This is a genomic window from Kocuria varians (assembly GCF_006539885.1).
In the GTDB taxonomy this organism is placed as follows: domain Bacteria; phylum Actinomycetota; class Actinomycetes; order Actinomycetales; family Micrococcaceae; genus Kocuria; species Kocuria varians.
In genome coordinates, this window is the sequence record NZ_BJNW01000013.1 from 1 (window position 1) to 55,969 (window position 55,969).

The 55,969-nt window shown below is 71.4% G+C and carries 52 protein-coding genes and 2 pseudogenes (1 of these 54 cut by a window edge); 14 read left to right on the forward strand and 40 right to left on the reverse strand.

The genetic code is table 11. The features are described from left to right. Positions 1 to 680: 680 nt before the first annotated feature. From KVA01_RS07965 to KVA01_RS07995, 7 genes are all read right to left on the reverse strand, one after another. Positions 681 to 1,115 (reverse strand): cytidine deaminase, encoded by a 435-nt coding sequence (locus tag KVA01_RS07965; RefSeq protein ID WP_141269651.1) that lies wholly within the window; start codon positions 1,113 to 1,115, stop codon positions 681 to 683. Positions 1,116 to 1,131: 16 nt separating this feature from the next. Next, the gene (locus KVA01_RS07970; protein ID WP_068469806.1) at positions 1,132 to 1,902 is read right to left on the reverse strand and encodes an HpcH/HpaI aldolase family protein; all 771 of its coding nucleotides are present in this window, start codon (positions 1,900 to 1,902) and stop codon (positions 1,132 to 1,134) included. A gap of 50 nt (positions 1,903 to 1,952) precedes the next feature. Continuing rightward, complete coding sequence (hpaH, locus tag KVA01_RS07975) at positions 1,953 to 2,738, reverse strand: 2-oxo-hept-4-ene-1,7-dioate hydratase (protein ID WP_141269653.1); 786 nt, start codon at positions 2,736 to 2,738, stop codon at positions 1,953 to 1,955. An 85-nt stretch (positions 2,739 to 2,823) separates the two neighbouring features. Continuing rightward, the gene (hpaD, locus tag KVA01_RS07980) at positions 2,824 to 3,990 is read right to left on the reverse strand and encodes a 3,4-dihydroxyphenylacetate 2,3-dioxygenase (protein ID WP_141269655.1); all 1,167 of its coding nucleotides are present in this window, start codon (positions 3,988 to 3,990) and stop codon (positions 2,824 to 2,826) included. A 111-nt stretch (positions 3,991 to 4,101) separates the two neighbouring features. After that, positions 4,102 to 5,637, reverse strand: coding sequence for a 5-carboxymethyl-2-hydroxymuconate semialdehyde dehydrogenase (gene hpaE / locus KVA01_RS07985; RefSeq protein ID WP_141269657.1), 1,536 nt, complete (start codon positions 5,635 to 5,637; stop codon positions 4,102 to 4,104). Positions 5,638 to 5,699: 62 nt separating this feature from the next. Continuing rightward, positions 5,700 to 6,398, reverse strand: coding sequence for a GntR family transcriptional regulator (locus tag KVA01_RS07990; RefSeq protein WP_068469735.1), 699 nt, complete (start codon positions 6,396 to 6,398; stop codon positions 5,700 to 5,702). A gap of 91 nt (positions 6,399 to 6,489) precedes the next feature. Further along, on the reverse strand, positions 6,490 to 8,013 hold the full coding sequence (locus KVA01_RS07995) for a fumarylacetoacetate hydrolase family protein (protein ID WP_141269659.1): 1,524 nt from the start codon (positions 8,011 to 8,013) through the stop codon (positions 6,490 to 6,492). A 316-nt stretch (positions 8,014 to 8,329) separates the two neighbouring features. Between KVA01_RS07995 and KVA01_RS08000 the strand changes: the two genes are divergently transcribed. Next, positions 8,330 to 10,216, forward strand: a complete 1,887-nt coding sequence (locus tag KVA01_RS08000) for an FAD-binding monooxygenase (RefSeq protein ID WP_141269661.1) — start codon at positions 8,330 to 8,332, stop codon at positions 10,214 to 10,216. A gap of 150 nt (positions 10,217 to 10,366) precedes the next feature. Here the strand turns inward: KVA01_RS08000 and KVA01_RS08005 are convergent, their stop codons facing one another. The 3 genes from KVA01_RS08005 to KVA01_RS08015 all read right to left on the reverse strand — a co-directional run bounded on the left by KVA01_RS08005 (position 10,367) and on the right by KVA01_RS08015 (position 13,482). Then, positions 10,367 to 11,167, reverse strand: coding sequence for a family 1 encapsulin nanocompartment shell protein (locus KVA01_RS08005; protein ID WP_068469728.1), 801 nt, complete (start codon positions 11,165 to 11,167; stop codon positions 10,367 to 10,369). 46 nt (positions 11,168 to 11,213) lie between these two features. Next, a complete protein-coding gene (locus KVA01_RS08010; protein WP_141269663.1) occupies positions 11,214 to 12,239 on the reverse strand; it encodes a Dyp-type peroxidase in 1,026 nt (341 codons plus the stop codon). A gap of 229 nt (positions 12,240 to 12,468) precedes the next feature. After that, positions 12,469 to 13,482, reverse strand: a complete 1,014-nt coding sequence (locus KVA01_RS08015; protein WP_068469723.1) for an NAD(P)H-dependent flavin oxidoreductase — start codon at positions 13,480 to 13,482, stop codon at positions 12,469 to 12,471. A gap of 23 nt (positions 13,483 to 13,505) precedes the next feature. Between KVA01_RS08015 and KVA01_RS08020 the strand changes: the two genes are divergently transcribed. Continuing rightward, positions 13,506 to 14,024, forward strand: coding sequence for an NUDIX hydrolase (locus KVA01_RS08020; protein WP_141269665.1), 519 nt, complete (start codon positions 13,506 to 13,508; stop codon positions 14,022 to 14,024). A 2-nt stretch (positions 14,025 to 14,026) separates the two neighbouring features. Here KVA01_RS08020 and KVA01_RS08025 read toward each other — a convergent pair whose 3' ends face one another. From KVA01_RS08025 to KVA01_RS08040, 6 genes and pseudogenes are all read right to left on the reverse strand, one after another. Continuing rightward, a complete protein-coding gene (locus KVA01_RS08025; protein WP_068469722.1) occupies positions 14,027 to 14,272 on the reverse strand; it encodes a hypothetical protein in 246 nt (81 codons plus the stop codon). A 349-nt stretch (positions 14,273 to 14,621) separates the two neighbouring features. Next, on the reverse strand, positions 14,622 to 15,323 hold the full coding sequence (locus tag KVA01_RS13105) for an MFS transporter (protein WP_267899939.1): 702 nt from the start codon (positions 15,321 to 15,323) through the stop codon (positions 14,622 to 14,624). A 15-nt stretch (positions 15,324 to 15,338) separates the two neighbouring features. Further along, positions 15,339 to 15,476 (reverse strand): hypothetical protein, encoded by a 138-nt coding sequence (locus tag KVA01_RS13110; RefSeq protein WP_267899940.1) that lies wholly within the window; start codon positions 15,474 to 15,476, stop codon positions 15,339 to 15,341. Positions 15,477 to 15,534: 58 nt separating this feature from the next. Then, a pseudogene (locus KVA01_RS13215) lies at positions 15,535 to 16,289 on the reverse strand (MFS transporter); the annotation flags it as partial. A 147-nt stretch (positions 16,290 to 16,436) separates the two neighbouring features. Further along, positions 16,437 to 17,321, reverse strand: a complete 885-nt coding sequence (gene surE, locus KVA01_RS08035; protein ID WP_068469720.1) for a 5'/3'-nucleotidase SurE — start codon at positions 17,319 to 17,321, stop codon at positions 16,437 to 16,439. 46 nt (positions 17,322 to 17,367) lie between these two features. Next, positions 17,368 to 18,330: a 1-phosphofructokinase family hexose kinase gene (locus tag KVA01_RS08040; RefSeq protein ID WP_068469718.1), complete on the reverse strand. Its 963-nt coding sequence runs from the start codon at positions 18,328 to 18,330 to the stop codon at positions 17,368 to 17,370. Positions 18,331 to 18,391: 61 nt separating this feature from the next. On the opposite strand from KVA01_RS08040, the gene KVA01_RS08045 reads away from it, so the two are divergent. Continuing rightward, complete coding sequence (locus KVA01_RS08045) at positions 18,392 to 18,871, forward strand: GNAT family N-acetyltransferase (RefSeq protein WP_068469716.1); 480 nt, start codon at positions 18,392 to 18,394, stop codon at positions 18,869 to 18,871. A gap of 40 nt (positions 18,872 to 18,911) precedes the next feature. On the opposite strand, the gene KVA01_RS08050 is transcribed toward KVA01_RS08045, so the two are convergent. Then, positions 18,912 to 19,331, reverse strand: coding sequence for a ChaB family protein (locus KVA01_RS08050; protein WP_141269667.1), 420 nt, complete (start codon positions 19,329 to 19,331; stop codon positions 18,912 to 18,914). Positions 19,332 to 19,611: 280 nt separating this feature from the next. Between KVA01_RS08050 and KVA01_RS08055 the strand changes: the two genes are divergently transcribed. Further along, positions 19,612 to 20,088, forward strand: a complete 477-nt coding sequence (locus tag KVA01_RS08055) for an Hsp20/alpha crystallin family protein (RefSeq protein ID WP_068469712.1) — start codon at positions 19,612 to 19,614, stop codon at positions 20,086 to 20,088. Positions 20,089 to 20,190: 102 nt separating this feature from the next. On the opposite strand, the gene KVA01_RS08060 is transcribed toward KVA01_RS08055, so the two are convergent. Both KVA01_RS08060 and KVA01_RS08065 read right to left on the reverse strand, forming a co-directional pair. Next, positions 20,191 to 21,189, reverse strand: a complete 999-nt coding sequence (locus KVA01_RS08060) for a phosphatidate cytidylyltransferase (RefSeq protein ID WP_082810371.1) — start codon at positions 21,187 to 21,189, stop codon at positions 20,191 to 20,193. 3 nt (positions 21,190 to 21,192) lie between these two features. Beyond that, a complete protein-coding gene (locus KVA01_RS08065; RefSeq protein WP_141269669.1) occupies positions 21,193 to 21,855 on the reverse strand; it encodes a CDP-alcohol phosphatidyltransferase family protein in 663 nt (220 codons plus the stop codon). A gap of 192 nt (positions 21,856 to 22,047) precedes the next feature. Here KVA01_RS08065 and KVA01_RS08070 point away from each other — a divergent pair, with 192 nt between their 5' ends. Further along, a complete protein-coding gene (locus KVA01_RS08070) occupies positions 22,048 to 22,653 on the forward strand; it encodes a hypothetical protein (protein ID WP_068469708.1) in 606 nt (201 codons plus the stop codon). Between the two features lie 144 nt (positions 22,654 to 22,797). Here KVA01_RS08070 and dsdA read toward each other — a convergent pair whose 3' ends face one another. The 4 genes from dsdA to KVA01_RS08090 are packed head-to-tail and all read right to left on the reverse strand — an operon-like array spanning position 22,798 to position 28,158. Continuing rightward, positions 22,798 to 24,294 (reverse strand): D-serine ammonia-lyase, encoded by a 1,497-nt coding sequence (gene dsdA / locus KVA01_RS08075; RefSeq protein ID WP_141269671.1) that lies wholly within the window; start codon positions 24,292 to 24,294, stop codon positions 22,798 to 22,800. A gap of 46 nt (positions 24,295 to 24,340) precedes the next feature. After that, positions 24,341 to 26,203, reverse strand: a complete 1,863-nt coding sequence (locus KVA01_RS08080) for a bifunctional sugar phosphate isomerase/epimerase/4-hydroxyphenylpyruvate dioxygenase family protein (RefSeq protein ID WP_141269673.1) — start codon at positions 26,201 to 26,203, stop codon at positions 24,341 to 24,343. Next, positions 26,200 to 27,156 carry a shikimate dehydrogenase gene (locus KVA01_RS08085; RefSeq protein WP_082810370.1) on the reverse strand — a complete coding sequence of 319 codons (957 nt, stop codon included), beginning with the start codon at positions 27,154 to 27,156 and terminating at the stop codon, positions 26,200 to 26,202. Before KVA01_RS08085 ends, KVA01_RS08080 begins: the two co-directional genes overlap by 4 nt. 39 nt (positions 27,157 to 27,195) lie before the next feature. After that, a complete protein-coding gene (locus KVA01_RS08090; RefSeq protein ID WP_233438809.1) occupies positions 27,196 to 28,158 on the reverse strand; it encodes an IclR family transcriptional regulator in 963 nt (320 codons plus the stop codon). Positions 28,159 to 28,325: 167 nt separating this feature from the next. On the opposite strand from KVA01_RS08090, the pseudogene KVA01_RS08095 reads away from it, so the two are divergent. Further along, positions 28,326 to 29,766: pseudogene (locus KVA01_RS08095) on the forward strand (MFS transporter). A gap of 94 nt (positions 29,767 to 29,860) precedes the next feature. On the opposite strand, the gene rbsD reads toward KVA01_RS08095, so the two are convergent. From rbsD to KVA01_RS08130, 7 genes are all read right to left on the reverse strand, one after another. Then, positions 29,861 to 30,244, reverse strand: coding sequence for a D-ribose pyranase (gene rbsD / locus KVA01_RS08100; protein ID WP_141269678.1), 384 nt, complete (start codon positions 30,242 to 30,244; stop codon positions 29,861 to 29,863). Next, positions 30,238 to 31,245: a ribokinase gene (locus KVA01_RS08105; protein WP_141269680.1), complete on the reverse strand. Its 1,008-nt coding sequence runs from the start codon at positions 31,243 to 31,245 to the stop codon at positions 30,238 to 30,240. Before KVA01_RS08105 ends, rbsD begins: the two co-directional genes overlap by 7 nt. Continuing rightward, positions 31,245 to 32,189 carry a substrate-binding domain-containing protein gene (locus tag KVA01_RS08110; RefSeq protein WP_068469698.1) on the reverse strand — a complete coding sequence of 315 codons (945 nt, stop codon included), beginning with the start codon at positions 32,187 to 32,189 and terminating at the stop codon, positions 31,245 to 31,247. The genes KVA01_RS08105 and KVA01_RS08110 overlap by 1 nt, the downstream gene beginning before the upstream one ends. 17 nt (positions 32,190 to 32,206) lie before the next feature. Continuing rightward, complete coding sequence (locus tag KVA01_RS08115) at positions 32,207 to 33,181, reverse strand: ABC transporter permease (protein WP_068469696.1); 975 nt, start codon at positions 33,179 to 33,181, stop codon at positions 32,207 to 32,209. Next, a complete protein-coding gene (locus tag KVA01_RS08120) occupies positions 33,178 to 34,731 on the reverse strand; it encodes a sugar ABC transporter ATP-binding protein (RefSeq protein ID WP_141269682.1) in 1,554 nt (517 codons plus the stop codon). The genes KVA01_RS08115 and KVA01_RS08120 overlap by 4 nt, the downstream gene beginning before the upstream one ends. Then, on the reverse strand, positions 34,728 to 35,852 hold the full coding sequence (locus KVA01_RS08125; RefSeq protein ID WP_170221139.1) for a LacI family DNA-binding transcriptional regulator: 1,125 nt from the start codon (positions 35,850 to 35,852) through the stop codon (positions 34,728 to 34,730). The genes KVA01_RS08120 and KVA01_RS08125 overlap by 4 nt, the downstream gene beginning before the upstream one ends. Before the next feature lie 187 nt (positions 35,853 to 36,039). Beyond that, positions 36,040 to 37,275: an MFS transporter gene (locus KVA01_RS08130; RefSeq protein ID WP_068469689.1), complete on the reverse strand. Its 1,236-nt coding sequence runs from the start codon at positions 37,273 to 37,275 to the stop codon at positions 36,040 to 36,042. A 224-nt stretch (positions 37,276 to 37,499) separates the two neighbouring features. Between KVA01_RS08130 and KVA01_RS08135 the strand changes: the two genes are divergently transcribed. Further along, positions 37,500 to 39,104 carry a GMC family oxidoreductase gene (locus KVA01_RS08135; protein WP_141269686.1) on the forward strand — a complete coding sequence of 535 codons (1,605 nt, stop codon included), beginning with the start codon at positions 37,500 to 37,502 and terminating at the stop codon, positions 39,102 to 39,104. A gap of 49 nt (positions 39,105 to 39,153) precedes the next feature. On the opposite strand, the gene KVA01_RS08140 is transcribed toward KVA01_RS08135, so the two are convergent. The 4 genes from KVA01_RS08140 to KVA01_RS08155 all read right to left on the reverse strand — a co-directional run bounded on the left by KVA01_RS08140 (position 39,154) and on the right by KVA01_RS08155 (position 43,266). After that, positions 39,154 to 39,492 carry a hypothetical protein gene (locus tag KVA01_RS08140; RefSeq protein ID WP_141269688.1) on the reverse strand — a complete coding sequence of 113 codons (339 nt, stop codon included), beginning with the start codon at positions 39,490 to 39,492 and terminating at the stop codon, positions 39,154 to 39,156. Positions 39,493 to 39,537: 45 nt separating this feature from the next. Next, positions 39,538 to 40,626, reverse strand: a complete 1,089-nt coding sequence (locus tag KVA01_RS08145; RefSeq protein ID WP_068469683.1) for an oxidoreductase — start codon at positions 40,624 to 40,626, stop codon at positions 39,538 to 39,540. Between the two features lie 334 nt (positions 40,627 to 40,960). After that, positions 40,961 to 41,809: a transporter substrate-binding domain-containing protein gene (locus tag KVA01_RS08150; protein WP_141269690.1), complete on the reverse strand. Its 849-nt coding sequence runs from the start codon at positions 41,807 to 41,809 to the stop codon at positions 40,961 to 40,963. 50 nt (positions 41,810 to 41,859) lie between these two features. Further along, complete coding sequence (locus tag KVA01_RS08155; RefSeq protein ID WP_141269692.1) at positions 41,860 to 43,266, reverse strand: aldehyde dehydrogenase family protein; 1,407 nt, start codon at positions 43,264 to 43,266, stop codon at positions 41,860 to 41,862. 194 nt (positions 43,267 to 43,460) lie between these two features. On the opposite strand from KVA01_RS08155, the gene KVA01_RS08160 reads away from it, so the two are divergent. Continuing rightward, complete coding sequence (locus KVA01_RS08160; RefSeq protein WP_068469678.1) at positions 43,461 to 43,961, forward strand: hypothetical protein; 501 nt, start codon at positions 43,461 to 43,463, stop codon at positions 43,959 to 43,961. A 74-nt stretch (positions 43,962 to 44,035) separates the two neighbouring features. On the opposite strand, the gene KVA01_RS08165 is transcribed toward KVA01_RS08160, so the two are convergent. Next, a complete protein-coding gene (locus KVA01_RS08165; protein ID WP_170221140.1) occupies positions 44,036 to 44,944 on the reverse strand; it encodes an AraC-like ligand-binding domain-containing protein in 909 nt (302 codons plus the stop codon). 246 nt (positions 44,945 to 45,190) lie between these two features. On the opposite strand from KVA01_RS08165, the gene KVA01_RS08170 reads away from it, so the two are divergent. Further along, positions 45,191 to 45,631, forward strand: coding sequence for a PaaI family thioesterase (locus tag KVA01_RS08170; protein WP_068469674.1), 441 nt, complete (start codon positions 45,191 to 45,193; stop codon positions 45,629 to 45,631). A gap of 12 nt (positions 45,632 to 45,643) precedes the next feature. Here KVA01_RS08170 and KVA01_RS08175 read toward each other — a convergent pair whose 3' ends face one another. From KVA01_RS08175 to KVA01_RS08195, 5 genes are all read right to left on the reverse strand, one after another. After that, positions 45,644 to 47,305: an amidohydrolase gene (locus KVA01_RS08175; RefSeq protein WP_141269696.1), complete on the reverse strand. Its 1,662-nt coding sequence runs from the start codon at positions 47,303 to 47,305 to the stop codon at positions 45,644 to 45,646. A 169-nt stretch (positions 47,306 to 47,474) separates the two neighbouring features. Then, positions 47,475 to 48,845, reverse strand: a complete 1,371-nt coding sequence (locus KVA01_RS08180) for an MFS transporter (RefSeq protein WP_141269698.1) — start codon at positions 48,843 to 48,845, stop codon at positions 47,475 to 47,477. Between the two features lie 129 nt (positions 48,846 to 48,974). Further along, positions 48,975 to 50,732, reverse strand: coding sequence for a choline/carnitine O-acyltransferase (locus tag KVA01_RS08185; RefSeq protein ID WP_141269700.1), 1,758 nt, complete (start codon positions 50,730 to 50,732; stop codon positions 48,975 to 48,977). A 43-nt stretch (positions 50,733 to 50,775) separates the two neighbouring features. Beyond that, on the reverse strand, positions 50,776 to 51,981 hold the full coding sequence (locus tag KVA01_RS08190; protein ID WP_068469667.1) for an aminotransferase-like domain-containing protein: 1,206 nt from the start codon (positions 51,979 to 51,981) through the stop codon (positions 50,776 to 50,778). 176 nt (positions 51,982 to 52,157) lie between these two features. After that, positions 52,158 to 52,856, reverse strand: coding sequence for a DedA family protein (locus tag KVA01_RS08195; RefSeq protein ID WP_068469665.1), 699 nt, complete (start codon positions 52,854 to 52,856; stop codon positions 52,158 to 52,160). A 122-nt stretch (positions 52,857 to 52,978) separates the two neighbouring features. On the opposite strand from KVA01_RS08195, the gene KVA01_RS08200 reads away from it, so the two are divergent. From KVA01_RS08200 to KVA01_RS12700, 5 genes are all read left to right on the forward strand, one after another. Further along, the gene (locus tag KVA01_RS08200; RefSeq protein WP_068469662.1) at positions 52,979 to 53,428 is read left to right on the forward strand and encodes a pyrimidine dimer DNA glycosylase/endonuclease V; all 450 of its coding nucleotides are present in this window, start codon (positions 52,979 to 52,981) and stop codon (positions 53,426 to 53,428) included. Between the two features lie 51 nt (positions 53,429 to 53,479). Next, positions 53,480 to 54,235 carry an alpha/beta hydrolase gene (locus KVA01_RS08205; RefSeq protein WP_068469660.1) on the forward strand — a complete coding sequence of 252 codons (756 nt, stop codon included), beginning with the start codon at positions 53,480 to 53,482 and terminating at the stop codon, positions 54,233 to 54,235. Positions 54,236 to 54,311: 76 nt separating this feature from the next. Then, positions 54,312 to 54,836: a methylated-DNA--[protein]-cysteine S-methyltransferase gene (locus KVA01_RS08210; protein WP_068469658.1), complete on the forward strand. Its 525-nt coding sequence runs from the start codon at positions 54,312 to 54,314 to the stop codon at positions 54,834 to 54,836. 53 nt (positions 54,837 to 54,889) lie between these two features. Then, positions 54,890 to 55,681: a glycosyltransferase family 2 protein gene (locus KVA01_RS08215; RefSeq protein WP_233438810.1), complete on the forward strand. Its 792-nt coding sequence runs from the start codon at positions 54,890 to 54,892 to the stop codon at positions 55,679 to 55,681. After that, positions 55,678 to 55,969 carry the 5' end (the start) of a hypothetical protein gene (locus KVA01_RS12700; RefSeq protein ID WP_174805716.1) on the forward strand. The gene runs 401 nt beyond the window's last position, so 292 of the gene's 693 nt are visible here — the first part of the coding sequence; it begins with the start codon at positions 55,678 to 55,680; its stop codon lies off the right edge, out of view. Before KVA01_RS08215 ends, KVA01_RS12700 begins: the two co-directional genes overlap by 4 nt.

Here is a 55,969-nt window from a genome sequence, read left to right on the forward strand (position 1 = left end):
TCCGACAGGCCCTCAACGCCTATGCGGAGTGGAGTTCCACCCCAGTGACCACAACGTCATGACCCGCGCCCCCTGGTAGAGGAGCCCTCCCGGCCGCGTGTTCGGGCTTTGTTGCGGAGTTCGTCCAGTCGTATCAACACGTCAATCTGAAGCAGACACGGCCACCCATGGACCACCAGACCCAAGAGCAAGCACCCCAGGGCCCACCAGGGATGGGCGAAGACCGCGAGAGCTGCAGCGGCCAGCAGATGGATCGCAAGCGACGCAGCATGGCTGACCAATGACCCAGCGGCATCGAACCTGAACGGATCAAGGTCGGCGAAGGACCTGATGGGGCGACGTACCTGCCGGTTCCACCCCACCCGGTCCAGCATTCGGGCCAGCAAACGCGGCCTGGCCCAGCGAAACATCGAGGACCGCAACGCTGTTCGTGGCCACTGGTGGGCGAGCAGCCGGTGGGTGGGATGCCCGTAGAACACGCCCGCCCCAAAGGTTCCAGCCGTCACCAGCCCCACGTACCCGCCAGGGGATCGCGGCACGACGACAACAAAGCCACATGCCAGGACAAGTACGGTCACCAAAGCGGCAAGGAGACTGGAAGTCTTCATCCCCGGCAATCCATCTGTCGCCCTACGGTCTTTTCAGCGCAGTTCTCAATGCCTGCGCCCCGTGGACGGTACTCATCTCCAGCCGCCGGTAACTTCATCATCAAACACGGTCATCCAGTAGTCCGGAAGCACGTCACGCAATGCCGTCCACACCACCTGCGCGGGGTCCTCCGGCACTGCGACACCCACCAGCACGTCAGGCCCGTGCACGGCCAGCCGTTCCCGGCACACTCCGCACGGGCTGAGCACCAGAAATCGCCCGTGGCCATCACGATGCAGGCACACCGACGCAACGACGGCCTGGTTCAACCGGAACGCCCCCGCGTACGGCTCGATCTCGTGGCACACCTCCACCGCCGGGTTCACCGCATCCGGAGCGGTGCCGGTGAGGATGGTCCCGTCGGCCAGCAGCATCGCGGCAGCACCGCGCTCCTCCCCGTCCGGGAAGCGCGTTTCGATCAGGTTCAGGCACGCGCTGACGGTCTCGTCCAGCTGGTCACGGTTCATGTAACAAGGGTATGACTCAGCCCCGGAACGCCCCCGCCAGGTTCCGTGCCCCGGAAGCCAGCAGGGCGACGTCGGCGCCCACGTTCACGAAGTCGGCACCCGCCGCGAGGTAGTCCCGCGCCTGGTCCTGGGCGAACGCGTTGACGCCCACGAACTTGCCCGCCTCGTGCACGGCGGTGATCACGTGCTTCACGGCGGCGACGACGTCCGGGTGGGTCTGCTGACCGATGAGCCCCATGGAGGCGGCGAGGTCCGAGGGGCCCACGAACACGCCGTCCACACCGTCCACCGCCGCGATCTCCTCGATGCTCGCCACGGCCGCCGCGGACTCCGCCTGCACCACCAGGGTGATGGTCTCCCGGGCGCGCGGCAGGTAGCCGGGGATCCCGCCCCAGCGGCCGGAGCGCGCGAGCGCCGCGCCCACACCGCGCACACCCTCGGACGGGTACGCCACGGCCCGCGCAGCGGCCTCCGCCTCCGCCACGGAGTCCACCATGGGCACGATCAGCGACTGCACCCCGAGGTCCAGGTACTGCTTGACGACGACCTCGTCGTTGGCGGGCACCCGCACCACGGACAGCGTGGGGTACCCGGCGATGGCGCGCAGCTGCGCCTGGATCGACTCCAGCGACAGCGGCGAGTGCTCCCCGTCCACCAGCAGGTAGTCGAAGCCCGCGCTCGCGCAAATCTCTGCGGCGGTCGGGTCCCCGGAGGAGAGGAAGATGCCCGTGACCGGGTCCTCGGGTGTAAGCGGCAGCGCGAAGAGGTCCTTGAGGCTCGGCAGCACACCGGGCAGGTTCGGCGCGTCCGGCGCGCGGAAGGTGTGGATCAGCTCGTTCACTCGAAACGACACGTGATGGCTCCCAACTGTCCGTAGTCCGCGTGGACGGTGTCCCCCGGGTGCACCCACATGGGCTTGGTGAAGGACCCGGCCAGCACGATGCTCCCGGCCTCCAGCGCATCCCCGTGCGCCGCGAGCTTGTTCGCGAGCCACGCCACCCCGTTCGCCGGGTGGTTCAGCACCGCGGCGGCCACGCCCGTGTCCTCCAGGGTCTCGTTGCGGTACAGCAGCGCGGACACCCAGCGCAGGTCCACGGCGTCCGGGGCCACGGGGTTGCCGCCGTAGACCATCCCGCCCAGGGCGGCGTTGTCCGAGATGGTGTCCACGATGGTGCGGCCCTCCATCTGGATCCGCGAGCTCAGGATCTCCAGCGCCGGCACCACGTACTCGGTGGCCCGCAGCACGTCGAAGATGCTCGTGTGCGGCCCGCGCAGCTCCTCCTTGAGCACGAACGCGAGCTCCACCTCGATCCGCACGTTCGAGTACTGCGCGTGCTCGATCACCGAACCGTTCTCGTGCACCTGGTCCGCGAAGATCGCCCCGTAGTCCGGCTCGGTGATCCCCGTGGCCTCCTGCATGACCTTGGACGTGAGCCCGATCTTGCGGCCCACGAGCCGCCGCCCGGACTCCTGCGCCCGCCGGCGCCACTCGTTCTGCACCGCGTAGGAGTCCTCCACGGTCATCTCCGGGTAGCGCTTGGTGAGGCGCTCCACCATCGTGCGGTTCGCCTCGGCGGCGGCCAGTTCGTCCGCGATGGCCACCACGCGTTCGTGCTCCAGCATGTCCCTGCCTTTCGGTTCGTGCGTGCTCGGGGGACGACGACGCCGCCCGCCCACGCGAGGGGGCGGGCGGCGTCGTCGTCGCGGGTCAGAGCTGGTGACCCATCTTGTACTCGCCCTGCTTCCACTCCGGCATGGAGTCCTCGCCCTCGGAGGGGCGGGTGTAGGAGAAGCCGTCCGCGCCGATGGTCACCTCCAGCTCGGAGTCGTCCGTGCGGGAGACGACCTCCTGGGGGTTGCCGTCCAGGTCCAGCACCAGGGAGGCGTCCGTGTACCAGGACGGGACCACGGGGGTGCCCCACCAGTCGCGGCGCTGGTTGTCGTGGACGTCCCACGTGACCACGGGGTTGTCCGGGTCACCGGTGTAGTAGTCCTGCGTGTAGATCTCCACGCGGTGCCCGTCCGGGTCCCGCAGGTAGAGGTAGAACGCGTTGGAGACGCCGTGGCGGCCGGGACCCCGCTCGATCCTGTCCGACTGGCGCAGCGCGCCGAGCTTGTCGCAGATGGCCAGGATGTTGTGCTTCTCGTGGGTCGCGAAGGCCACGTGGTGCATGCGGGGGCCGTCACCACCGGTCATGGCGGTGTCGTGCACGGTGGGCTTGCGGCGCATCCACGCGGCGTAGACCGTGCCCTCCTGGTCCTGGATGTCCTCGGTCACGCGGAAGCCCAGGTCCTGCATGAACTTGGTGGCGCGGGGGACGTCCGGGGTGACCTGGTTGAAGTGGTCCAGACGCACCAGGGCGCCCGGGGTGTACAGGTCGTAGCGCCAGGCCAGGCGCTCCACGTGCTCCACGTCGTGGAAGAACTCGTAGGGGAAGCCCAGCGGGTCCTCCACGCGCACGGAGTCCCCGATGCCCTTGGTGAAGCCCTCGCTGCGGCGCTCCACACGGCAGCCGAGCTCCTCGTAGAAGGCGACGGCGCGGTCCAGGTCCTCGGGGCTGCGCACCCGGTACGAGAACGCGGCCACGGCGGCCTGCGGGCCCTTGCGCAGCACCAGGTTGTGGTGGATGAACTCCTCGATCGAGCGCAGGTAGACGCTGTCCTCGTCCTCCTCCGTGACCGTGAGACCCAGCACGTCCACGTAGAACGCGCGGGACTTCGCGAGGTCCGTGACCACGAGCTCCATGTACGCGCAGCGCAGGATGTCCGGCGCCGGGACGGAGGGGGTCGTGACGGGGTCGTCGGTGGTGATCGGGGCTTCCTGCGAAACGTAGAAGCCCGAGGACGTCATTGTCCGATCAGCGGGATTCGTCATGATGTGTCCTTCGTGATGAGGGTGACGGGGTCAGTGGAGATTGCGGGGTCCTCGGCGGACCCTGCGCCGCTGCGGCCCGTGCGGACCGCAGCGGCGGGGTGGGAGTGGGCCTCAGCCGTCCGCCTTCGCGGCGGCGTCCTCCTGCTTGCCGAACACCGGGTTGTGCACTTCACCCAGGTTGATGTGCACGGCCTGCTGGTCGGTGTAGAAGTCGATCGAGCGGTAGCCGCCCTCGTGGCCCAGCCCGGAGGCCTTCACGCCGCCGAACGGGGTGCGCAGGTCCCGCACGTTGTTGGAGTTCAGCCACACCATGCCCGCCTCCACGTTCTGCGCGAAGTTGTGGGCGCGCTTGAGGTCGCTCGTCCAGATGTAGGCGGCCAGGCCGTACTTCGTGTTGTTGGCGAGCTCCAGGGCCTCCTCGTCCGTGTCGAACGGGGTGATCGCCACCACCGGGCCGAAGATCTCCTCCTGGAAGATCCGGGCGTCCGGCTTCACGTCCACGAACACGGTGGGCGCCACGTAGTTGCCGGTCTCGAAGCCCTCCGGGCGCCCGCCACCGGCCACCAGACGGGCCTCCTGCTTGCCGATCTCCACGTAGGACATGACCTTCTCGTAGTGCTCCGGGTGCACGAGCGCGCCCACCTCGGTGCTCGGGTCCGAGGGCAGGCCCACCTTCACGCGCTTGGCCTGCGCGGCGTAGCGCTCCACGAACTCGTCGTAGATCCCGCGCTGGACCAGGATGCGCGAGCCCGCGGTGCAGCGCTCGCCGTTGAGGGAGAACACACCGAAGATGGTCGCGTTGATCGCGGCCTCCAGGTCAGCGTCCTCGAAGACCACGGCCGGGGACTTTCCGCCCAGCTCCATGGACAGACCCTTGAGGTACGGGGCGGCGTTGCCGAAAATGATCTGCCCGGTGCGGGACTCGCCCGTGAACGAGATCAGGGGAACGTCCGGGTGCTTCACGAGGGAGTCGCCCGCGTAGCCCTCCTCGCCGAAACCGTTGACCAGGTTGAAGACACCGGCAGGCACGCCGGCCTCCTCGAAGATGCCCGGCCACAGGGACGCCGAGAGCGGTGTGAACTCCGCAGGCTTGAGGACCACGCAGTTGCCCGTGGCCAGCGCGGGGCCCAGCTTCCAGGACTCGAGCATGAACGGGGTGTTCCACGGGGTGATCAGGCCGGCCACACCGATGGGCTTGCGGTTCACGTAGTTCACCTGGCGGCCCGGGACCTTGTAGGCGTCGTCCGTCTGGGCGACGACCAGGTCCGCGAAGAACCGGAAGTTCTCCGCCGCGCGGCGCGCCTGGCCGAGCGCCTGGGTGATGGGCAGACCGGAGTCGTAGGACTCCATGGCGGCGAGCTGGTCCCCGCGGGACTCCACGATGTCCGCGATCCTGTGCAGGATCCGGGAGCGCTCGCGCGGGAGCATCTTGGGCCACGGGCCCTCCTCGAAGGCCTTCTTCGCGGCGGCCACGGCGGCCTCGATGTCCGCCTTCTTGCCGGAGGCGGCCTTGATGTAGGGCTCGTTGGCCACGGGGTTGAGGACGTCGAACGTGTCCCCGTCGATCGAGTCGACCCACTCGCCGTCGATGTAGTGGCGGATGGAATCGGGAAGGTTCTCGGGCTTGGTGTCCTGCAGGGCTGCCATGTGGTGACTCCTTGAATCAGTGCGAAGAATCGGTGCGAATCAGTGGGACGGCCGTCGGTGGGTCATGCGGTGCGCCGCTGCGCCTCGTCCGTGCCGCCGCGGCTGCTGAGGTAGCTCTGCAGGGTTGCGGCGCGGTGCTGGCGCACGGCACGCTCCACGGCGTCCGCCGGGGCGTGGGTCTCGATGAGGTGGAGGATGTGGTGGTGCTCGTTGACGGAGGCGCGGGCGCGCTCCGGGACGAACGAGAACGTGGAGCTGCGCAGGTGGTTCAGGCGCTCCCACTCCACGGTCACGAGGTCGTTGAGCCGCTCGTTCGGGCAGCGGCACGCGAGCACCCGGTGGAACTCGTGGTTGGTCTCCGTGAACGCCTGGGGGTCGAAGTTCTGCAGCGACTCCTCCATGGCGGCGTTGAGCTCACGGGCCCGGGCGAGGTCCGCGGCCGTGATGCGCTCGGCGGACAGGGCCGTGGCGGCGCCCTCCAGGATCGCGAGGGTCTCCATGCTGTAGCGGTACTGCTCGCCGTCCACCATGGACACCCGTGCGCCCACGTTGCGCTCGAACGTCACGAGTCCCTCGGCCTCCAGCCGGCGGATCGCCTCGCGCACCGGCACCACGGACATCCCCAGCGCCTCCGCGATGCTCGCGAGCACCAGGCGGTAGCCCGGGGAGAACGCCTGGGTCATGATCTGCGCCTTGATCCAGTCGTAGGCGCGCTGCGCCTTGCTCGGCGCGGCGTTCGCGGAGTCCGCGGTCAGGGGCATGGGTTCCTCGGTTCGGTACGGGGGTCGTGCACTCGGGTCGTGCACTCGGCGCGTCGGGCGGCGAGCCGCGGGTCGTGCGGCGGGTGGCGGGTCAGTCGGTGGGCACCGGGTTCTCGGCCAGCCACCGCTGGAACTTCTCCTTCCACTCCCCGGTGGGCGGGAACAGCCCGTCCACGGGGTGACCCTCGGCCACGCGCTCGGCCACCCAGCCGTCTTCGTGCTCCTTGGCCAGGGCGTCCCGGGCCACCTCCTCGGCGAGCGCGCGGGGGATGACGACGACGCCGTCGTCGTCGCCCACGATCACGTCACCCGGCAGCACGGTGACGTCACCGCAGGCCACGGCCACGTCCGACTCCCAGGGCACGTGGCGCCGGCCGAGCACCGCGGGGTTGGGCGCCTTGCAGAAGACCGGCAGCCCGATCTCCTGCACGGCCGCGTAGTCGCGCACACCGCCGTCCGTGACCACGCCGGCCGCGCCGCGGTGGCGGGCGCGCAGCGCGAGGACGTCCCCGAGGGTCGCGGAACCGGTCTCGCCGCGCGCCTCGATGACGATCACCTCGCCCTCACCCACGGCGTCGAACGCGCGCTTCTGGGCGTTGTAGCCGCCGCCGTGGCTCTTGAAGAGGTCCTCACGGTTGGGCACGAAGCGCAGGGTCCTGGCGGTGCCCACGAGCTTGGTGCCCGGGGTCTGCGGGAAGACGCCGGCCACCACCACGTTGTTCAGCCCGCGCTTGCGCAGCTGGGCGGAGAGCCCGGCGGTGGGGGCCTTGTCGAGCATCGCGCGCAGCTCGGGGGACAGCGCGTGCTCCGCGCCCCGCTCGGGCAGGCCCGCGGCCTCGCGGGAGCCCCACGCCTCCTCGCGCTGGGTGTCGTTCACGGCCGGCATGGCGCCCAGGCCCTCGTCGAAGCCCTCGCCGCCCTCGGTCACGCGGCTCACCAGACGCCCGGACGACGGCGCCCCGGGGGCCGTGGGCGCGTCCACCTCCACCTCCACCACGTCACCCGGGCGGGCGACCGAGGAGCCGGCGGGCGTGCCCGTGAGGATCACGTCCCCCTCCTCGAGGGTCACGTGCTGGGAGAGGTCCGCCACGAACTGGGCGAGCGGAAAGATCATGTTCTCGGCGCCGGTGGTGTCCTCCTGGACCACCCGGCCGTTGAGCCACGTGCGCACGCGCAGCTGCTCCGGGGAGACCGTGCGGGCGTCGATGAGCGCCGGGCCCAGGGAGGTGTAGCCGTCCCGGCCCTTGTTGCGCAGGTTGGAGCCCTTGTCCGCGGCGCGCAGGTCGTAGAGGCCCCAGTCGTTGGAGGCGGTCACCGCCGCCACGTGGTCCCAGGCGCCCTCGAGGGAGACGTTCCTCGCGGGCGTGCCGATCACCAGGGCGATCTCACCCTCGAACGCGAGCAGCTCCGTGCCCGCGGGGCGCTCCACCGCGGCACCGGAACCGGCCAGGGAGCTGGCGGGCTTGAGGAAGTAGGAAGGCACGGCAGGCTTGCGACCACGCTGCGCGGCGCGGGACTCGTAGGCCACGTGCACCGCGATGATCTTGCCGGGGCGCACCGGAACCGGCTGCGCGGCGTCGTTGCCGGGTGCGGGGTTCTGCGGGGTCTGGGTCACGGGACCGTCTCCTCTGGTCGTCACGGTGTTGTGCCAAATCGTATATTATCCACGGAGGGTCAACAAGTGGTGTGCTTCACACGAATTGACCGGCGGCCGACAAACAGCTCCACTACTCCCCCGCCAGGCCAGGAGAGTCCGCCGATCTCACCGCCGTGGACCCTGTCACATTCGGGGTAGATCGTATATGATCTGAGCCACAGCCACCGTCGTCCATCCGTCACCCGGATCGCCGTGGACGGAGTAGCGCCGCTCCTCCGGCTCCCGATCCCGGACCACGCCCCGGCCCGCGCCGCGGAAGAACACAGGAGAAACCATGCAATTTCATCAGAACGGATACGTCTCCGAGGATCCCCGCGTGGAAGAGGCCCGCGGCTACGGCGTGGACCGTGCCGAGGACCTCCCGGAGACCATGGACGTGCTCATCGTCGGCTCCGGCCCGGCCGGTGTGATTGCGGCGGCGCAGCTCTCCCAGTACCCGGACGTGAGCACCCGGTTGATCGAGCGCCGCCCGGGCCGTCTGGAGATCGGCCAGGCGGACGGCATCCAGGCCCGCAGCGTGGAGACCTTCCAGTCCTTCGGGTTCGCGCAGGAGATCATCCAGGAGGCGTTCATGCTCCAGGAGATGTGCTTCTGGAACCCGGACCCCACGAACCCGCAGAACATCGTGCGCACGGGCCGCCCCGCGGACGACCCCCACGGCATCTCCGAGTTCCCGCACATGATCGTGAACCAGGCGCGCGTGCTCGACTACTTCCTGCGTGCCGCCAAGCGCGGCCCCGGGCGGATCGAGCCGGACTACGGGATCGAGTTCGTGGGCCTGGAGGTTGACCAGGAGCAGGAGTACCCGGTGGCCGTCACGGTCCGTCACGTGGCCGGTCCGCGCGAGGGCGAGGAGCGCACGGTGCGCGCCAAGTACGTCTTCGGCTGCGACGGCGCCGCATCCCGCGTGCGCAAGGCGATCGGCCGCAAGCTCGAGGGCCAGGGGGCCAACCACGCGTGGGGCGTCATGGACGTGCTCGCCAACACCGACTTCCCGGACATCCGCACCAAGTGCGCGATCAACTCCGTGAACGGCTCCATCCTGCACATCCCCCGCGAGGGCGGCCTGCTCTTCCGCATGTACGTGGACCTGGGCGAGGTGCCCGAGGACGACAACCACGAGATCCGCAAGACCCCCGTGGAGGAGGTCATCCGCCGGGCCAACCAGATCATCCACCCCTACAGCGTGGACGTGAAGTCCGTGGCGTGGTCCTCCGTGTACGAGGTGGGCCACCGCCTCACGGACCACTTCGACGACGTCGACACCGAGGACCGCGGCACCCGCTGCCCCCGCGTGTTCATCGCCGGGGACGCCTGCCACACCCACTCGGCGAAGGCCGGGCAGGGCATGAACGTGTCCATGCAGGACGGCTGGAACCTGGGCTGGAAACTCGGCGCGGTGCTCTCCGGCCGGGCGGACGAGTCCCTCCTGGACACCTACTCCGAGGAGCGCCAGGAGATCGCCAAGAACCTGATCGACTTCGACCGCGAGTGGTCCACCCTGATGGCCACGCCGCAGGACAAGCTCCCGGACCCCAAGTACCTGGAGGAGTTCTACGTCAAGACCGCCGAGTTCCCGGCAGGCTTCATGACCGAGTACAAGCCCTCCATGATCGTTGCGGGCACCGAGCACCAGGACCTCGCGGAAGGCTGGCCCGTGGGCAAGCGCTTCAAGTCCGCGCGGGTGCAGCGCGTGTGCGACTCGATGGTCGTGCACCAGGGCCACGAGGCCACCGCGGACGGCCGCTGGCGCATCCACGTGTACGCGGACCCCGCCGTGGCCGGCGCGGACTCCCCCACCACCGCGTTCGCCGAGTGGTGGCAGAACGACCCCGCCTCCCCGCTGCAGGCCCACCGCCGCGAGGGCGACGGCGACGCCACGCTCTTCGACCTGGACGTCACCTACCAGCAGGCCTACACGGACGTGGACATCAACGCCGTGCCGCGCGCGTTCAAGCCGCAGGTGGGACCGCTCGAGCTGAACTACTGGGAGCGCGTGTACGCGGCCATCCCCGGTGAGGACGTCTTCGACCTGCGGAAGATCAGCCGCGACGGCGCCGTGGTGGTCGTCCGACCGGACCACTACGTGGCCGCGGTGCTCCCGCTGGACGCCACCGCTGAGCTCGCGGCGTTCTTCGACGGTTTCCTGCGCACGAACTGATCCACCGGGGCGGCCCGGTCACACGACGAAACCCGTCGTGTATCGCTTGGGGGATGCACGACGGGTTTCGTCGTGGTTGGGCTGCCGGACGGCCCGTCAGTCGGGTGCTACGCGGGCGGGACGCCCCGGCCCGGCGCAGCGGGACTCGCCTCAGCGGGAGATCACCACGCTGGCCTCCGAGGTGTTGACCCGGAAGGTGAGCGTCTCGCGCAGGTAGAGGTCCACGGTCTCGGCGGTGTGGGACGTGTAGCCGATCGCCGTGTCCTGGCCCAGATGCAGCTCGTAGTCACCGCCGCGCGCGGAGACCAGCAGGGCGTCGTCGAGCGCGGGGGCCCAGATGATGCTGCCGTCGCCCAGGATCCGCTGGATGTGGTCGTGGACCGGGTAGCCGTGGTCCGTGGTCTCGGTGACCTCCGTGTAGAGGTCCGCGGGCAGCAGCAGGTTGTACGGGCCCGCCACGCCGGCCAGGCGCAGCTCGGTCTTGGCCTTGGCCACCGCGTTCGGGAACTCGCGGACGTCCTGCGGCATGGTGACGCGCTCGTTGTCGCTGGCCGGGGCGATGCCCTGGATGCCGGCGGCGTCCGAGCCGTAGAACACGGTGCGGTCCTCGGCGGAGGCCAGGGCCACGGCGGCGTCCTTCACGGGCTGCCAGTCCGGGTCCGTGGCGCCGCGCTCGACGTCGTCCACGTCCGAGCGCTTGACCGTGAACGGCGCGCGCAGCTCCACCACGCGCACCACGTGGCGCTGCAGCGCCTCCACACCCGGGGTGTCCGCGGCCACAGGGCTGACGTGGCCCGTGCCCAGCGCGGAGAACTCGGCCCCGGCGGGGTCCGGCATGTCCACGGTGCGGCGGGCCGCCACGCGGGCCTTGAAGGTCCGGCGGGCCTCGTCGCCCATGTCGGCCCACGCAGCGGATGAGATGGGAGCGAGGTCCCTGTACAGGTTGTTCATCGTCAACTCCTTGGGTTGGTTGGTCGAGTGGTGTGCCCGGCCCGTGTCAGGACTTCTTGAGGCTGCCGATGCCCAGCGACCCGTCCGCCGAGGCGGCGGGGGCGGCGTCCTCGTCCGCAGCGTCGACGCCGGCGGACGTGCTCTGGGCGGGCACCGTGGTGGGGTCGTCCAGGAAGGACTTGGGGGGCGCGAAGAACAGGCCACCCGTGACCGCGGTGGAGAAGTCGAGGATGCGGTCGTACGTGCCCGGCGGGTTGCCGATGAACATGTTCTCGAGCATCGTCTCGGTGATCGCCGGGTCCGCGGCGTAGCCGATGAAGTAGGTGCCGAACTCCTGCGAGCCCACTTCCCCGAAGGGCATGTTGTCCCGCATGATCTCGCGGGCGTGGCCGTCCACGTCGTCGAGGTCGTTGAGCGCCACGTGCGAGTTCGCGGGCTTCTGCTCGTCCGGCATCTCGATGTCCTCGAGCTTGGAACGGCCGATCACCCGCTCCTGCTCCCCGGTGGACAGCGCCTCCCACTCGCTCATCTCGTGCAGGTACTTCTGCACGATCACGTAGCTGCCGCCGCGGTAGGCCGGGTCCTGGTCCCCCACGACCGCGGCCGTCTGGGCCTCGTCCCCCTCCGGGTTGGCGGTGCCGTCCACGAAGCCCAGCAGGTCCCGCTCCTCGAAGAACTTGAAGCCGTGGACCTCGTCCTGGACCTGCGTGTACGGGCGCAGCCGGGTCATCAGCTGCTTGGCCAGCTCGAAGCAGACGTCCTGCGTGCCCGCCCGCAGGTGGATCAGCAGGTCGCCGGGGGTGGCCGGTGCGGAGTGGACGTCCCCGTGGAACTCCTTGAACGGGTGCAGGTCCTTGGGCAGGGGAGCGTCGAAGAGCCGACCCCAGGCGTCGTGCCCGATGCCCACCACGCACAGCAGGTTGCTCGTGGGCACGCGGAACGAGACCGCCTTGGTCAGGTCCGAGACGCCGGTGAGGACGTCCGCCACCTGCGCCTCCGCACCCTCGTTGACGGTGAGGACCAGGAACATGGCGGCATTGGCCGGTGGGGCCACGATCTTCTGAGTGGGCATGGTGCCTCCGTGGGTGAGCGGGCTACCGTTGCGGGCCGTTGACTGCCTCCACACTATCCCCCTGAGTGCGGAGCCCCGGGAGGGAACGCCGGTTCCCGGAGGCGGGTCCCGAGGGCGCCACCCGTCGGGTGTCCCTCACGACGACGCCGACGGCGCCGCCGGCCTGGGTGCGCGGAACCCGTCCCGCTCAGCACACCGCGGGCCCACGTCCGTCACGACGCCGGGACCTTCAGAGCCCTCGGAAGAGATCGACGACGTTGGCCGCCGTGGTCTCGCGGCACCCCGCGAAACCGGTGCCGGCCCACAGGTTCAGCCCCTCGGGGTCGTCCGCGGAAGCCGCCCGCAGCGGTGCGGTCATGTAGTGGACCTGCGGGTAGCCGGGCACCTGCGCGGCGGCGAGGCGGTCCGTGAAGCGGTTGCGCAGGGCGCGGGCCGCCCGCCCGGAGAACACCCGGGTCACCACGGTCTCCTCGTGCTCGCCGCCCAGCAGCGCGCGGCGGTGGGCGGGCTTGGTTCCCGCCTCCTGCGCGGTGAGGAACAGGGTCCCCACCTGCACGGCGTCCGCGCCGCGCTCGAGGAGGTCAGCGGCGTCGTCGCGCCCGGACACGCCACCCGCCGCGATCAGCGGCAGCGCGGTCTGCTCGCGCACGCTGCTCACGAGGTCCGCGGTGGAGATCTCCTGCGGGGTCTTCGCCTGGCCGTGGGTGGCGCGGTGGCCGCCCGCCTCCGCGCCCTGCACGACGACCGCGTCCGGGTCGAGGGCCAGCGCCGCGGTGAACTCCGCCTCGTCCGTGGCGTTGAGGATCACGGCGGTGCCCACGGACCGCAACCGGGCGACGTCGTCCACGGACGGCAGGCCGAACGTGAAGGAGACCGCCGGGACCGGCTGGGCCACCAGGTGGTCGAGCTTGGCGGCGTAGTGGTCGTCCGTGTACTCGCCCGGCCGCGGCGCGGGCACGCCCAGCTCTGCGGCCAGGGGCGCGAGGGCGTCCGCGAAAGCGTCCAGCTGCGCGGGGTCCGAGGGGTCCTGCTCGGGCGTGAAGAGGTTCACGCCGAAGCGGTCCGTGCGCTCGGCGACCTTGCGGATCTCCGCCGCCATGGCCTCGGTGGTCTTGTAGCCGGCGGCCAGCATGCCCAGTCCCCCGGCTCGGGCGACGGCGACCGCGAGCGCCGCCGTGGACGGCCCACCCGCCATGGGGGCCTGGACCACGGGGACCTGCAGCGCGCTCAGGGGATTGGACATGGTGGCTCCTTAGACTGGCGGTCGTGTTCGACTCCCATGATGCGCGCCGCGCCCCCGTTCCGTCCTCCCCCGTGACCCACCCGGTGACTTCGGAGGTCGACGACGCCGCCCCCTCCCGTCCCGTCATCAAGGTCACCGGGGTGGTGCTGCGCCGCGCGGCGGACGGCCACGCACTGACCGTGCGCAAGCGCGGGACCGGGATGTTCATGTTCCCCGGTGGCAAGCCGGAGGCGGACGAGACCCCGCGCGAGGCCGGGATCCGGGAGGTCCGCGAGGAGCTGGGGCTCGAGCTGCCCCCGGAGGACCTCGTGCTCGTGGGCGAGTGGCACACGGACGCCGCCAACGAGCCCGGACACGCGCTGCACAGCCACGTGTTCCTCAGCACCGTGCCGCTCACGGAGACGCCCATACCCGCCGCGGAGATCGAGGAGCTGCGCTGGCAGCCGCTCGACGGCGTGGAGGGCGTTGAGGACCTCGCCCCGCTCTCCCGCTGGTACGCGCTGCCGGTGGTGCGGAGCGCGGGGAGTTGGCCCCGCCGCTAGGGTCAGGGTTGCTGACCCGGCACGCTCCTGGCTTCGTCCCTGGGTGGAATCTTCCCCCAGGCTTCGAGTCTTCCCACTCGGAACCGGCGCAGGGCCAGCTGTCCACCGGCAAAAATGATTGCGTAGATGGCAGGCACGACCAGCGAATCCCGGACGATTTCATGCGGCCAGATTGTCAGCGTCAACACCGTGATCAGTCCCAGCACAGCGAGGAAAATCACCACAGCCAGAAACACCGCACGCAACACTGTGTGGGGATAGTACGGATCTGCCTTCAGGATCTCCTAACGCCTCGTATCCGAGCCGTGTGGGCCGGCACGTCGGGCATGATCGTCCCCGGCCCGGTGGGTGTTGCCTGCTTCTGCTCCGCCGGCTTGCTGCCCGGCCGCGTTCTGTTCGCTCGTGGACATCGCTGTCTCACCCGCTCCGGTTTCTTCCACCGGGACTCTCCCGGCCTTCCACCGTCCCAGACTGGACGGGCCCGCACAATGGCCGATCGGCCACTTCTCGCACGCCCCGCCCGGCCAGGTGTCGCGCACGCGGCCGGCCACGCGGCGTCGTCATCCCTTGGGCCGACGACGCCGCGCACGGCCCCGCTCAGGCCGCCGCCTTCTCCTCCCGGCGGGCGGAGCGGCGGACCTGCAGGGCGCCGATGAAGCCCAGCACGATGAACCCGGTGGCGATCACGAGCGCCCACTGCGTCGCATGCGTGAAGCCGGTGGCGAGCGCGTCCACGACGTGCTGCGTCTCCGGACCCAGGGGGTGCTGCGGGGCCTGCTCACGCAGATGGGGGATCATGCCGCCGGCGGACTGGCGAGTGGCCTCCGCGAGCTGGTCCGCGTGCGCGGAGTCCAGGCCGGTGCCGCTCAGCGCGGCGGGCAGGGTGAGCCCCATGAACACGGACAGCGCGGCTCCCGCGAAGGCGGTGCCGAGCGCGGAGCCGATCTGGCGCACGGTGCTCTGCGTGGCGGACGCCTGGCCCGACGCCGCCACGGGGACGTCCCGCAGGACCGTGCCGGTGAGCTGCGCGGAGGCGAGCCCCAGGCCCACGCCGTAGACCACGAGCGGCAGTGCGATCAGCCATGCGGACGTGCTGGGTCCCATGAGCAGCCCGAGCACGGCCACGCCCACGACCTCGAGCCCCAGGCCGATCAGCACGGTCCCCGGGGCACCGAACCTCGCGGCGAGGTGCCGTGCGGAGGCACCCGAGATGAACGCACCCACCGCCATGGCGGCAAGCACCAGGCCGGACTGCATGATGTCCAGACCCAGCACGTTGGTCAGGTAGAGCGGCAGCACGAAGATGATGGCGAACTAGCCCACGGCCACCATGGCGGCCGCCAGGTTGCCCCACGAGAACGTGCGCACTTGGAAGAGGTTGAGATTCAGCAGGGCCGAGCGGCGCACGCGGGCGCGGTGGCGCTCCCACACCACGAACAGCGCCAGCGCCACGACCCCCCACCACGAGCGCGACCGCCACGACGGACACGGCCGCCGTGGCGGGCCACACCCATCCGAAGATCGAGAAGTCCGCCGTGGGGGTGAGCCAGCCGACGGCCGGTCCCTCGATGATCGCGAAGACCAACGCCCCGAACGCCAGGGCGCTGAGCATGGCGCCGTCCACCTCCGCGCCGCGTTCCCGCACGTCGCTGCGGGTGTTGGTGATGCTGCGCCACCCCACCGCGGCAATGATCGCGGCCAGGGGCAGGTTCACCAGGAAGATCCAGTGCCAGGACGCCCAGTGGGTCAGCGCACCGCCCACCAGCGGGCCGATCGCCGCCGCGCCGGACATCACCGCACCCCACACGCCGAACGCCGGCCCCCGGTACTTGCCACGGAACAGGGCGTTCACCGTGGACAGCGTGGACGGCATGATGAACGCCGCCCCCAGCGCCTGCACCGCGCGGGAGGAGATCAGCGCCCCCGCCGTCCCGGACAGCGCCGCGAGCAGGCTGCCCCCGGCGAAGACCAGCAGCCCCACCATGAAAATGGTCTGCGCCCCCACCGGTCCGCGAGCTTGCCCGTGGACAGCAGCAGCGCGGCGAGCAGCACCGCGTAGAGGTTGTTGACCCACTGCGCATCCGTGAGGTTGAGGTGCAGGTCCGAGATGATCGCGGGCAGAGCCACTCCCACGATCGTGCCGTCCAGCACGATCATCCCCAGCCCCGCGGCGAGCGCGCCGAGCGCCACCCAGTCCTGGCGTCGTGGCGCGGGTGCGCTCTCGACGTCGCTCGGTCGTGTTCCCGCCGCCGGTGTCGACGCCATGTTCCAGCCTCCGCAGATGGTCGGTGCCCCGCCCGTTCCGCGGCTCGGTGGCCGACGGCGCCGGGACGAGTTGTCCTGGCGGGAAGACTATCCGCTCGGCGCGTGCCGGTGCGCATGCATGGACCGTGCGTCCCGGCGGCGCGCGGTTCAGGTGCGGCGCATCACCGTGGCCGCGTCCACGGCGACGTCGCCGGTGCCGGGCGCCGCGGCGTCGTCGTCCGTGAGGCCAGGGAGGGTGACGTCCCAGAAGGGCGTGGGGCCCGTGATGCCGAGCTCCTCGCGGGGCACGGCGTGCGTGTCCTGGCTGCGGTCGTCCACCGGGGCGCGCAGCAGGGTGGCCGTGGCCCAGCCGTGGGTGAGGAGGTGGTGGTCGCTGTCCGGCTCCTCGGGCCCGGTCTCCGCGCTGTAGGTCACCGCGATGTGCTGTTCGTCCCCGCGCCCGATCTGCGCCTGGACGGCACCGAAACTCGCCAGGTGCGCGGGCTTCAGACCGCGCAGCCGCGCGGGGGCCACGTCCGGGACGTTGAGGTTGAGGATCCACTCGTCGAACGGGCGCTCCTCCCAGTGCTCCAGCGCGAACCGGGTGACCAGCTGCGCGGTCTCCCAGTGCTGCGGGGCGCCGGAGGTGATGGACACCGCGATGCCCGGGATCCCGTGGGACGCCGCCGTCAGCACGGCTCCCACCGTGCCCGAGTGCAGCGTGGCCTTGCCCGTGTTCGCCCCCAGGTTCACCCCGGAGAGCACCATGTCCGGGCGCTGGCCGAACGCCCCGTACGAGGCCAGGAAGGCGATCAGCGCCGGGGCGGCCTTCACGCCCACGCACTCCACGCCGTGGGGCATGCCGGGCGGAGCGGCCTCCACGAGCGCGATCCGGCCGTCGATCTCCTCGCCGGACAGGGATGCGCTCGCACCGGAGTACTCCTCCGCGGGCGCGGCCACCTTCACGGTGTGGCCGCGCTCCAGTGCCGCCCGGGCGAGGACCGCGAGGCCCGGGGACGAGATGCCATCGTCATTGGTGACCAGGATGTGCATGTGGACCATCGTGGCACGCGGCCCGCACCCGGACCAGGTGCGGACGTCAGGAAATCGTGCGCACCGTAATCTGGCGGGCGAACTTCTCGATGGTCGTGCGGTTGCCCGTGCCCAGTCCGCGCCGTGCCACGTTGAGGGCACCGGCGGAGGCCCCGAGTGCCACGGCGTCCACGAGGTCCAGGCCGCGGGCCAGCCCCACCGAGATCCCCGCGGTCATGGAGTCCCCGGCGCCGCGGTGGTCCAGCGGGGTGATCGACGGGGCGGAGACCTCCCGCACGGAGTCCGCCGTCACGAGCAGCGCGGGGTCCTTGGCGCGCGAGATGACGACGGCGCCGGCGCCGCGTTCGAGCAGCGCACGTCCCGCGCCCACCAGGGACTCGGGGGTGTCGTCCGAACCGAGGTCCAGGTCCCGCACCTCCTCGTGGCTGATCTTCAGCACGTCCACCTTCGCCTCCACCGCGGCGAGCGCGGGTGCCCCGCTGAGGTCCGCCACGACCGTGGTCCCGGCGTCCCGGGTGTCACGGATGAGACGGCCGAAGAACGCGGCCGGCACCACGTCCCCCGGTTCCGCCCCCGTGACGGTCAGGACGTCCGAGGCCAGCGCGTCCACGAAGGCCGTTCCGTAGAGGTCGTCCAGCTCGTGGCGCGAGAGCTCCGGCGGGGGCATGTGGGCCACGGTCTCCCGGTCCTCGCCCCGCAGGTCGTACACGTAGCCGCCGTTGCCGTAGCCGTAGCGCACCGCGTTGACCTGCATGCCCAGCCCGTCCAGCATGGAGCGGATCAGGGCGCCGAGCTCCCCGCCGAAGGGCCCGCTCACGGACACGTCCGTGCCCAGGGAACTCGCCATGCGCGCCACCCACAGCCCCTGTCCACCCGGGTGCATGTGCACGTCCGACTCGTGGGGGCTGCGGTTGCGGTACGCCGCGGGCTCCGTGATCTCGGTGATCAGCAGCGGCGTGGGAACCAGGACGGAGAGGCGCGGCTTCGCGCCGGAACGGGTGTCGGTCACGCACGAAAACTACCCCACACGGGTGCTGGTGAACAGGACGGGGAGGTGCCACGATGGTGGGATGAACGCCACCGCACCCATTCGCATCGTGGAGGGTCAGGCGGCCAGCGAGCACACGCTCCGCGCCCTGGGCTCGTACTTCAGCGAGCTGGACCACCGGATCGACGGCGGCTTCGACCCCGAGCTCACGGAGGTCACCCGCCCCGAGGACGTCACCCCGCCCCACGGCGACTTCCTCCTCATGACGGACCTGGTCACCGGGGAGGTCATCGCGTGCGGCGCGGTCCGCCGGATCGACGACGACCGCGTGGAGCTGCGCCGGATCTGGGTCACCCCCGAGCACCGCGGCAAGGGCCACGCCCGCACGCTGGTGCGCGCCCTGGAGAACAAGGTGCGCTCCTTCGGCGCCGGCACGGCCGTGGTCTCGCTGAACCCCGAGATGACCGAGGGCATCGCCATGTTCCGCAACCGCGGCTACGAACCCGTGGAGTCCTTCCATGAGGCCACCACGGCGTCGGTGTTCCTGGCCCGCACGCTGTAGGGGCGAGCCTTCCGGCGCGGGCGACGACGACGGCGCCCCGCTACTTCCGCGCGTCCCTCGTCCTCTTCTCGTTTGCGGCTTCAATGGCCCGCACCAGTTCCTCTTTCGTCATCTCCGAGCGCCCCTGCACGTCCAGCTCCTGGGCGATCCCGTAGAGGTGCTCCTTGCTCGCGTTGGCGTCCACGCCCCCGGCGGTGTCCTCCGAGTTCAGCCCGCCCTTCTCGGCGCGGGCGTCCGACGGGCCGTTCTCCTCCTTGGGCTCCCAGTGGTCCCCGACCTTCTCGTGGGTGTGCTTCACCGCGGACCAGGCAGTGCGCGCGGCCCGGGAGTCGTCGTGGTACTCCTCCTCCGCGGCGTCCCAGGTCTGCGCGAAGGTGTCCTGCGCCTTCTCGTCCGAGCGCCGCAGCGTGGACGGGATCTCGTCCTGGCGTGCGCGGCCGTCCTTGTTCGCCTTGGGCATCGTGGCCTCCTGGGGTCTTCCGGTCGTCGAGGACACCCCCAATTTTAGAAACGACGACGCCGCGCACCCCACCCTTTCGGGCCCGGCACCCGCGTACTGTGCGCCTTGAGCTGAATCCGCTCAACTTTACTGCCCGGGGTATTGGCACTCTCCGCACCGAGTGCTATCTTTTTCGTAGTTGAGTCAAGGGGACTCAAGAAACGTGAAAGCTCCACTTCCACGGGATGACAGGGCGGCGGGGCACATCACGGCGGTGTCCATCATGTAAGGAGCAACTCCCATGGCTACTTTCGATCCGTTCTCCGAGGTCCAGAACTTCGCCAACCAGGTGCTCTCCAGCCGCAACGGCCTGGAGCAGATGCCCATGGACCTCTACCGTCAGGGTTCCGACTACTACCTCGCGGCGGACCTGCCGGGCATCGACCCGTCCAGCGTGGACGTGGACGTCGACGGCCAGCTGCTGACCATCCGCGCCCAGCGCCGCCTGCCTTCCGCAGAGAAGGACACCAAGTGGATCGTGCGCGAGCGCCGCAACCACTCCTTCGTGCGCCAGCTGAACCTGGGCCAGGGCATCGACACCGAGAACATCACCGCCGCCTACGACAACGGCGTGCTCACGGTGCGCATCCCGGTCTCCCCCAAGTCCCAGCCCCGCAAGATCCAGGTGGCCACGGGTCAGGGCAACCAGGATAACGTGGTGCTCGAGCACGGTGGGAAGTCCGAGGACTCCTCCCCCGAGAAGGGCTCCGAGGACTGACCTCGTGAACGGGCGGTGGTCCGGCACACGGACCGCGCTGTAGGACGAGCAAGGGCCCGCGGGAGTGATCCCGCGGGCCCTTCGTCACGTCCGGGGACAGCCTCAGCCCGCGAAGAAGAACCGCGTGAGGTGGAAGAACACCGGGGCCGCGAAGATCAGGGAGTCCATGCGGTCCAGGATGCCGCCGTGGCCGGGGATGAGCGTGCCGAAGTCCTTGATGCCGCGGTCCCGTTTGAGGCTGCTCATCACGAGCCCGCCCGCGAAGCCCAGGACGCACGAGAGCAGCGCGAGCCCGGCGGCCTGCCAGGGCGTGAACGGGGTGAGCCACCACAGGGCGGCGCCGAGCGTCGTCGCCGAGAGGATGCCCCCCACGAACCCCTCCCACGTCTTGTTGGGGCTGACGGTGGGTGCGATCCGGTGCCGCCCCAGGGTCTTGCCCCACAGGTACTGCAGGACGTCCGAGCCCTGGACGACGACCACCAGGAACAGCAGCAGCGCACCCGCCTCCGCGCCGCCGGAGCCCACGGGGGAACCGTCCGCGGCGGCCTTGCCCTCCCGGAACACCACCGGAAGCTGCAGCACGGCCGGGAGGTAGCTCAGCGCGTACACGCACACCATGAGCCCCCACTGGCTCAGCGCGGCCCTGTGGAGGAACGAGTCCGTGCGCCCGGACAGCGCCAGCAGCACCGGCAGGAAGAGGAACGCGTAGACCGGGATGAAGATGGCGTACATGCCGTACCAGTGCTGCCACAGGAACCAGAAGTGCAGGGGGCTCAGCACGGCCATGATCCACACCATCACGCGGGTGTCCCGCTCGCCGCGGGGCATGAGGTCCGCGAACTCGCGCATGGCCACCAGGGACAGCGCCAGGAACAGCAGCACCACCACGGTCTCCCCGAGGGCGAGGCTGCCCACGAGCACCCCCGTCATGATCCACCACGCGAAGATCCGCTGCCGCACGTTGAGCAGCGTGGCCCGCAGCCCGTCCGAGCGGGTGCGGCGGTACATCACCTCCGCAACCACGGTGGCCACCACGAGGAACGCGAGCAGTCCCAGGACCAGCCGCAGACTCTCCGGGCCGAGCAGCCCCACGGTCGGCACGGCCTAGCCCCGTGCCCGCAGCTCGCGGGCGGTGGCACCGAGCCGGGTGACTGCGGTGACCGCGCAGCCCGCGACGACCACCACGAGCGTGAGCCACAGGACGATCCCCGGGTGCCAGCCCAGCACCGGCTCGAACAGGCTGACCAGGATGCCGCCCATGAGCACCCACATGCGCCGCTGCTTGGGCAGGATCCCACCGAACTGCTGGGCGCAGCCCAGGCTCACGCCGAGCGTGCGCACGTAGGCGGTGAACACCGCGAGGGTCCCGGCGAGCCAGCCGAGCGTCACGCCCCCGGCCACGGACGACGCCGCCCAGCCGGCTCCCACGAACAGGGCCAGGTCCGAGAGCCGGTCCGGTACCTCGTTGTACAGGTCCCCGGTGGGCGTCCGCAGCCCGCCCTCGACCGCGAGCATCCCGTCCAGCATGTTGCACAGCAGACGCAGCGGGATGCAGACCGCGGCGAGCAGCAGGGCGACGGTGCGCAGGGCGCCGTCCGCGTGGCCCGCGACCACCAGGCACCCGGCGCCCACCAGTGCCGTGACCACGGACGCCACCGACACGTGGTTCGGGCGGATCCCGGTGCGCTGCAGCGCCGAGGCCGCGGCGGTCGCCCACCCGGCGCTGCGCTGCGGAATGGGTCGGCGCAAGGGGCCGGTGGGGGTCATGACGCTCCTCGTCTCGTGGACTTCTTCTCGGGCTCTTCTTCTCGTGCTCATCGGCGCGGGCATTGGGCCTGGGCTCTCAGATGTATTTTCATGAATCATCTGCACTGTGAGTATGCGGCAACAGTGACACGGCGGCGAGTCCGTGGGGTTGGATATCCACAAGAAGACGACGAACGACACCGGGAGACCGCCATGCTCAGCAGCCGACGACGCCATCGCAGGGAGCGCGGACACGCGGCGTCCAGGGCGGAGCACGCTCTTGCCGCGGCGTGGGGGTTCGCGGAGGCGACCGGGTTCTTCATCGTCCCGGACGTGTGGCTCTCCGCGGTGGCCATGCGCAGCGTCGGCCGGGGGCTGTCCTGCGTGGGCTCCGCGACCGCCGGGGCGGTGCTCGGCGGCGCCGTGATGCACCGCTGGGGTGCGCGCGTCCCGGCCCGCCGCTCCGCGAGCGTGCTGTCCCGGCTGCCCGCGGTCTCCCCCGCGATGATCACCCGCGTGGAACGCGAGATGCCCGCCCACCGCTACACCGCCGTGCTGCTCGGACCGCTGCGGGGCACTCCCTACAAGCTCTACGCCCGCGCCGCCGGGCTGCAGGGAGACCCGCTTCTGCCGTTCCTCGCGTGGTCCGTCCCCGCCCGGGCACCGCGGTTCGTGCTGGTCACCGCCGGGGTCGGCGGCCTCTCCGAGCTGCTCAGGACCCGCTGCCCGGGACTCCCCGAGGGCACCCGGTGGGCGGTCTTCGCAGCCGGGTGGACGGCGTTCTACGCGTGGTACTTCCGCACGGTGGGCCGGGACTGACAGTCCGCTCCCCTGCCGGGCCACACACGTGCAGCCCAGTCCGACGAGGCCCGCGGCGCATCTGCACGATCTGGAACGCGTCCGGCGCGGGCGGGCTTTCCCGCACCGCGCGCCGGCGTGGAGCCCCGGAACGACGTCGCCGCGTCACGCCAGGTAGCGCGCCCGCACCTCCTCCGGCAGCATCCCGCCGCCGGTCAGCCAGGCCATGTGGGTCGCGGTCGGCGGCACGGTTCGCGCGGTCGCGGTCGTCTCGGCTGCGCCCGTCTCCGGCGCGACGCCCGCGGACCCGCCCGTCCCCGGGTCGGCGGCGTGCCCCGGAAGGCCGCGCGCGGCGTCGTCGTCCCCCGTGCCAGCGCCCGCCACCCGGCGGACCGACTCGAGGGCGGCCGCCGCGGACGGCTCCACGACGATGCCCTCGGCCGCGTTCAGGGCCCTGACCTGCGCGAGCATCTGCTCGTCGGAGGCGGTGACGTACCCGTCCACCAGGCCCTGCACGGCGCGGCCCACGAAGCCGGAGGGCCGCCCCACCGCGAGGCCGTCCGCGACGGTGCGGGTGGTGAGGCCCAGCTCGGCGACCGAGACGGTGTCGTGCCGGCCCGTGCGGACTCCCAGCAGCATGCACGGCGCCTGGGTGGGCTCCACGAACACGCAGTGCACGGCGTTGCCGAACTCACGCTTGAGGCCGTAGGCCACGCCGCCCGGGGCGCCGCCGATCCCGCACGGCAGGTGCACGCACAGGGGGTGCTCCTCGTCCACGGCGATCCCCTGCTCGCGCAGCTGCCGGGCCACGCGGGCGCCCGCCACGGCGTAGCCGGCGAAGAGGCTCAGGGAGTGCTCGTCGTCCACGAAGTGCACGGTGTCGTCCGCCTCGGCGGCGGCCCGCCCGGCCGCCACGGCCTCCGTGTAGTCGGTGCTGTGCTCCACGACCTCCACGCCGCGCGAGCGCAGGAGGTCCTTCTTCCACTGCTGCGCGTGCGTGGACATGTGCACGGTGGCCTGCAGCCCCAGGGCTGCGGAGATGATGCCGATCGACATCCCCAGGTTGCCGGTGGAGCCCACCACCACGCGGTGCGCGGCCATGAGCTCGCGGAACGGGGCCGTGGCGAACACGGAGTGGTCGACGACGCCGCCCGCGGGCAGCGGTGCATCGGCACCGGTCTGCGCGGGGAGCGGAGCGTCGGGAACGGCCAGCAGCCCGTGCGCCACGGCGAGGGACTCCGCGTACTGCAGCACCTCGTGCACCCCGCCGCGCGCCTTCACGGAACCGCTCACGGGCAGGATGTCGTCGCGCTTGAGCAGCACCCGCCCGGCCTCCGGGGCCTCGGCCGCACGCCAGGCGGACGCCTCCTGCACGGGCGACTCGATGAGCCCACCCGCCGCGGCGGTGTCCGGGAACGTGGCGGCGATCCAGGGGCGGAATCGTTCCAGGCGCGCGGCGGCATTGGCCACGATGGCCGGGTCCACGCCGGAGTCCTCCAACCCACGGGAACTGTCCCCGGCCGCGGGGTTCCACCAGGTGAGGGGCTCCTCGCGGGCCAGCCGGTCGACGAGCGGGTCCGCGAGCAGGGCGGCGTCGCCCGCGGGCACGGCGTCGGCTGCCGGCGTGGGGCGGGCGGACGGTTCGGCTCCGTGAGTGGTCATGAAGTCATCATGGCGTGCGCACGGTGGGAAGGGTCAAGCCGCCCGCCTACCCCTTCCGCGCGAACTCCCGGTACTGCGACGCCAGCCGCACCGGCGCGTTGGGGGCGCCATATCCCTCGTAGCCGTTGCGGCGCTCCACGACCTCCACGAACACCTCGCCGAGGGTGGGGGTGTAGAAGTGCAGGAACTCGCCGGCGTCGTCGCGGTCGTAGAGCAGGCCGTTGGACTCGAGCAGGGCCACGAAGTCCGGGTCGAGGTCGAAGCGGGCCACGAGGTCCTCGTAGTAGTTGGTGGGGACGGGCAGGAAGGCGAGGCCGCGGCGTCGTGCCCGCTGGGCCACGGCGACGATGTCCGAGCACGCGAGCGCGATGTGCTCCGGGTACGCCGCCCCCGTGAACGCCCCCTGCTCCGCGGCCATGGGCGCCACGTTGAGCGGGATGCGCACCACCCCGCCGGCGGAGCGCATGACCTGCGAGCGCACGAGCCCGGAGGGTCCCGCCACGTCCTGGGAGGGTGCGGGGTGCAGGTCGAGCAGGGAGGTCAGGAACAGGACGGCCTCGTCGTAGTGCTGCCACGGCTGCGCGAGGTTCACGTGGTCCACGCCGGTGAACAGGGACTCGGGGGCGCCCTCGCGGGGGTCCGCGCCGAACTCGACGAGCCACGGCGGCACGCCGCGGTCCCCCGTGGGGCCGAAGAAGATCTCCGTGCCGTCCGGGGCGACGACGCCGTGCAGCACGGTCTCGTCCGGCAGCTGCGCGCGGTCCACGGTCTGGGCGAGCAGGCGCTGCGCTCGGTAGGCGGCGACGTCCGGGTCCGTGACCTGGACGCCGAGCGCCGCGAGCCGCGTGGGCTGCGCGGAGTCCCGCGAGTCCTCGGAGACGATGATCCGCACCGGCCCCTGGGCCCACACCTGCACCTGGTCCTTGGAGCGGTGGTGCCCGGCGAGCGCGAACCCGAGCTGGTGCAGCATGCGCGTCACGTGCCCGAGCTCGCGGGTGCGCAGCTCCAGGAAGTCCCACGCCCGCGGCGCCTGGGGCGCGGGCAGGTCCGTGAGCACCAGCGGCGGCCGGTCCGGATCCCCTCCGGCCTCGCGCACGGCGTCCGCGGTCTGGTCCTCGAGCCAGCGCAGGGAGCGCAGCCCGTCCACGGCGGTGCGGTGCACGTCCGCCTGGCGGAACGAGTCGTTGAAGATCTCCAGGGAGACGGGACCCGCGTAGCCGGTCTCGTGCAGCCGCCCGAGCAGGTCCACGAGGTCGAAGTCCCCCTCCCCCGGGAACACCCGGTGGTGGCGGGACCACGAGAGCACGTCCTGCGTGAGCAGGGGCGCGTCCGCGAGCTGCACGAAGAAGATCTTGCGGGGGTCGCACGCCTCCACGCCCTCCACGGTGTCCCCGCGGGAGAAGATGTGGAAGCTGTCCAGGCACGTGCCCACCCGGGGGTGGTCCGCGAGCTCCACGATGCGGTGGGCGTGGCGCCACGTGTTCACGTGCGCGCCCCACGCGAGCGCCTCGTACGCGAGGTCGATCCCGTACTCGTCCGCCACGTCACCGGCCGCGCGCAGCTGCTCGGCAATGGCGGCGTCGTCCTCCAGCACACCCGTGGCCACGTTCGAGCACACCAGCAGCACGGAGGTGCCCAGCCGGTTCATGAGTTCGCACTTGGCGCGCAGCCGCCGCAGCGAGTCCGGGAACGCCTCCGGGGCCACCTCCACGCCGTCGCGGAAGGGCTGGTACATGTCCAGGGACAGCCCCAGCTCGGCGGCGAGTTCGCGCAGCTGCTCCGGGGAGGACGGCGAGACCACGAGGTCCGGCTCGAAGACCTCCACGCCGTCGAAACCCGCGGCCGCGGCGGCGCGCATCTTCTCCTCCAGCGTCCCGGACAGGCACACCGTGGCGATGCTGGTCCTCACAGGGCACCGCCCTCGACGGCGCGGCCCGAGTCCGTGGCCGCGGGCGCCTCCACCGGGACCGTGCCCGGGGCATCCACGCCGGGGGTGTCCTGGCCCGTGAGCTCCAGGAAGTGCGCGCGCATCCGGGCACTGTCCGGGGTCTCCCCGGTGATCAGCGCGAACGCGTCCACGGCCTGCCCCACCGCCATGTGCCCGCCGTCCAGGACCTGGCAGCCCAGGTCCCGCGCGGCCCGCACGAGAGGGGTGTCCATGGGCAGGTAGACCACGTCCGCGACCCAGTGCTCGGCGCGCAGCAGACCCAGGTCGAACGGCGCCCCCGGGTGGTGGTGCATGCCCACGGGGGTCGCGTTGACCACGCCGTCCGCGGCGGCGATCCGCTCGGGGGCCTGCTCGGCGCTGATCGCCTCGACCGTGGCGTCCGGGTAGCGGGCGGCCAGCTCCTCGGCACGCTCCGCGGCGCGCGAGAGGTCCATGTCCACGAGGGACAGCCGCTGCGCCCCCAGGTCCAGCAGCGCCTCGGCCACCGCGGAACCGGCCCCGCCCGAGCCGAACTGCACCACGCGACCCACCGTGACGCCGTCGAGCCCGTGCTCGAAGCCGCGGGTGAAGCCCGAGCAGTCCGTGTTGAACCCCCCGAACTTCCCGTCCCGGATCAGCACGGTGTTCACCGCCTGGATGGCCCGGGCCTGCGGGTCGATCTCGTCCAGGTGCTCCAGCACCAGCTGCTTGCACGGGTGGGTGATGTTGAACGCGTTGAACCCCAGGTCACGCCCCGCGCGCAGCAGCTCGCCCACGTCCACGCCCGGGCGCCCGATCACCGCGAGATCCACGGGCCGGTAGAGGTAGCGCAGGCCGTGGTGGTCCGCCTCGTGCTCGTGCATGGGTGGGGTGAGGCTCTCGGTGATGCCGTCACCGATCAGCCCCACCAGGTAGGACTCGCTGCGAGTGGACATGGGGTTCCTTCCGGAGAAAACGTGTGGGTTCGGGAGCCGTCAGCGGCGCTGCGGCAGCACCGCCGCGAGCCGGTCCGCGGCCTGCCGGAGCAGCGGCACGTGGTCCACCAGCGCCTGCGGGTCGCAGCGGTGGACGGGGGCGGCCAGGGCGAGGGCGGCGCGCACGGGAGCCCCCGGGGAGACCACGGGCACGGCCAGGGCGGCCATGGCGTCGTCGTGCTCCTGGTCCTGCAGGGCCCAGCCCTGCTCCCGGACCCGCTCCAGCTCCGTGCGCAGGGCGTCCCGGTCCGTGAGCGAGCGCTCCGTGCGGGCGGGCAGGTCCAGGGTCTCGACCAGGTGCTCGCGAAGCTGCGGCTCCGAGAACGCGAGCAGCACCCGGCCCAGCGCGGAGGTGTGCAGCTCCCCGCGGTCCCCCGGATCCGTGGTGGTGCGGTGGTGCGGGCCGTCCACGGTGTGCACGGTGAGGAACCGGTCCCCGTCCAGCACGGCCAGTAGGCAGCTCTCGCCGGTGGCCTCCACGACCTCGCGCATCACCGGCAGGGCGGTACCGGCCCAGCCGCGCGCCGAGGCCACCTTCTGCCCCATCGCGAAGAGCAGCACGCCCAGCCGGTAGCGCTTCGTCTCCGGCTCGAACTCCGCGTACCCGGCGTCCACGAGCGTGGCCAGCAGCCGGTAGCACGTGCTGAACGCGAGCCCCGAGTCCGCGACGAGCTGCCCGGCGGTCGCCCCCTCCGGGTGGTCCCCGAGCAGCTGCAGCAGCGCGAGACCCTTGCGGACCGTGCCGGAGCGGTCGCCGGAGCGCGGTGTGCCGCGGGTTGTGGGGGACGACGACGCCGCGGCGCTGGTGGGCGCGGCGGGCTGAGTCGTCGCTGTGCCGGGGACGGGTCCCGGTACCGCGCCGCTCGGCGTCGTGATGTCCGACGTCGTGCCGCTCGGCGTTGTGCTGGCGGCGGCCGCGCCGTCCGAGGGCACGGCAGACCCCGGCGCGGGTGGGGTGTTCACGACGGACTCCTGACTGCTGCGGGCACACCCCGGGAGGGGCGGGAACGGACGAGGCACTTGACGAACAGTGTGACCCACACCATGCTTTCTTTCAAGCATTCGGAAGTCATTTTCATTATTCAGCAACTATGCGCCGCGCTGCCCCCTTCACCCGTTAGGACACGCTCATGACCACGACCCCGGCACCGGGCGGTCCCGGCCGCCCACCGGGCACCGCGGCAGGCCCCGCCGCGGCGCACACCGGCCCCGTCAAGACGCCCAAGAAGGCCGCTCTGGCCAGCTGGGTGGGCTCTGCCCTGGAGTACTACGACTTCGCGGTGTACGGCACGGCCGCCGCGCTCGTGCTCAACCACCTGTTCTTCCCGAAGGACACCTCTCCCGGCATGGGGATCCTGTTCGCCATGGGAACGGTGGGCGTCGCGTACATCGTGCGCCCACTCGGAGCGCTCGTCATGGGACCGTTGGGCGACCGCCTGGGACGCAAGTTCGTGCTCATGCTGACGCTGTTCCTCATGGGCGGCTCCACGTTCGCCGTCGGCTGCCTGCCCACCTACGGCCAGGTGGGGATGCTCGCCCCCGTGCTGCTGGTGCTGTGCCGCGTGATCCAGGGGCTCTCGGCCTCCGGGGAGCAGGCGAGCGCGATCTCGGTGTCCCTGGAGCACGCCGACGACCGCCACCGCGCCGTCACCACCTCGTGGACGCTGCAGGGCACCCAGTTCGGGACCCTGCTGGCCACCGCCGTGTTCATCCCGTTCACGCTGCTGCTCTCCGAGGAGCAGCTCTTCAGCTGGGGCTGGCGCGTGCCGTTCTGGATCTCCGCCGTGGTGGTGCTGACCGCGTACCTGATCCGCCGCCACCTGGAGGAGCCGCCCGCCTTCGAGGACGCCCAGCAGGAGATGCCGGACGAGAAGCCCGCGACCCCGCTGTCCGTGATGTTCAAGTACCACAGGGCCGCGGTGCTGCGGATCGCCGCCGCCGCGCTCATCAACACGGTGAACGTGGTGTTCCTGGTGTGGTCCCTGTCCTTCGCGACCTCCGTGGTGGGCCTGGAGCGCTCCACGATGCTGTGGGTCTCCGTGCTCGCCAACTTCGTGGCCCTGTTCACGATCCCCGCGTGGGCCATGCTCGCGGACCGGATCGGGCGCAAGCCGGTGTTCATCGCCGGTGTGTTCGGCTCCGCGCTGATGATGTTCCCCCTACCTGGCCGCGGTCTCCGCCGGAAACTGGGTCCTGATCTTCGTCCTGGGCGCACTGCTCTCCGGCGTGCTGTACTCCATGGCGAACGGCGTGTGGCCGGCGTTCTACGCGGAGATGTTCCCCACCCGGGTGCGCGTCTCCGGCCTGGCGCTCGGCACGCAGATCGGCTTCGCGATCTCCGGCGGCATCACCCCCATCCTCGCCACCGCGGTGTCCGGCGCGCAGGGCGACAACTGGTTCAACGTGGCCCTGGTGGTCTGCGGCGCGGCGCTGCTCTCCGCGATCGCCGCCTTCACCGCCAAGGAGACGAAGTCCCGGTCCCTGCGGGAGATCGACAACCTCCACACGAGCCGCACGGAGGCCCTGGAGATCATCACCCTCGACAAGCAGGGCGTGGGGCACCGCCGCTGATCCCGGTTCGTGCCCCTTCCTCCCACGACGACGCCGCGGGGCCCGGGTTCTCCCCGGTCACCGCGGCGTCGTCGTTCCATGCCGTCGGGCCGGCTCAGAAGGGCACGCCGCTGCGCAGCGCGATGTTCGCGTACGGGGTGCACTCTCCGGTGCGGACGATCAGCTTGGCGCGGGCGAGCATGGTCTTCAGCTCCTCGTGGGGAACCTCCTGCACGGGGCACGCGAGGTCCGACCACCACTGCTCGGCCGCCCCGCCGCGGGCCTCCTGCGCCACGGTGGCCCCCTCGATCTGCAGGGCCTCCGTGACCGCGGCGTAGACGTCCACGAAGCGCGGGATGCCGGCCACCAGGGTGAGGTCCACGACGGCGTCGGAAACGGGCAGGGGCATGCCCGCGTCCACGAGGAACGTCAGGTCCGTGTGGCCCAGCAGCGAGAGCCTGCGGTTCAGTTCCGGGTTCAGGATCCTGCGCTTCAGCATGCCCGGCCCTGCCCGTCCAGCTCCGGCAGGGCGGCGTCGCGCTGCGGGTAGGAGGACTGCGTGCCGGCGGTCAGCACGGCGCCGGCGGCGAAGCGTGCCGCGTACGACGCCGCGGTGTCCAGGTCCGCGCCCCGGGCCAGCCGAGCGGCGGCCGCGCCCGCGAAGGCGTCCCCGGCCCCGGTGGTGTCCACGGCCCGCACCCGGGCAGCCGGGGTGGAGCGCACGCCGGCGGCATCCGCCACGAGCGCCCCGCGGGAACCCAGGGTCATGATGACGCTCGGCACCCCGGCCGCGAGGAGGGCGGCCACGATGCCCTCCTCGTCCAGCCCCTCCGGCTCGCCGCCGAGCAGCCGCAGCGACTCCGCACCCTCGTGCTCGTTGACGATCAGCGGGTCCGCACTCGTGAGCACGTGGGCGGGCACCTCGATCACGGGGGCCAGGTTCACGACCACCCGGCCCGGAGCGCGCTCGGCAGCGCGGGCCACGGCGGCCGTGGGGATCTCCCCCTGCAGCACGACGACGCCCTCCAGACCACCGGCGTCCGCCACCCGGTCCACGTCCTCGGCGGTCACGGAACCGTTGGCACCGGGGACCACCACGATCGAGTTCTCCGCGGAGTCCTCCACCCAGATCAGGGCGGTCCCGGTGGGCACTCCCTCCCGGGTGAGGACGGCGGAGAGGTCCACGCCGTCCGACCGGAGGTGGGCGAGGGCGGCGGCCGCGGCGTCGTCGTCCCCCACCGCCCCCACGAAACGGACGGAAGCCCCGGCGCGCGAGGCCGCGAGCGCCTGGTTCGCGCCCTTGCCGCCCGGCGAGGACACGAGGGACGTACCCAGCAGTGTCTCGCCGCGGCCGGGCAGGCGCGGCACGGTGGCGGTGACGTCCAGGTTCGTGGACCCCACGACCGTGACGTCCACGGGCTGCGACGGGGCTCCCGCCCGGGTCTCGCCGTGGGAGGGAACCTCGTTGTGGGGCGAGGTCTCACTGCGGGAAGGGTGCATCAGGACTCCTTGGACTTGGCGACGAACTCGTCCACGTTCTTGCTCGTCACAGTGGTCACGGACACGCGGACGCTGGGCTGCAACGGCTGACCCTGGACGGCGCGCAGGGCCTGCAGCACGGCCTGGCGGCCGAGTTCACGGGGGCTCTGGGCGATCGTGCCGGACAGGGTGCCGGCTTTGACGGCGTCGAGCGCGTCCCCGCCGCCGTCGAAACCGATGATCTTGACGTCCTTGCCCGCACGCGAGCCCAGGGCCACGGCAGCACCCAGGGCCATCTCGTCGTTGTGGGCGTAGACGGCCTGGATGCCCGGGGCGGCCTGGACCATGTTGGTCATGACGTCCAGGGCGTCCTCACGGTCGAAGTTCGCGGTCTGGGACGCCACGACCTCCAGGCCGGGGTGCTTGCGCAGCTCCTCGAGGAAGCCCGCGCCACGGTCCCGGGTGGCGGAAGCCCCCGGCTGACCCTCCAGGACCGCGATCTTGCCCGTGCCACCCAGCAGCTCGGCGAGCAGCGTTGCGGCCTGGCGGCCACCGGCCACGTTGTCGGACGCGATGAAGCTGCCCGGCGTGCGGTCCGTGATGCCGCGGTCCACCGCGATCAGCGGGATGCCCTGGTCCATCACCGCGGTGGCCGCCGGCTTGGCGGCGTCCGAGTCCACGGGGTTGACGATCACCGCTCGGGAGCCGTTCACCGCCGCGGTGCGCAGCTGGTCCAGCTGGTTCTCGGGGTTGTCCTGCGCGTTGACCACGGCGAGGTCGATCCCCGCGGAGCGCGCCGCGGCGGCTGCACCGTCGCGCAGGTCCGCGAAGAACGGGTTGGACAGCGTGGACAGTGCCAGGGTGACCTTCGGCCCGGAGTCACGGGAGGCGCAGCCCGCGAGGGCCACCCCGGTGATCCCGGCCAGCGTGAGGCCCAGGAACGTGCGTCGTGTGGAGTGCACCATGAGAGCTCGTCCCTCCTTCACAGCCGGGTGTTCTTGTGGCGGATGACGTCGAAGAGCACGGCAAGCGCGATCACGGCGCCGATGACCACCTGCTGCCAGAACGGCGAGACGTTCATCAGGTTCAGGCCGTTGCGGATCACGGCGAGCACCAGGGCACCCACGAGCGTTCCGGAGATCCGCCCCACGCCGCCGGACAGGGAGGCCCCGCCGATCACGACGGCGGCGATGGCATCCAGCTCCGCGCCGGTGCCGATGGTCGGCTGGACGGAGTCGAGACGGCCGGCCGTGACCATGCCCGCGAGCGCGGCGAACACCCCGGAGAGCAGGAACACGAGCACGACCACGCGCTTGACCGGGATGCCCGAGAGCCGCGCTGCCTCGATGTTGCCGCCCACGGCGTACATGTAGGAACCGGCCACGGTGAAACGCAGGACGAACGCCGCCACCAGACCGGCGAGCACCAGCACCACGATCGGCACGGGGACGGGACCCAGGTCACCGCCCAGAGCGGCAACCTGGCTCGGAGCCTCGACCGGACGACCGTCTGAGATCACCATGGTCAGGCCACGCGCTACGGACATCATCGCGAGGGATGCGATGAACGCGGGAAGCTTCCCGTACGCCGCGGCGATGCCGGTCACCGCACCCGCGAGGGCACCGACCACCAGACCGGCCACAATGGTCAAGACCTCCGGCAGGCCCCATCCGGCCACCATGGAGGCGGAGGCCATAGCAGACAGCGCCGCCACCGACCCCACGGAGAGGTCGATGCCCGCGGCCACGATCACGAAGGTCATGCCGAAGGCCAGGATGGCGATCGTCGCCACCTGCTCCCCCACGTTGACGATGTTCTGCCCGCTCAGGAACGCGGGCGAGGCGATGGCCATGACCACCGCCAGGACGATCAGCCCGATCAGGGCCCCGTTGTTCGCCGCGAAGGCCTTGAGGTCGAATCCTCGCTGCCGCGACGCCGTCGTCGAAGTGCTGTTCATGCTCGTTCTCTCGTCTCTTCTTCCAGGGTCTGGACCGCGCGCTCGGCGCTCGCGTCGCTGTGCGTGTTGGACACCGCCAGGGCCATCACGGAGTCCTCCGTGGCCTCCTCGGCGGAGAGCTCCCCGGTGATCCGCCCCTCGGACATCACCAGGATGCGGTCGGACATCCCGAGCACCTCCGGCAGCTCGGAGGAAACCAGCAGGACCGCTCCGCCGGCGTCCGTGACGTCCCGGACCAGTTCGTAGATCTCGACCTTCGCGCCCACGTCCACGCCGCGGGTGGGCTCGTCCAGCAGCAGCACGGTGGAGCCGGCCACCACCCAGCGGGCGAAGACCACCTTCTGCTGGTTGCCGCCGGAGAGGTCCCGCACGTGCTGGTCCACGTCCCGCATGCGCACGCGCAGCTTCTGCGCCACGTCCTGCGCACGACGCCGCTGCCCCGCCCGGTCCACCAGCCCCGCCTTCGCGGTGCTGCCCAGGGTGGCGTAGCCGATGTTCTGCGTGATGGGGGCGTCCAGCACGAGCCCCTGGTGCTTGCGGTCCTCCGGCACGTGGCCGATGCCCGCGCGCACCGCGGCGCCGACGTCCCCGACCGGAAGCTCACTGCCGGCGACGCTCACGGCCCCCGTGCGCTTCTCCGCACCGGCGATCGCGCGGATCAGTTCCGTGCGGCCCGCTCCCACCAGACCGGCGAGGCCCACGACCTCACCGCGGTGCACGGAGAAGCTCGCGTCCCGGACCAGGCCACCCGTGGAGACGCCCTGCACGCGCAGCAGCTCCTCGGCGTCGTCGCCCCGGCGGCGCGGGTGACGCGGGAACTGCTCACTGAGCTCGCGACCCACCATCAGGCGGATCAGTTCGTCCTCGGGGGTGTCCGCGGGGACCTCCGCCACCACGCGGCCGTCCCGCAGCACCACCACGGTGTCCCCCACCCGGGCGATCTCGTCCAGGTGGTGGCTGATGAAGACCATGCCCACACCGCGGGCCTTCAGCTCGTCGATCACGGCGAACAGCGCGGCCGACTCCGCGCCGGTCAGGGCCGCGGTGGGCTCGTCCAGGATGAGGATCCGCGCGTCCAGGGACAGCGCCTTCGCCACCTCCACGAGCTGCTGGCGGGCCACGCCCATGTCCCCGAGGTGCGCGGCCGGATCCAGGTCCATGCCGATCCTGGCCATCGCCTCCCGGGCGATCCGCGCCAGTGCCTCGCGGTCCACGACCCCGAAGCGGCGCGGCTCCCGGCCCAGCGAGATGTTCTGCGCCACCGACATGGTCGGCACCAGGTTCAATTCCTGGTGGATGGTCACGATGCCCAGCCGCTCCGCCGCCTTCACGTCCGGCAGCTGCACCGTCTCACCGGCCACCCGGATCTCACCGGCGTCCGGCTGGTAGATGCCGGACATCATCTTGATCAGGGTGGACTTCCCCGCACCGTTCTCACCCAGCAGGACGGTCACCTGCCCCGGGTGGACGTCCACACTGACGTCCTCGATCACGCGGACCGGACCGAACGCCTTGCAGACGTTCACCAGCCGCAGCAGCGGTTCACTCACGAGTCATCGCCTCCTTCCATGGTTGTCGTGCTCTTCTGGAGACCTGCTTCGGCCACGGACCCCCGTTGGATGAACAGCGTCGGTTGCCGCACCGTGCGTTCCTCATCGTCCGCGGGTGGTTCCAGCAGCAGGTTCAGCGCCACCGCCCCCATCGCGGCAATGTCCTGCGCGATCGCCGAGACCGGCGGATCGCACAGTCGGAACGCGTCGAGATCATCGTGTGCCACCACGGAGAGGTCCTGCGGGATCCTGACCCCGCGCTCGTTCAGCGCTGCGAGCGCACCCACAGCCATCGGCCCGTCCGCGATGACCACTGCACTCGGACGTCTTCCCGGAGGCAGGCCCAGCAGACGTGCAACACCCTCTCGACCGGACGCGGGCTGGAAGTCCCCCTCGTGCACCAGGTCCGGATCCGGCGTCGCCCCGGCCGCGTCCAACGCGGCGTCGAAAGCCAGACGCCGCTCCCGCCCCGTGGAGGATGTCGCCGGGCCCGCGATCAGCGCGATGCGCTCGTGGCCCAGTGCCAGCAGCTCGTTCACGGCGTCGGTGAGACCGTTCGTTCCAGGGACAACGGCGGGCACGTCCAGACCCGAGACCATCCGGTCCGCAAGCACCAGAGGGATTCCGCGCTGCACCACGGCGTCGAGCGCCTCCGGTCCCCTGGGGCTGTCGCGGCGACCCTGGGGCACCACGATCAGACCGTCCACGTTGTGGGACATCAGTAGCCGCAGGGCGGTCTCCTGGGTGTCCAGTCGCTCATCGGACGCTGAGATCAGGGTTACGAGGCCACGCTCCCGCGCATGCATCTCCACAGAGTGAGCGAGGTCCCCGAAATGGGGGTTCCTGATGTCCGGGATCAGCAGACCGATCGACGCCGTGCGCGAACTGCGCAGCGCCCGGGCCTGGACGTTCGGGTGGAAGTCGAGCTGCGCCGCAGCGGCGGTGACCGCCTGGCGGGAGGTGGAGCTCGTGGCGGGGTTTCCCGACAGGACGCGGGACGCCGTGGCCACGGAGACACCCGCCGCCGCCGCGACATCACGCAGGGTGGCCGGGGGCCGAGGTGTGGAGGGCAGCTGCGCCACGCCAAGCTCCTTTGCTCGCGTGTCAGGTGACAGCGTCATGGAAACGTTTCCATGACATCGTGTCCACAGCATGCCACGGAAATGTGATCCACGACAACCTCTGCTGTGCGCTGTGACATGGAGTGGCTGAGAGGCAACGCCGTTGTTTGGACGTCAGCGCAAGCCGCAGCCAACGACCGGCAGGGCACCCGGGGTGCCGCGGCGTCGTCGTCCCTTCCTCTGCCGCCTACTCCACGACCGTGCGCCCGGGCTCCGGGCGGGTGACGTGCAGCGCCACGGCGGCCACCATTCCCACGAGCCCCGCGGCGAGGGTGAGCAGGAAACCCTGCCGGGGCACCGCGGAGAGCACACCGCCCAGGGCGGAGCCGAAGGAGACTCCCAGCACCAGGCAGGTGGTCAGCATGGTCATCACGCTCGCGATCCGGCGGGACGGTGCCACGTGCTCGCCGCGCGTGTAGGCGCTCACGAGCATCGCCCCGACGCCCAGGCCGGTCACCATGAACAGCAGCCCCAGCACCGCGGGCCCGGGAATGCTCAGGAGCACGAGCGCCACGAGCGAGACGAGCATCGCCCCGCCCGCCACGCGGACAGACAGCGGCAGCCGCCGGGGCAGGCGGGAGACCAGCATGCTCGCCAGCGCACTGCCCACGCCCATGCAGCCGTAGATGAGACCCGTGTACCCGGCCGTACCGCGGGCGTCGTTGATGGCGGTCAGCACTGTCTGCGTGGAGCCGAACACGGTCCCCACGCACAGGCACACGAGCATGGGCGGCAGCACAGCGGCCCAGCGGATCCGGGGTGCGGTGCCGTCGGCGACGTCCAGCGTGTGGGTGTCCACGGCGAGTCCGCGGCGGCTGAGCAGGTACACGATGAAGCACCCCTGCCCCAGCACCACCCAGGCCATCAGCACCCCCAGCGCTGGGTTCGGTCCGAGCAGGCCCACCAGCACACCCGCGATCACGGGGCCCAGGATGAACCCCACCTCGTCGCACGCCGTCTCGTAGCCGAGCGCCCTGCTCACAAGTCCCGGTAGCCGACGTCGCCGCGCGATCGCCGACCAGCGCGCCCTCGCGATCGCACCCACCTGCGGGTTCGCGGAACCGATCAGTGCGGCGAAAACGAGCACGAGGGCGGAGGGCCCGTCATGGAGGACCACGAGCAGCAGCGACCCCATGCCGAGAAGCTGCACCACTGTGGCGGCGACGACCACGGGCAACGGCCCGAACCGGTCCACCAGCCGCCCCACCAGCGGTGCACCGATCGCGGAGCCGAGACCGGCCGCGGCCACGGTGAGCCCGGCGAGCCCGAGACCCAGCCCGGCTCCGCTCACGTAGAGCAGCAGCCCGAGCTGCACGGTCGCGGCGGGCAGGCGCCCGATCAGCGCGGTGACGAGGAACGCCCAGCCGCCCACAGCCGGGAGGGACAGGGACCCGCCCGCCTCAGAGGGGTGGGACGACGTCACGGGGCGGCAGCGGCAGCGGCGTCGGGCGCCGTGCCGGGCGAGGGGGAGGAAGTCATCAGAGTGCTCCAGGGTAGGGCGAACGCCCGCGCACCCGACCACACGCGCGGAGAATCCCCTGGCAACACCACGATGCTACCGGGAGGCCCGCACAAGTCCGCACGCAAAGACAACCACCGCACGTCCAGAAACGAGACTCACATCACACCGAAGGGCAGGATGGCCCCATGACTGAACAGACAAACCCCGCCCGCCACATCGTCGTCGTGGGCGCGGGAACCGCCGGATCAATCGTCGCGGGGCGCGCCGCCGCCGCGGGCCACCGGGTGACGCTGCTCGAGGCCGGCAGCCAGGACACCAACCCCGTCATCACACGGCTCGCCCGCCTGGGAGAGCTGTGGCACGGCCCGGAGGACTGGGACTACTTCACGGTCCCGCAGGAGCACGCGTCTGGCCGCGTCATCCACTGGCCGCGCGGACGGGTCCTCGGCGGCTCTCACGCGCTGAACGCCGCCATCTGGGTGCGCGGCAACCCGCTGGACTACGACGACTGGGCCGCGGCGGGCTGCAATGGCTGGGCCTGGAGCGACGTCGCCCCCGTCTTCGAGGCGCTGGAGGCCTACGACGGCCCCACCACGGACGACGCCGCCGCGGCGCCCCGCGGCACCGACGGTCCCGTTCCCGTGGTGGGCACGTACGAGCTCAGCCCCGTCTTCGACGCGATCATCGCCGCGTCCGAGGCGGTGGGCGTGCCCTTCAACGAGGACTACAACGGGGCCACCCAGGACGGTGTGTCCCAGGAGCAGCTCACCGTCCGGGACGGCAAGCGCGTGACCACGTACATGGCGTACGCGAAGCCGTGGGTGGACAAGGGGGCGATCGAGGTCCACACCGGCGCGGTCGTGGAGCGGCTGGTCATCCGGGACGGGCGCGTGGTCGGCGTCCAGCTTCACGCGGGGACGACCTCCGAGGTGGAGGGCATTTCCGGCGAGCCGCCCACGGCTGGTGAGTCCTCGGACGGCGAGGTGATCGAGGCGGACGAGGTGGCCCTGTGCGCTGGGGCCCTGGACAGCCCCAAGATCCTCATGCGCTCCGGCATCGGCCCGGCCGAGCACCTGCGGGAGGTGGGGATCGAGCCGGTCGTGGACCTGCCCGGCGTAGGGGAGAACCTGCACGACCACCTGCTGGTGCCGGTGATCGCTGAGGCCACCGCGAGGACCATCGCGCACGCCGAGGACGAGATCGCGGTGACCCAGACCCACCTGTTCTGGCGCTCCACGAAGGACCAGGACCGCCCGGACACCCAGCCCATCCACTTCTGCGTGCCCATGTACGACGACTGGATGGAGGGCCCGGGCAACGCCTTCACCCTGCACTCCGGCCTGGTGCGCCCGTACTCGCGCGGCCGGATCACCCTGACCGGGCCCAGCAGCACGGACCCCGCCCGGTACGACCCGAACATCTTCGCCGACCCTCGGGACCGCGAGGCCCTGCGGGCGTCCTTCCGCCAGGCACGCGCGATGGTCGCGACGCCGCCCCTCGCGGATGAGTGGGGTGCGCGGGAGATCTACCCCGGGCCGGAGGTCACGGACGAGGCGTCCGAGGACGCGTACATGGACCGCGCCGTGACGACGTACCACCACCAGGTGGGCACGTGCCGCATGGGAACGGACGAGCTGGCCGTGGTGGATTCCGCCACCCTGGAGGTTCACGGTGTGGCGGGCGTACGGGTGGTGGACGCCTCGATCATGCCGTCCATTCCCACCGGCAACACGAACGCCCCGTCCGCGCTGATCGGCGAGAAGGGCGCGCGGATGCTCCTGGGCGAGTGACACCGCAGCTCATCCCGTGCAAAAACTGAGCAGATGCTGATTTCGGGGCTCAAATCTGCATCTGCTCAGTTTTTTGTAGCGGTAGGCGCGGCGCTCTACTGCACCGCCGTTGAGCCCACGGGCGCTTTCGGCCCCTGAACTTCGCCGTCAGCGCCTGGTACGCCTCCTTGCCCACGCGGACCGTGGCAAGCATGAAGGTTCCCTTGGACGTCAGCAGGATGCCCGTGACGATGATCGCCCGCGTGCCTCCGCTCAGTGGCGCAAACGCCGTGAGCGCGGCAGTGGCCAGCAGCAGCGGGTAGAGGATGAACAGGCCAACCCCGACCTTGAACAGCGCGGGCTTGGGTCGCTGCGCGCCGGACGCACCCTCGAAATCGGAGGTAAGCATCGGCTTACCTTTGCGGGTATTCAGCGTTTTCCCACGGTTGCCGTGTCACACCCGGACGCGCGAGTCCGCGAACGGGTAGTCCACGTACCCCTTGGGACCCCCCAGGTAGAAGGTCTCGGGGTCCGGGGTGTTCAGAGCCAGCCCGTCGCGCCAGCGCTCCACGAGGTCCGGGTTGGCGAGGAGCTCGCGGCCCACCATCACGCCGTCTGCCAGGTCCGCGGCCATGATGTGCTCCGCCTCGGCCAGCTCGGTGTACTCGGAAAACCCGCTGTTGAGGTAGAAGACGCCGTCGAACTGCTCGCGCAGCTCGCGGACGAAGGGGCCGTCGATGTCCCGGTGCAGTACGGAGAGGTACGCAAGACCCAACCCGCGCAGGCCCGCGAGCAGCGCGGCGTAGGTGGCGCGGACGTCCTCATGGTCGTCCTCCAGAGCGCCCTGGACGTTGTGCTCCGGCGAGATCCGCAGGCCTACCCGGTCCGCGCCGATCTCCTCGGCGACGGCGCGCACCACCTCGACCACGAAGCGCGCACGGTTCTCCGGCGAGCCGCCATAGGAGTCGGTGCGGTGGTTGGCGGACGGCGCGAGGAACTCGTGGAGGATGTAGCCGTTGGCGCCGTGGACCTCCACGCCGTCGATCCCGGCGTCCACCGCGCGGCGGGCGGCGGCGACGAACTCCTCACGGATCCGGGGCAGCTCGTCCGTCTCCAGTGCGCGAGGAGTGGGCACTGCCTGCTTGCCGCTGGGCACGTGGATGGACTGGTCGATGCCGACGGCGCTCGGCGCCTCGGGCAGCGGACCACCCGTGAGCTCCGGGTGGGAGACGCGCCCGGCGTTCATGACCTGCAAGAACATCACCCCGCCCTTGTCGTGGACGGCCTCCGCCACGCGGGACCACCCGAGGGCCTGCTCGGCCGTCTCGATCCCCGCCTGGCCCCAGAAGCCGCGGCCCGTCACAGCGGGGAACGTCCCCTCGGTGACCACGAGCCCCGCGGAGGCACGCTGCGCGTAGTACTCGACGTTCATATCCTTGGGCACGCCGTCCTCGTCGGAGCGCATACGGGTGAGCGGCGCCATGGCCACGCGGTTCTTCACGTGCACGGCACCCACGGTCATGGGGTCGAAAAGACTGGGCACGGGTTTTCCTCCGTCGGAACGAGGTCTACTGACTGGTCATCAGGGCCAACACGCTTCCCCGCATCACTATTCCCCCGCCCACAGTTCCCCCGGAAAGTTCCCGCGGGAAGCTCGTGGCCTCCGGCACCCACGACGGTGCGGACGACCCGAGACCTGGGCCGCCCGCACCGTCGTGCCTGGTGGGCATCCAGGAGGGGGTCGGCGAGAGAAAACCTGCCCGCAGTCACGCCGAACCCGGCCCGCCCCACCCTGACGAGTGGTCGCGGGCCCGTCTCCCCGTGGGGGCCCGTCGAAGGAACCGGTCATTCCCCTGTTCCTGCAGGCAGGCTCCTGCTCAGCCGTACCACTTCTCCTCCGCGGCGGCCTTGGTGCCGTCCTGGCTGGCGATGTCCAGCCAGTTGTCCACGTACTCCTCCCACACGGTGTCCCCCTGCGGCAGCAGGTAGCCCTTGTCGAAGTGGTCGAAGGGCTTGTCCGGGTGGACCGAGCACAGCTCCGGGTGGGTGTGGGCGACCCAGCGGGTCTCGGAGGCGTCCGTGACCATGACGTCAGCCTTGCCCTGGGTGATCTGGTCGAAGATCGTGTTGTTGTCCTTGTACGCGGTGACCTTGGCGTCCGGAAAGTTCTTCTCCGCGAACTTCTGGTTGGTCCCGCCCACGGGGGTGATGACCCGCACGGAGGGCTTGTTGATGACGGCCACGGTGGCGTACTTGTCCTCCTCGCCGCAGCGCACGATCGGCGTCTTGCCGTCCGGGGAGGTCGTGTCGCTGAACGCCGCCTTCTGTGCGCGGTCGGTCGTGTAGGAGATCCCGCCCACCGCGATGTCGCAGCTGCGGTCCATGTCCGCGACCACGTCCGCCCACGAGGTCTGCACGAACTCCACCTCCGCACCCAGGGACTTCCCCAGGCTGCGGGCCATGTCCACGTCGATCCCGGACCACTGCCCGGTCTTCGGGTCCTTGTACGTGTACGGCCGGTAGTCCCCGGTGGTGCACACCTGTATCTTCCGGTCCCGCAGCACCTGTCCCAGGCGCGAGTTCTCGGCGGCCGGCGCGACCGACGCCCCGGCGCCCGCAGACGCCGACGACGCGGCACCGCCGCCCTCCTGCGCTCCGCACCCGGTCAGTGCGCACGTGAGCGCCAGCCCCGTGAACACCGCCGTTGCCGTGGTGTGCCTGCTCATGCGCGTTCCTCCTGGTCGACGCCCCGGTCGATGTGTGGGGTGGAGCAGGCTCAACGGGAGATGACCTTGCTGGCTGCCACGGACTTCAACCCCTCGACGCCGAACTCCAGGCCGAAGCCGGACTTCTTGATGCCGCCGAAGGGGATGCGGGGATCCACGGTGCCGTGCTTGTTGATCCACACGGTGCCGGCCTCGATCCGCTGGGCCACGGCCACGGCCCTCTCCGTGTCGGAGCTCCACACGGAGGCCCCGAGCCCCACGTCCAGGCCGTTGGCCATCGCGATGGCGTCCTCCACGTCCGCGTACTTCACGATGGGCAGTGCGGGGCCGAACTGCTCCTGCGTGACCAGGGGGTTGTCGTTGGGCAGGTCCGCCACCAGCGTGGTGGGGTAGAAGTAGCCGGGCTGGTCAGGATCCGGGTCCCCGCCCATGAGCACGCGGCCACCACCCTGCTTGGCATCCTCCACGAGACCCGCCACGATGTCGTACTGCTGCTTGTTCTGCAGGGGACCGAGCACGTTCTGCTCCTCGCGTCCGTTGCCCATGGGCATCTGCTGCGCCACCGCCACGAGGGCCTCGCAGACGTCGTCGTACACGTCCTCGTGCACGTAGAGGCGCTTGAGCGCAGCACAGGTCTGGCCCGTGTTGATGAAAGCGCCCCAGAAGAGGCCCTCCGCAACGGCCGTGGCGTCCACGTCCGGCAGAACCACCCCGGCGTCGTTGCCGCCGAGCTCCAGCGTGAGACGCGCCAGACCGTCCGCAGCCGAACGCATGATGGCCTGACCGGTGCTGGTGGAACCCGTGAACATGATCTTGTCCACGCCCTCGTGGGTGGACAGCGCCTTGCCCACCTCTCCGCCGCCGGGCACCACGTGCAGCACGTCCGCGGGCAGCGCCTGGTTGAGGACGTGCACGAGCCCGAGTACGGACAGCGGGGTGTACTCGGAGGGCTTGACCACCACGGTGTTGCCCATGCGCAGGGAGGACGCCACCTGCCACACCGTGATCATCATGGGCCAGTTCCAGGGCCCGATGGCTCCCACCACGCCCAGCGGTACGTACTCCATCTCGGCGTAGCCGGACTCGTCGTCCACGAGCACCTCCGGCTCCAGCGGGAAGTCCGCGCTCGCGCGCAGCCACGCCGAGCAGCCACCCACCTCGAACGCCGCGTTCGGGCCGTTCTTCACGGGCTTGCCCTGCTCGCGGGACAGCAGCTCGGCGAGCGCCTCAGCGTTGCCCTCGACGGCGTCCGCGGCCTTGTGCAGGTACTCGGAGCGCTTCTCGTGGCCCAGCCGCGCCCACTCGGGCTGGGCGGCGCGGGCGGCGGCCACGGCGTCGTCGAGCTCGGCGGCGGTGGACTCGTGGACGGTGCCCACCAGCTCACCGGTGGCGGGGTCCAGGATCTCGCGGCCGGACGGATCCGTGACGGCGGAGAGCAGGTCTTGGTAGGTGGACACGGTGACTCCTTCAGACTCGTGGTGGCGCCAGCGAGCGCGGGCAGCTGCCCTCATTGTGCCGTGGATCACGCCCGGGTGCCCGGGCGGACGGACGCTCAGCAGTCAGGAACAAGCGCGGCGCGCTGAGCGACAACAGACAACCGTGTGAGCCATCCCACAACCAGTGGGCCAATCCACCTGACCTCGGAGCCCCCGTGTCCGAGCCCACCACGCTGGCGAGACGCCACCCGTCCACCACCGCGCTGGTAGTGAACGCGGTCTTCGCGATCGCCGGCGTCGGCTCCGAGCTCGGCGAGATGTTTCCCGTGCTCACGCTCTCCACGTGGCTCACCAACGCGGCGGCGTCCGGACTCGTGTTCCTGCTGGCCGTGACGCCGATCGCGGTGGTCGTCCGGTTCGCCCGGGACCACCACGGCCGCGGCATCTGGCCGCGCGTGGTGGCGCCCGTGATCGCGGCGGTCGCGCTCGTAGCGCTCGCGCTCCTCGTGCTCTCCAACTTCGATCTGCTGATCGGTGTGGAGGGACCGTCCCCGCTGGTGGTCGTGCTGCCGGGGATCATCATCGGCTCCGGCGTTGTGGACCTGATCTGGGGCGAGATCCTGCGCCACACCCGCCCGGACGTCTACGACGCCATGTCCCACGTGGGCCAGATCCCCGAGTCCCAGGAGATCCCGGTGGTCCCCGAACGCGCCTGAATTCTCGACGACGACGCCGCCGCCGCGCCAGCTTCCTGGGACCGGCGCTGGGGCGTCGTCGTGCTCCTGCGCTGCTACGAGGCCGCGCGCACGCGGCGGCGGTAGGCGGAGGGCGTCTCCCCGTACTCGGCCTTGAAGACCTTGCTCACGTGGGCGGGGTCCACCAGGCCGTGGCGGGCGCTGATGGTGTGCACCGTGTCGTGGCACTGGGCGGGATCCGCGAGGGCGGTGCGGATCCCGGCCAGGCGCTGCGCCCGGATGTGCGCGGCCACCGTGAGTTCCTGCGCGGCAAAGCGGCTGTGCAGCTGGCGCACGGAGACGTACAGGGCGCGGGCCACGGAGCCCGGTGAGAGCTCCGGGTCCGCCAGGTGGTCGTCGATGTAGGCCGTGGCCTGCTGCACGAGCAGGTCCCCCGCCTGTCCCGGGGCTGGCTCCACAACCTCAGCGGAGAGCACGCTCACGAGCATGTCCAGGGCGGAGCGCACGAGCTTGATGGCGTGCGGGCCGTGCAGCAGGTCCATGTTCTCGGCCAGGTTGCGGAACATGGGAACGGCCACCCGCCCGAGACCCTCGTCCTGGCTCACCCGGTGGGCGGTGACGGTGTCCAGCGGGGCGGGCAGCAGGTGCACCACGGAGCGGGGGAACGTCATGACCATGCTGTGCTGGGGGCCGTCGAAGACCAGCTCGTACGGCCGGTACGCCACGTACAGGCCCAGGCTTCCCGGCGCGAGGACGCAGTCCCGCCCGTCCTGGCTCAGCCGGGCCTCGCCCTCCAGCTGCAGGCTCAGCTTCAGGTACTCCCCGGCGTCCTGCGCCACGAGGTCCGGGCTGCGGACCACCCGGTGAGCGGTGGTGACCATGTCGAAGAGGTGGACGTCGTCCAGCTCCACCGTGCTCAGGTTCGCGCGGAACGCGGACTCCACCGGGGCGGTGATGTCCAGGGCTGCGAAGGAGGCGTTGATGGTCTCCCCCCACTGCGCCATGGTGAGGTCCTCGAACCGCCCCGACGCGCGGCCGGGATGCTCACCCCGCGGGCGTGCTCCGGCTCCCTCCCGCTCCCGTGCCTCCGGCATGACCGCCCCTCTCCGCGCTGCCACGTGCTCTGCCTGCACCGCATCGTACGCGGGCCGGGGTCACGCCGGGCGTGGCTCTACAGTGTTCACATGTCAGCTCGCCACCCGCACGGTGGCGGTTCTCCACGGCCTCCGGGCCCACACCGAAGGACGCCCATGTACGCCGATCCGAACGACATGAACGCCATCCGGGAACTCCTCCACGAGATCCTGCGCAACGACCCCGCCCCCGTGCACCTGGGCATCGAGCTGGGCGAGATCGAGCAGGGCCGGGTGACCATGTCCCTGACCGTCGAGGACTTCATGGCCAACGGCCACGGCATCTGCCACGGCGGCTACCTCTTCACCCTCGCGGACACGACCCTCGCGTACTGCTGCGCGACCGCCGGCGCACCCATCGTGACCCGCAACGCCGAGATCACGTTCACGGCCCCCGCCCACAAGGGCCAGACCGTCACCGCCACGGCCACGCGCCGGGTGAGCTTCGGCAGGAACCAGATCTGCGACGTCGCGCTCGAGGCCGACGGCGTCGTGGTCGCCTACTTCACCGGCCAGGGCACCACCCCGCCGGCCCCGAAGACGCAGGTGCAGGCCTGAGCGGAGCTCCGCTCACACGGCGTCCGCGCGGTGGACGATCCGCCCGTCGCACACCGTGAGCTCCGCTGCGATGTCCTTGAGCTCGGAGGGGTCCGCGTCGAACGGGTTGCGGTCCAGGAGGACGAGGTCCCCCAGGAACCCCTCCTCGATGCGGCCCAGCCGGTCCTCGTCGAAGGACGCCTTCGCGGCCTCCACGGTGTAGGCGTCCAGCGCCTCGGCCACCGTGATGTTCTGGACGGTGTCGGCCACCTGCCCGGACACCGTGGTGCGGGTGACGCACGCGGAGATCCCGAACCACGGGTTGGCGGTGGTCACGGGGAAGTCCGAGTTGCTGGGCGCGAGGATCCCGCGGTCCAGGAACGTGCGCATGGGGTACGTGCGGGCCATGCGCTCCGGGCCGAGGTTCCGGCAGTAGGAGTCCCCGAGCTCGTGGACGAACGCCGTGGAGCACGCCGCGACGATCCGGTTCTCCACCAGCCGCCGCAGGTCCTCCTCGGTGGGCAGCGCGCAGTGCTCCACCCGGTGCCGCCGGGAGGTGACGAGGGAGCGGTAGGCGGCCTCGGCGTCGTCGTCCTCCGCGGCGACTTCCCGGCCCGCCCCCTCGATGAGGTCCAGGGCCTGCGCCACGGCGCGCTCGCCGATGCCGTGGATGGCCAGCCGCAGCCCGTTGCGCAGCGCCTGGGCCGCCATGGGGGCGATGTCCGGCGTGTCGTAGTAGAGGATGCCGCACGAGTCACCGCCCTCGAACGGCTCCGCGACCGCCGCGGTCTGCCCTCCCACGGAGCCGTCCAGGATGAACTTCATGCCCTGGATCCGCACCATGTCGTCCCCGAGCCCGCTGCGGATGCCGGTGCCGATCACCTCGTCGTAGCTGCCGTGGAAGTCGCCCAGCTTCAGTGCGAAGTACCACGGACGGAACCTCGTGGTCAGTTCCCCGGCCTCCTCCAGCCGCAGGTACGTGCCCATCTCCAGCGGCCCGGTGCTCATGTCGTGCACCGTGGTCAGACCCCACGCCGCGAAGTCCCGCTGCGCCACGCGCATCCCGTCCAGCAGCTCGCGCGGGCCGCTGTCCGACAGGTCCGCCAGGGACATCGCCGTCTCCTGCAGCAGACCCGTGGGCTCGCCGGTGCTGTCCCGCACGATCCGCCCACCGGAGGGGTCCGGGGTGTCCGCCGTGACACCCATCCGCTCCAGTGCCGCGGAGTTCACCAGGGCCATGTGGGCGCACGTGCGCTTGAGGTACACGGGGTGGTCCGGGGCGGCCTCGTCCAGGTCCGCGCGGGTGGGCCCGGGGCCGTCCATGCGGTGCTCGTCGTAGCCCCAGCCGACCACCCACTCCCCCGGCTCGGCGCCCTCCGCCGCCTCACGGATGGCGGTGACGACGTCGCCCGCGCGCGGCGTCGTGGCCGGGCGGCAGTCCGCGTTCAGCGCCAGCCGCGCGTAGAGGCCCGGGTGGCCGTGGGTCTCGATGAGCCCGGGCACGAGGTACCGCCCGCCCGCGTCGACGACCGGCACGGAGGGGGCCGTGCGGCGTCGTGCCTCCTGCGGGTCCCCCACGAACGTGATCACGCCGTCCTCGACCACGACCCCCTGGGGCTCGCGCTCGAAGCGCCCCTCGGAACGGTGCACGACGGCGTCGAGCACCGTGACGCTGCGGGTGGCTGGCTGCTCCATGGGGGTCTCCTGGGGGTTGGTGGAATGCGGGCCGGGCCCCGTCCGGCGGCTCGGGACCCGGGGGGACATCCGAGTCCGCGGCTCGGTGCGGCGGGCCGGTCCGTCGGTCAGCCCTGTGCTTCGGTTCTGCGGCGCGGCCCGACGGCCTGCGGGCCGTGCGGCGGCGTCGTCAGCGCTGCAGCAGGTCGCCGGAGATCTGGTCCACGTTCTGCGCCTCGTCCCGGCGGATCAGCCGCCGCGCGAAGATCGACGAGACCAGGGAGATCAGCGCGAGCGCGAGCAGCAGCAGGGTGGGCCCGAGGGACGTGCCGCCGGTGGCGCCCAGGATCCAGGCGGCCAGGGCGGGCATGAACCCGGCCACCACGCCCGCAATGTTGGCGCACAGGGCGATGGCCGAGTACCGCACCTTCACCGGGAACAGCTGCGTCAGCACGGTGCCCACCGGGGCGTACGGGATGGAGGCGAAGCCGATGCCCAGGACCATGGCGGCGGTGATCAGCGCGGTGCTGCGCGTGTCCACGAGCCAGAAGATGGGGAACGCCAGGACCGCCGCGATGGCGTAGCCCACGACCACCACGATGGAGGGCGAGGTCCGGTCCGCGATCTTGCCGGCAATGGTCATGGTGATGATCTCCGCGACCGCGCCCCACGTGATGGCCGTGAGGATCACCGTGGAGGGCACACCCAGCTGGCCGGTGGCGTAGCTGATCATGAAGGTGGTGAGCACGAAGAACCCGGCGTTGCCGAAGAGGTACGTGCCGATGCCCAGCAGCAGCCGGCCGGGCACGGTGCGCACGATCTCGACGGCGGGCAGGCCCTCCTTCACCTCCGGTGCGGCGGCGCGGGCGGCCTGGGCGTCCTTGTAGTCGTCGGTCTCGTCCACGCGCAGCCGGATCCACACGCCCACCACGACCAGCAGGATGGAGATCAGGTACGGGATGCGCCAGGCGCCCTCCAGGAACTTCTCCCCGGACAGCCCCACCACGGCGGCCACGATCATCGAGGAGAGGATGGTGCCGGTGGGAGAGCCCAGCTGCACGACAGCCCCGTAGAAGCCGCGCTTGCCCTCCGGTGCGTTCTCCACGGCCATCAGGGTGGCCCCGCCCCACTCGCCGCCCGCGGCCATGCCCTGCACGAACCGCAGAGCGGCCAGCAGGACCGGCGCCACGATCCCCGCCGTCTCGTAGGTGGGCAGCACACCGATCAGCGTGGAGGCCAGGCCCATCACCACGATGGTGACCATCAGGATGGTGCGCCGCCCGAGCCGGTCCCCGAAGTGCCCGGCAAGCAGCGCGCCCACGGGGCGGGCCAGGAACCCGATGCCGAACAGCAGGAAGGACTGGATGACCTTCAGCGCCGGGTCCTCCCCGCCGAAGAACAGCGGCGCGAAGACGATCGACGCGGTGGTGCCGAACAGGAAGAAGTCGTACCACTCCAGGGACGTCCCCACGTAGGCGCCGATCAGCGCGCGGCGGGCCTTGCGGGGGTTGTGCTCGCGCACCGGGGCGGTCTCGGAGGGGCTCTCGGGCGTGGGGGACATGCGGACCTCTGGGTCGGGGACGGCTGGGCGGGCCCGCGCGCTCCCGATCGTTCGCGACGTCGTGACCCTGGTCATGTCACTATGTGACCTGCTCCGCACCCCGTCAACTGGCGAGGGAAGGCCCCCGCCTCAGCCCCGCAGCGTGCGCACGAACTCCCACAGGGTCTCGGCGGCCGCCGTGAGGTTGTGCGCGAAGCCCTCGAGGTCTTCGCTCGTGTCCCGGCGGTAGTTCACGCAGAGCTCGTAGCCGTCCGTGTGGGTGGTGTAGGTGACCCCGAAGCCCTCGGGCGTGGTGGGTGCGAAGGCGTAGCGCACGATCCGGTCCGAGCTGCCGATGGACGTGGTGGACAGGAAGTCCCGGCGCATAGCGGCGAGCGCGGGGAGCTCGAAGAACGGGGACTCCTCGCCGCGCTGGGCGGCCACGGTGGCGAGTCCCAGCAGGTGGCGGTCCACGCCGTGGGCACTCTTGCACGCCTTGACCCAGGCGCGGTGGGTGTCCAGCGCGGCGGTGAACTGCTCCTCGGTGGCGGTGCCCTCGTGCAGGGCGCGGACGAACGCCACGGCCTGCTGGGTGACGGGGCGCAGGCACTCGGTGCGCCCGGCCTGGTACTCGCGCATGTCCACGGCCTCGTAGACGCCACGGGGCCTGCCGTACGTGGCAACCTGGGCGAGCAGCATGATCAGCTGCTGGGCGGCGTCGTCGCTGATGCGGAAGGGGCGCTCGGCGCGGTGCAGCCGGGGCACGAACACGCGGTGCACGCCCAGCAGGGCGGCCTCGCTGCGGTACGCGGCGGTCGCGGCCACGAGCTCCTCGCGCAGGGTGGAGTCCCGTTCCCAGGTGAGCGCGCGGGGCTCGGGGGTCTGGGCGGGCGGTTCCTCGTCCGGGATCACGACCTCCTGCAGCGCGCCGGCCACCGCGAGGATCGTGGCGCCGTCCACGGTGCTGTGCTCCACGTGCATGGCAAGCCAGTCGTCCTCCAGGCACACCTCGTACGTGATGGGCTTGTACGCCCACGCGTGGCCCACCTCGAACGCGGAGCGCTCCAGGTGCTCCACGACCTCCGCGCGCGCCTCCACCACGTTGACCACGAACAGCATCCGCGTCAGCCGCTCGTAGACCTCGCGGTTGTGCTCCACCTCGGTGAGCCGCTCCAGCAGGGGCGCGGCCACCTCGCCGCCCAGGTAGGACAGCGCGCCGAAGGGCAGCTCGGTCTCGCGCGGCTCGTCCCGCTCCACGACGGCCCGCAGCGCCTCGGCCACGGAGCGCAGGGGCAGCGGCCGCAGCTGCGCGGTGCCGATGGGCAGGGCGTACAGCCTGCCGCGGTGGATCACGCCGATCTCCGGAACGGCGGCGGGGGCCGGTTCCGCCGTGGTTTCCCTGTGCGGTGACGACGACGCCGCCCAGCCCGGTCTGCGGATCTCGTCCCGTTCCGGAAGGGGGTGCCTGATGCCTCCCTCCAGGCACTCCCACTGGGTCATGTCCACGGGGTTGCCGCGCGGATCGACCTCCTGCGGGGTCTCCCGGCGGACCTGCCGCAAGTGCACGGACGCCGCCCGGTACACGAGCTCGGCGGCACGACCCACGCCCGGCGCCCCGAAGTCCCCGGTGATCTGGAAGCCCACGCTCGTGGTCAGGGGCAGGGGCGTGCGGACTGTGAGGTAGCCGTCCAACCACTGGCAGGAGAGCCAGCTGCGCCCCTCGGCGTCCTCGGAGCGGGCGAAGCCCTCGAGGGCGGCCTGCAGCCGCGGGCCCTCCTCAGACCCGAACCGCCGGACCTCGGTACGGGTCGCCGCGAGCGTCTCCGCGTCCACGAGGGGCTCGGCAGCGGTGAGGAAACGCTGAAGCGTCTCGCCCAGAGGCGGCACGGGGAGCGGCTTCACGCTCATGGCGGGGTCCTTTCGGTGGGTGGGGCAGGCCCTGGGGTGGAACTCAGTTCTCGCGCTGGTACCTCTCGATGGCGCTCGCCAGCCGCTCCACGCCCTCGCGGATCACGTCCGGGCCGTGGGTCACGAACGAGAGCCGCATGGTGGACTCGTCCGGGTCGTGCGCGTAGAAGGAGGCGCCCGGCACGAACGCCACCCCCTCCGCCACGGCGATCTGCAGCAGCCGGGTGGTATCGATCCCGTGGCCCAGGCGCACCCACAGGAACATGCCGCCGTCCGGGCGGGTGATCTGCGCGCCGTCGGGGAGCACGGGCTCCAGCGCGGCGTACATGGCCTTCGCCCGCTCGGCGTACACGGGACGCACGCGGTCCAGGTGGGCCTCCACGTCCGCGGTCTCCAGGTAGCGCGCCACCGCGAGCTGGTCCGGGACCGGGGACTGCAGACCGATGGCCTGCTTGGCGACCGTGAGCGTGAACTGGATGGGCCCCTCGGAGCGCATCCACCCCACGCGCACACCCGGCGCGATGATCTTGGAGACAGAGTTCAGCAGGATGGTCTGCGCGGACATCCCCGGCAGGGACGCGATGGGCGGCATGGGCTCGCCCGTGTAGCAGAGCTCGCCGTACGGGTCGTCCTCCACCAGGGCGGTGCCGGTGCGCAGCAGCACGTCAGCGACCGCGCGGCGCCGTTCCATGGACATGCAGATCCCGGAGGGGTTCTGGAAGGACGGGATGAGGTACACGAACTTCGGGTCGTGCTCCCCGATGAGCCGCTCCAGCTCGTCCGGGAGCACGCCGTGCTCGTCCGTGGGCACACCCACCATGTGCGCGCCGTTGAGGTCGAAGGCCTGCACCGCGGCCAGGTACGTGGGACGCTCCACCAGGATGGTGTCCCCCGGGTTCACGAGCGCCTGGGCCACCACGAACAGCCCCTCCTGCGAGCCCGTGGTCACCTGGATCTGCTCCGCGGTGGTGGGCAGGTCACGGCTGATCCGGAGCGCCGCCTGCTCGCGCAGCTCCGGCTCCCCCTCGCTGGAGGCGTACTGCAGGGCGCGCTGCGGCTGGTGCTCGAAGACCCAGGCGTAGGCGTCCCGGACGTCCTCGACCTCGAAGTACGCGGGGTCCGGAACACCACCGGCGAAGGAGATGATCCCCTCCGTGTTGACGACCTCCAGCAGGTCGCGCACCGGCGAGGAGTCCACCCCCGCCAGTCGGTCGGCGATGGGGAACGAGAAGGTCTCCGAAGTACTCATACCGCCAGTATCCCACCGGCACCGGGGCCGACGGCGTGCGGTCGGGCCGGGTGCGCGGCGGCCGGGCGGGCGCGGGAGGCCGACCGGCCCGCGGGGTCAGGCCGACGCGCGGGCCCGGGCCCCACGAGCGAGCGGAACGGGCCGCGCGAACGGGGCGGACGGCGTCGTCGTCCCCGTCAGGCCAGGACGTCGCGGCGACGGTTCCGGCGCACCCGCCGGACCACCCACCACGCGAGCGCCGCGAGCACCGTCACGAGGACCACGCGCGAGAAGACCCCCGCGTACTGCTCCGCGACGTGCCAGTTCTCGCCCAGCACGTACCCGGCGAGCACGAAGACCGTGTTCCACACGAGCGAGCCCGCGGCACTGAGCAGCACGAAGACGCCGAAGCGCATGCGCTCGACCCCGGCGGGGATCGAGATCAGCGAGCGGAACACGGGAACCATGCGCCCCAGGAAAACCGTGGCCCGGCCGTGGCGCACGAACCACTCCTCCGTGCGGTCCAGGTCCGCGAGGTCCACCAGCGGCATCCGCGCCACGATCCGCCGCAGCCGGTGCCGGCCGAGCGCCGCACCGAGCCAATACAGGGCGATCGCGCCCACCACCGAGCCGAGGGTCGTCCAGAAGATCGCCTCCGCAAGGGTGAACGACCCGTGGCTCGCCGTGAAGCCGGCGAGCGGGAGGATCACCTCGGACGGCAGGGGCGGGAAGAGGTTCTCCAGGGCCACGAGCAGGCCCGCGCCGGGGGCGCCAATGGACTCCATGACGTCCACCGCCCACCCGGAGATGCCGGAGAGCTGGGAGGCGCCGTCGGGGGCCTCGGGGGAGGTGGAGAGGGAGGAAGGCGTGGCGGCCAGGGTGGCAGGCAGGGACATGGGTGTTCTCCGCACGTGGTCGTCAGGGAGCCCACCACGGTACGGGAGCAAACTGCCGTGCGGCTGGGAGCTGCCCGGACCCTCGGTGAACGTCCGCCGGGGCGATGCGTTTGAATGGGTGCATGCGTCTGTGGTCCGTTCACCCGTCCCTGCTCGACCGCCGGGCCCTCGTGGCCTGCTGGCGGGAGGGCCTGCTCGCACAGAAGGTGCTGCTCGGCCGCACGAAGGGGTACACGAACCACCCCCAGCTGGAGCGTTTCCGGGCCACGGAGGATCCGGTGGGCACGGTGGTCGCGTACCTGCACGGCATCGCGGACGAGGCCAACCACCGCGGCTACTCCTTCGACCGCACCCGCCTGGAGCGCCCCGCCGGGGAGTCGACGCAGTGCCTGACGGTGACCCGCGGGCAGCTGGCGTACGAGTTCGCGTTCCTGCGGCAGAAGGTGCTGGGCCGGGACCCGGAGTGGGCGGTGTCGACACTCGAAGGCGTGCCCGCAGAGGACGCTCCGCCCCACCCCCTCTTCACCAGGGTGGACGGTCCCGTCGCGTCCTGGGAGCGGGTCAAGGACTGAGAACCCGCAGGGGTGGAGTGGGTGCCGGGCGGCGGGCCCTATGATCGGCTCATGCCCTCCCGCGCACGCTCCCGACGATGGCTCCGCGCCGCGGGGATCGCCCTCCTGCTGCTGATCGTCCTGACGCTCCTCGGGTTCCTCGTCTGGGCCCGCACCGGCGTGATGGCCGCGGAACCGCGCCCGCTGCAGGGCGTGCGCTCGGATCCCGGGATCGCCTTCACGGAGGACGACGACGCCGTGGCGCTGCGGCCCGCGACCACCGTCGCCGCCTCCACGGGGCTGGTCTTCTACCCCGGTGCCAAGGTGGAGCCGGAGGCCTACGCGGCCCGGCTCTCCGGGCTGGTGACGCAGGAGGGGATGACGGTGGTGATCGTGAAGCCGTGGCTGAACCTCGCGCTGTTCGACCGCCGGGAGCTGTCCACCTTCACGAACCTGGCTCCCGGGGTGGGCACGTGGATCGTGGGCGGGCACTCGATGGGCGGGGTCCGCGCGTGCCAGATCGCCGACGAGGAGAACCGAGGCCTGCTGCTCCTGGCCTCCTACTGCGCCTCGAACCTCTCCGACACGACCGTCACGGCGCTGAGCATCAACGGCCGCAACGACGGGCTCTCCACACCGGAGAAGGTGATGCGCGCCCGCGGCAACCTCCCCGAGGACGCCGAGGTCGTGGAGGTCAGCGGCGCCAACCACGCGAGCTTCGGGGACTACGGCGCCCAGCCGGGGGACGGCACGGCGTCGGTCCCCGACGACGAGATGACCGGTCTGGTGGCCCGCGAGGTCTCCCACGCGTTCGCCGGGATCCTCTGAGGCCACGGGCCCGGGACCGTGTCCCGTCTCCTCGTCCACCCCTGTTCCGCACGACCACCACGGAGGGCGTCCTTTCATGACCCACTTCTCCCAGACCATCGACACCCCGGACGGGCCGTTCACCGCGGTCGCCGGTGCCGACGGCGCAGTGCTCGCCTCCGGATGGACGGACTCGGTCGAGGATGTGCTCTCCCGCGTGCGTCCCGAGCACCGGCCCACCGAGGTGGAGGCCGGGACCGTGACCGCGCTGGACGCCGTCGGCGCCTACTACCGCGGCGAGCACGCTACGGTGACGACGGTCCCGGTGGTGCTGCACGGCACGGACGGCCAGGTCGCCGGGTGGGAGGCGCTGCGGCGGATCGCTCCCGGCCACCCCCTGACCTACACGGAGTTCGCGGCCGAGCTGGGGAACCCGCAGGCGGTGCGGGCCGCCGCATCCGTGTGTGCCCGCAACCCGGTGGCGCTGTTCGTGCCGTGCCACCGGGTGCTGCGCGCGGACGGGTCCCTGGGTGGATTCGCGTGGGGCGAGGACGTGAAGCGGGCGCTGCTGGCCCGCGAGGAACGCGGCGAGCGCCCCGGGGACTCCCGCCCCGGCGCATGACGACGGACGGCGGAGTGGCTCGAACGCGGCCGGAGCACGGCGTCCGGTGCAGCGTGGTGATCCCCGTGCGCAACGACGCCCCCTACCTGGAGCGCTGCCTGCGGGCCCTGCGCGGCCAGACCCGCCCGCCCGACGAGATCGTGGTGGTGGACAACGGCTCCACGGACGCCCTGCCCGCGGTCCTCGCCCGGCACCCCGAGGTGCGGTGCGTGGTGGAGCCGGTGCGCGGCGTCGCCGCCGCGGCGGCCACCGGTTACGACGCCGCGCGGGGGGACGTGATCCTGCGCTGCGACTCGGACAGCGTGCCCGGGCCCGAATGGGTCGAACGGCACGTGCGCGTCCTGATCGCGGCGGGGGCGGTTCTCCCCGCGGGCTCCTCCGAGCCTCACGGGGTTCCAAGAGGCCGGGAGGTCGTGGCGGCGTCAGGGATCGCCCGTTTCGGGCCGCGGCACCCCCGGCTCGGGCGGGTCGTGGGTGCCGCCTACATCACCGCGTACCGGCTCGTGGCGGGAACCGCGCTGGGCCACTGGGCGCTGTGGGGCTCCGACATGGCCTTCACACGGCAGTGGTGGCAGCAGGTGTCGGCCCACGCGCACCGCGACGCCGGGGTGCACGACGACTTCGACCTCAGCTTCCGTGTGCAGCCCCACCAACGCGTGGTCATGGACCCGGGCAGCGTGGCGGTGGTCTCGTGGCGCGCCGTCGTCTCCCCCGCACGCATCCGCCGGCAGCTGCGCATGGCGGCCACCACCCTGCTCACCAACTGGGCTGAGGAGCGGCCGTGGCAGCGGTGGGGGCGCCGCCTCACGGCCCGGCGGGCCCCTGGGCAGGGCGGTCCGAGATGAGCCTCGAGAAGACACGCGAGGCCCTCGGCGGGGTGCTGTGCTTCACCGCACTGGTCGCCGCCGGCTGGTACGCGCTCGAGGGTCGGTGGGTGGACGTGGCCGTGCTGCTGCTCGCGGGGCTCGGACAGGTGCTGGCGTTCGTGTGGTTCCGCTCTGCGCTGCCACGCGCGGTGGTCTCCCTGGTCCTGCTGACGGCGGCACTGAGCGCGGCCGAGCAGGTCTACAGCGCGATCTGGTGGTGGGACCTGGTGATGCACTGCGCCGCGCTGCACGCGCTCGTGTGGTTGT

Bases quoted from the DNA above. Each gene is read 5' to 3' on its own strand.
- KVA01_RS08200 (WP_068469662.1), top strand. From the start codon at position 52,979: ATGCGTCTGTGGTCCGTTCACCCGTCCCTGCTCGACCGCCGGGCCCTC.
- KVA01_RS08175 (WP_141269696.1), bottom strand. From the start codon at position 47,305: ATGGAGCAGCCAGCCACCCGCAGCGTCACGGTGCTCGACGCCGTCGTG.
- hpaE (WP_141269657.1), bottom strand. From the start codon at position 5,637: ATGGCAGCCCTGCAGGACACCAAGCCCGAGAACCTTCCCGATTCCATC.
- KVA01_RS08150 (WP_141269690.1), bottom strand. From the start codon at position 41,809: ATGAGCAGGCACACCACGGCAACGGCGGTGTTCACGGGGCTGGCGCTC.
- KVA01_RS08125 (WP_170221139.1), bottom strand. From the start codon at position 35,852: ATGACGCTGTCACCTGACACGCGAGCAAAGGAGCTTGGCGTGGCGCAG.
- KVA01_RS08065 (WP_141269669.1), bottom strand. From the start codon at position 21,855: ATGACCCCCACCGGCCCCTTGCGCCGACCCATTCCGCAGCGCAGCGCC.
- KVA01_RS08010 (WP_141269663.1), bottom strand. From the start codon at position 12,239: ATGCCCACTCAGAAGATCGTGGCCCCACCGGCCAATGCCGCCATGTTC.
- dsdA (WP_141269671.1), bottom strand. From the start codon at position 24,294: ATGACCACTCACGGAGCCGAACCGTCCGCCCGCCCCACGCCGGCAGCC.
- KVA01_RS08170 (WP_068469674.1), top strand. From the start codon at position 45,191: ATGTACGCCGATCCGAACGACATGAACGCCATCCGGGAACTCCTCCAC.
- KVA01_RS08015 (WP_068469723.1), bottom strand. From the start codon at position 13,482: ATGTCCAATCCCCTGAGCGCGCTGCAGGTCCCCGTGGTCCAGGCCCCC.
- KVA01_RS07965 (WP_141269651.1), bottom strand. From the start codon at position 1,115: ATGAACCGTGACCAGCTGGACGAGACCGTCAGCGCGTGCCTGAACCTG.
- KVA01_RS08115 (WP_068469696.1), bottom strand. From the start codon at position 33,181: ATGAACAGCACTTCGACGACGGCGTCGCGGCAGCGAGGATTCGACCTC.
- KVA01_RS08165 (WP_170221140.1), bottom strand. From the start codon at position 44,944: ATGGCGCAGTGGGGGGAGACCATCAACGCCTCCTTCGCAGCCCTGGAC.
- KVA01_RS08135 (WP_141269686.1), top strand. From the start codon at position 37,500: ATGACTGAACAGACAAACCCCGCCCGCCACATCGTCGTCGTGGGCGCG.
- KVA01_RS08210 (WP_068469658.1), top strand. From the start codon at position 54,312: ATGACCCACTTCTCCCAGACCATCGACACCCCGGACGGGCCGTTCACC.
- rbsD (WP_141269678.1), bottom strand. From the start codon at position 30,244: ATGCTGAAGCGCAGGATCCTGAACCCGGAACTGAACCGCAGGCTCTCG.
- KVA01_RS08000 (WP_141269661.1), top strand. From the start codon at position 8,330: ATGCAATTTCATCAGAACGGATACGTCTCCGAGGATCCCCGCGTGGAA.
- KVA01_RS08050 (WP_141269667.1), bottom strand. From the start codon at position 19,331: ATGCCCAAGGCGAACAAGGACGGCCGCGCACGCCAGGACGAGATCCCG.
- KVA01_RS08180 (WP_141269698.1), bottom strand. From the start codon at position 48,845: ATGTCCCCCACGCCCGAGAGCCCCTCCGAGACCGCCCCGGTGCGCGAG.
- KVA01_RS08105 (WP_141269680.1), bottom strand. From the start codon at position 31,245: ATGCACCCTTCCCGCAGTGAGACCTCGCCCCACAACGAGGTTCCCTCC.
- KVA01_RS08045 (WP_068469716.1), top strand. From the start codon at position 18,392: ATGAACGCCACCGCACCCATTCGCATCGTGGAGGGTCAGGCGGCCAGC.
- KVA01_RS07990 (WP_068469735.1), bottom strand. From the start codon at position 6,398: ATGCCCCTGACCGCGGACTCCGCGAACGCCGCGCCGAGCAAGGCGCAG.
- KVA01_RS08205 (WP_068469660.1), top strand. From the start codon at position 53,480: ATGCCCTCCCGCGCACGCTCCCGACGATGGCTCCGCGCCGCGGGGATC.
- surE (WP_068469720.1), bottom strand. From the start codon at position 17,321: ATGCACATCCTGGTCACCAATGACGATGGCATCTCGTCCCCGGGCCTC.
- KVA01_RS08055 (WP_068469712.1), top strand. From the start codon at position 19,612: ATGGCTACTTTCGATCCGTTCTCCGAGGTCCAGAACTTCGCCAACCAG.
- KVA01_RS08005 (WP_068469728.1), bottom strand. From the start codon at position 11,167: ATGAACAACCTGTACAGGGACCTCGCTCCCATCTCATCCGCTGCGTGG.
- KVA01_RS08085 (WP_082810370.1), bottom strand. From the start codon at position 27,156: ATGTCCACTCGCAGCGAGTCCTACCTGGTGGGGCTGATCGGTGACGGC.
- KVA01_RS08110 (WP_068469698.1), bottom strand. From the start codon at position 32,189: ATGGTGCACTCCACACGACGCACGTTCCTGGGCCTCACGCTGGCCGGG.
- KVA01_RS08195 (WP_068469665.1), bottom strand. From the start codon at position 52,856: ATGTCCCTGCCTGCCACCCTGGCCGCCACGCCTTCCTCCCTCTCCACC.
- KVA01_RS08140 (WP_141269688.1), bottom strand. From the start codon at position 39,492: ATGCTTACCTCCGATTTCGAGGGTGCGTCCGGCGCGCAGCGACCCAAG.
- KVA01_RS08070 (WP_068469708.1), top strand. From the start codon at position 22,048: ATGCTCAGCAGCCGACGACGCCATCGCAGGGAGCGCGGACACGCGGCG.
- hpaH (WP_141269653.1), bottom strand. From the start codon at position 2,738: ATGCTGGAGCACGAACGCGTGGTGGCCATCGCGGACGAACTGGCCGCC.
- hpaD (WP_141269655.1), bottom strand. From the start codon at position 3,990: ATGACGAATCCCGCTGATCGGACAATGACGTCCTCGGGCTTCTACGTT.
- KVA01_RS08190 (WP_068469667.1), bottom strand. From the start codon at position 51,981: ATGAGTACTTCGGAGACCTTCTCGTTCCCCATCGCCGACCGACTGGCG.
- KVA01_RS08185 (WP_141269700.1), bottom strand. From the start codon at position 50,732: ATGAGCGTGAAGCCGCTCCCCGTGCCGCCTCTGGGCGAGACGCTTCAG.